The 56,161-nt window shown below is 61.2% G+C and carries 53 protein-coding genes and 2 tRNA genes (2 of these 55 cut by a window edge); 26 read left to right on the forward strand and 29 right to left on the reverse strand.

All coding sequences use genetic code 11. From position 1 onward, the window contains the following. Nucleotides 1-59 carry the start of a DUF1127 domain-containing protein gene (locus LB532_RS10315; protein WP_411908875.1) on the reverse strand. 283 nt of this gene lie to the left of the window's left edge, so the window shows 59 of its 342 coding nt (coding positions 1-59); it begins with the start codon at nt 57-59; its stop codon lies off the left edge, out of view. Here LB532_RS10315 and LB532_RS10320 point away from each other — a divergent pair. From LB532_RS10320 to LB532_RS10345, 6 genes are all read left to right on the forward strand, one after another. Then, the gene (locus LB532_RS10320) at nt 58-1,464 is read left to right on the forward strand and encodes a PLP-dependent aminotransferase family protein (protein WP_140637902.1); all 1,407 of its coding nucleotides are present in this window, start codon (nt 58-60) and stop codon (nt 1,462-1,464) included. The genes LB532_RS10315 and LB532_RS10320 overlap by 2 nt on opposite strands. 224 nt (nt 1,465-1,688) lie before the next feature. Then, nucleotides 1,689-3,920, forward strand: a complete 2,232-nt coding sequence (gene purL / locus LB532_RS10325; protein WP_140637901.1) for a phosphoribosylformylglycinamidine synthase subunit PurL — start codon at nt 1,689-1,691, stop codon at nt 3,918-3,920. Between the two features lie 7 nt (nt 3,921-3,927). Further along, a complete protein-coding gene (locus LB532_RS10330; RefSeq protein WP_140637900.1) occupies nt 3,928-4,500 on the forward strand; it encodes a hypothetical protein in 573 nt (190 codons plus the stop codon). Nucleotides 4,501-4,624: 124 nt separating this feature from the next. Further along, complete coding sequence (locus tag LB532_RS10335) at nt 4,625-4,858, forward strand: BolA/IbaG family iron-sulfur metabolism protein (RefSeq protein ID WP_140637899.1); 234 nt, start codon at nt 4,625-4,627, stop codon at nt 4,856-4,858. A gap of 258 nt (nt 4,859-5,116) precedes the next feature. Beyond that, nucleotides 5,117-5,452, forward strand: a complete 336-nt coding sequence (gene grxD / locus LB532_RS10340; protein ID WP_013532137.1) for a Grx4 family monothiol glutaredoxin — start codon at nt 5,117-5,119, stop codon at nt 5,450-5,452. Nucleotides 5,453-5,593: 141 nt separating this feature from the next. Further along, nucleotides 5,594-6,862, forward strand: coding sequence for a multidrug effflux MFS transporter (locus LB532_RS10345; RefSeq protein WP_140637898.1), 1,269 nt, complete (start codon nt 5,594-5,596; stop codon nt 6,860-6,862). A 47-nt stretch (nt 6,863-6,909) separates the two neighbouring features. On the opposite strand, the gene LB532_RS10350 is transcribed toward LB532_RS10345, so the two are convergent. From LB532_RS10350 to rpsD, 3 genes are all read right to left on the reverse strand, one after another. Then, entirely contained in the window at nt 6,910-7,737 is an 828-nt protein-coding gene (locus LB532_RS10350) for an inositol monophosphatase family protein (protein WP_140637897.1), read from the reverse strand. Then, complete coding sequence (gene ttcA / locus LB532_RS10355; protein ID WP_140637896.1) at nt 7,727-8,620, reverse strand: tRNA 2-thiocytidine(32) synthetase TtcA; 894 nt, start codon at nt 8,618-8,620, stop codon at nt 7,727-7,729. Before ttcA ends, LB532_RS10350 begins: the two co-directional genes overlap by 11 nt. Nucleotides 8,621-8,749: 129 nt before the next feature. Further along, entirely contained in the window at nt 8,750-9,367 is a 618-nt protein-coding gene (gene rpsD, locus LB532_RS10360; RefSeq protein WP_140493847.1) for a 30S ribosomal protein S4, read from the reverse strand. A gap of 476 nt (nt 9,368-9,843) precedes the next feature. Between rpsD and LB532_RS10365 the strand changes: the two genes are divergently transcribed. Then, nucleotides 9,844-10,056: a hypothetical protein gene (locus tag LB532_RS10365; RefSeq protein ID WP_224556760.1), complete on the forward strand. Its 213-nt coding sequence runs from the start codon at nt 9,844-9,846 to the stop codon at nt 10,054-10,056. Between the two features lie 148 nt (nt 10,057-10,204). Here LB532_RS10365 and LB532_RS10370 read toward each other — a convergent pair whose 3' ends face one another. Genes LB532_RS10370 through LB532_RS10380 form a run of 3 tightly spaced genes read right to left on the reverse strand, consistent with a single transcriptional unit; the run spans nt 10,205 to nt 12,154 of the window. After that, nucleotides 10,205-10,390, reverse strand: coding sequence for a DUF3008 family protein (locus tag LB532_RS10370; protein ID WP_140637895.1), 186 nt, complete (start codon nt 10,388-10,390; stop codon nt 10,205-10,207). 59 nt (nt 10,391-10,449) lie between these two features. Then, a complete protein-coding gene (gene murI / locus LB532_RS10375; RefSeq protein ID WP_140637894.1) occupies nt 10,450-11,238 on the reverse strand; it encodes a glutamate racemase in 789 nt (262 codons plus the stop codon). Beyond that, nucleotides 11,231-12,154 (reverse strand): RNA methyltransferase, encoded by a 924-nt coding sequence (locus tag LB532_RS10380; protein ID WP_140637893.1) that lies wholly within the window; start codon nt 12,152-12,154, stop codon nt 11,231-11,233. The genes murI and LB532_RS10380 overlap by 8 nt, the downstream gene beginning before the upstream one ends. Nucleotides 12,155-12,363: 209 nt before the next feature. Between LB532_RS10380 and LB532_RS10385 the strand changes: the two genes are divergently transcribed. Both LB532_RS10385 and LB532_RS10390 read left to right on the forward strand, forming a co-directional pair. Then, nucleotides 12,364-13,575, forward strand: coding sequence for an NADP-dependent isocitrate dehydrogenase (locus LB532_RS10385; protein ID WP_140637892.1), 1,212 nt, complete (start codon nt 12,364-12,366; stop codon nt 13,573-13,575). Nucleotides 13,576-13,659: 84 nt separating this feature from the next. Next, entirely contained in the window at nt 13,660-14,286 is a 627-nt protein-coding gene (locus LB532_RS10390; RefSeq protein ID WP_140637891.1) for a glutathione S-transferase family protein, read from the forward strand. A gap of 283 nt (nt 14,287-14,569) precedes the next feature. On the opposite strand, the gene alaS is transcribed toward LB532_RS10390, so the two are convergent. Both alaS and recA read right to left on the reverse strand, forming a co-directional pair. Continuing rightward, a complete protein-coding gene (gene alaS / locus LB532_RS10395) occupies nt 14,570-17,236 on the reverse strand; it encodes an alanine--tRNA ligase (protein WP_140637890.1) in 2,667 nt (888 codons plus the stop codon). Between the two features lie 304 nt (nt 17,237-17,540). Then, on the reverse strand, nt 17,541-18,638 hold the full coding sequence (gene recA, locus LB532_RS10400; RefSeq protein WP_010909075.1) for a recombinase RecA: 1,098 nt from the start codon (nt 18,636-18,638) through the stop codon (nt 17,541-17,543). Nucleotides 18,639-18,920: 282 nt separating this feature from the next. Here recA and LB532_RS10405 point away from each other — a divergent pair, with 282 nt between their 5' ends. Both LB532_RS10405 and LB532_RS10410 read left to right on the forward strand, forming a co-directional pair. Then, nucleotides 18,921-19,865 carry a carbohydrate kinase family protein gene (locus LB532_RS10405; protein ID WP_140637889.1) on the forward strand — a complete coding sequence of 315 codons (945 nt, stop codon included), beginning with the start codon at nt 18,921-18,923 and terminating at the stop codon, nt 19,863-19,865. Nucleotides 19,866-19,911: 46 nt separating this feature from the next. Further along, the gene (locus tag LB532_RS10410; protein ID WP_140637888.1) at nt 19,912-20,829 is read left to right on the forward strand and encodes a pseudouridine-5'-phosphate glycosidase; all 918 of its coding nucleotides are present in this window, start codon (nt 19,912-19,914) and stop codon (nt 20,827-20,829) included. A gap of 40 nt (nt 20,830-20,869) precedes the next feature. Here the strand turns inward: LB532_RS10410 and LB532_RS10415 are convergent, their stop codons facing one another. Continuing rightward, nucleotides 20,870-21,193, reverse strand: a complete 324-nt coding sequence (locus LB532_RS10415) for a TfoX/Sxy family protein (protein ID WP_140637887.1) — start codon at nt 21,191-21,193, stop codon at nt 20,870-20,872. A gap of 90 nt (nt 21,194-21,283) precedes the next feature. Between LB532_RS10415 and LB532_RS10420 the strand changes: the two genes are divergently transcribed. Beyond that, nucleotides 21,284-21,781, forward strand: coding sequence for a GFA family protein (locus LB532_RS10420; RefSeq protein ID WP_140637886.1), 498 nt, complete (start codon nt 21,284-21,286; stop codon nt 21,779-21,781). A gap of 126 nt (nt 21,782-21,907) precedes the next feature. Here the strand turns inward: LB532_RS10420 and sufA are convergent, their stop codons facing one another. The 7 genes from sufA to LB532_RS10455 form a co-directional block, all read right to left on the reverse strand. Continuing rightward, nucleotides 21,908-22,288, reverse strand: a complete 381-nt coding sequence (gene sufA / locus LB532_RS10425; protein WP_140637885.1) for a Fe-S cluster assembly scaffold SufA — start codon at nt 22,286-22,288, stop codon at nt 21,908-21,910. 99 nt (nt 22,289-22,387) lie between these two features. Continuing rightward, a complete protein-coding gene (locus tag LB532_RS10430; protein WP_140493873.1) occupies nt 22,388-22,780 on the reverse strand; it encodes an SUF system Fe-S cluster assembly protein in 393 nt (130 codons plus the stop codon). A 5-nt stretch (nt 22,781-22,785) separates the two neighbouring features. Beyond that, nucleotides 22,786-24,030 (reverse strand): cysteine desulfurase, encoded by a 1,245-nt coding sequence (locus tag LB532_RS10435; protein ID WP_140637884.1) that lies wholly within the window; start codon nt 24,028-24,030, stop codon nt 22,786-22,788. A 4-nt stretch (nt 24,031-24,034) separates the two neighbouring features. Then, nucleotides 24,035-25,303 carry a Fe-S cluster assembly protein SufD gene (gene sufD / locus LB532_RS10440; protein WP_140637883.1) on the reverse strand — a complete coding sequence of 423 codons (1,269 nt, stop codon included), beginning with the start codon at nt 25,301-25,303 and terminating at the stop codon, nt 24,035-24,037. Between the two features lie 25 nt (nt 25,304-25,328). Further along, on the reverse strand, nt 25,329-26,084 hold the full coding sequence (sufC, locus tag LB532_RS10445) for a Fe-S cluster assembly ATPase SufC (protein ID WP_140637882.1): 756 nt from the start codon (nt 26,082-26,084) through the stop codon (nt 25,329-25,331). A 27-nt stretch (nt 26,085-26,111) separates the two neighbouring features. Then, nucleotides 26,112-27,629: a Fe-S cluster assembly protein SufB gene (gene sufB / locus LB532_RS10450; protein WP_140637881.1), complete on the reverse strand. Its 1,518-nt coding sequence runs from the start codon at nt 27,627-27,629 to the stop codon at nt 26,112-26,114. A gap of 185 nt (nt 27,630-27,814) precedes the next feature. Further along, on the reverse strand, nt 27,815-28,978 hold the full coding sequence (locus LB532_RS10455; protein ID WP_140637880.1) for a cysteine desulfurase family protein: 1,164 nt from the start codon (nt 28,976-28,978) through the stop codon (nt 27,815-27,817). Nucleotides 28,979-29,218: 240 nt separating this feature from the next. Between LB532_RS10455 and LB532_RS10460 the strand changes: the two genes are divergently transcribed. Both LB532_RS10460 and LB532_RS10465 read left to right on the forward strand, forming a co-directional pair. Beyond that, a complete protein-coding gene (locus tag LB532_RS10460) occupies nt 29,219-29,893 on the forward strand; it encodes an alpha/beta hydrolase (protein WP_140493883.1) in 675 nt (224 codons plus the stop codon). A 16-nt stretch (nt 29,894-29,909) separates the two neighbouring features. Beyond that, on the forward strand, nt 29,910-30,560 hold the full coding sequence (locus LB532_RS10465) for an FMN-binding negative transcriptional regulator (protein WP_140637879.1): 651 nt from the start codon (nt 29,910-29,912) through the stop codon (nt 30,558-30,560). A gap of 18 nt (nt 30,561-30,578) precedes the next feature. Here LB532_RS10465 and LB532_RS10470 read toward each other — a convergent pair whose 3' ends face one another. From LB532_RS10470 to LB532_RS10485, 4 genes are read right to left on the reverse strand one after another with little or no spacing between them, the layout of a single operon-like run. Beyond that, entirely contained in the window at nt 30,579-31,412 is an 834-nt protein-coding gene (locus LB532_RS10470) for a phosphatase PAP2 family protein (RefSeq protein WP_140637878.1), read from the reverse strand. Between the two features lie 25 nt (nt 31,413-31,437). Further along, nucleotides 31,438-33,087, reverse strand: coding sequence for an ArnT family glycosyltransferase (locus LB532_RS10475; RefSeq protein WP_181169245.1), 1,650 nt, complete (start codon nt 33,085-33,087; stop codon nt 31,438-31,440). A gap of 42 nt (nt 33,088-33,129) precedes the next feature. After that, complete coding sequence (locus LB532_RS10480; RefSeq protein ID WP_140493889.1) at nt 33,130-33,462, reverse strand: lipid-A-disaccharide synthase N-terminal domain-containing protein; 333 nt, start codon at nt 33,460-33,462, stop codon at nt 33,130-33,132. Then, the gene (locus LB532_RS10485) at nt 33,455-34,189 is read right to left on the reverse strand and encodes a glycosyltransferase family 2 protein (protein WP_140637877.1); all 735 of its coding nucleotides are present in this window, start codon (nt 34,187-34,189) and stop codon (nt 33,455-33,457) included. The genes LB532_RS10480 and LB532_RS10485 overlap by 8 nt, the downstream gene beginning before the upstream one ends. Before the next feature lie 358 nt (nt 34,190-34,547). Between LB532_RS10485 and tyrS the strand changes: the two genes are divergently transcribed. After that, complete coding sequence (gene tyrS / locus LB532_RS10490) at nt 34,548-35,801, forward strand: tyrosine--tRNA ligase (RefSeq protein ID WP_140637876.1); 1,254 nt, start codon at nt 34,548-34,550, stop codon at nt 35,799-35,801. A 7-nt stretch (nt 35,802-35,808) separates the two neighbouring features. Here the strand turns inward: tyrS and LB532_RS10495 are convergent, their stop codons facing one another. Further along, nucleotides 35,809-39,198 (reverse strand): DUF3971 domain-containing protein, encoded by a 3,390-nt coding sequence (locus LB532_RS10495; protein ID WP_140637875.1) that lies wholly within the window; start codon nt 39,196-39,198, stop codon nt 35,809-35,811. Between the two features lie 95 nt (nt 39,199-39,293). Here LB532_RS10495 and LB532_RS10500 point away from each other — a divergent pair, with 95 nt between their 5' ends. Together LB532_RS10500 and LB532_RS10505 are read left to right on the forward strand one after the other, a co-directional pair. Then, nucleotides 39,294-39,761: a peroxiredoxin gene (locus tag LB532_RS10500; protein ID WP_140637874.1), complete on the forward strand. Its 468-nt coding sequence runs from the start codon at nt 39,294-39,296 to the stop codon at nt 39,759-39,761. A gap of 179 nt (nt 39,762-39,940) precedes the next feature. Then, the gene (locus tag LB532_RS10505) at nt 39,941-41,245 is read left to right on the forward strand and encodes a M23 family metallopeptidase (protein ID WP_140637873.1); all 1,305 of its coding nucleotides are present in this window, start codon (nt 39,941-39,943) and stop codon (nt 41,243-41,245) included. Nucleotides 41,246-41,281: 36 nt separating this feature from the next. Here the strand turns inward: LB532_RS10505 and LB532_RS10510 are convergent, their stop codons facing one another. After that, entirely contained in the window at nt 41,282-41,449 is a 168-nt protein-coding gene (locus LB532_RS10510) for a hypothetical protein (protein ID WP_224556763.1), read from the reverse strand. A gap of 148 nt (nt 41,450-41,597) precedes the next feature. On the opposite strand from LB532_RS10510, the gene LB532_RS10515 reads away from it, so the two are divergent. The 6 genes from LB532_RS10515 (at nt 41,598) to LB532_RS10540 (ending at nt 46,863) form a co-directional block, all read left to right on the forward strand. Beyond that, nucleotides 41,598-42,761, forward strand: coding sequence for an ROK family transcriptional regulator (locus LB532_RS10515; protein ID WP_140637872.1), 1,164 nt, complete (start codon nt 41,598-41,600; stop codon nt 42,759-42,761). Next, nucleotides 42,761-43,525 (forward strand): ATP-binding cassette domain-containing protein, encoded by a 765-nt coding sequence (locus LB532_RS10520; protein WP_140493903.1) that lies wholly within the window; start codon nt 42,761-42,763, stop codon nt 43,523-43,525. Before LB532_RS10515 ends, LB532_RS10520 begins: the two co-directional genes overlap by 1 nt. Before the next feature lie 39 nt (nt 43,526-43,564). Continuing rightward, nucleotides 43,565-44,605, forward strand: coding sequence for a sugar ABC transporter substrate-binding protein (locus LB532_RS10525; protein ID WP_140637871.1), 1,041 nt, complete (start codon nt 43,565-43,567; stop codon nt 44,603-44,605). A 105-nt stretch (nt 44,606-44,710) separates the two neighbouring features. Further along, complete coding sequence (locus tag LB532_RS10530) at nt 44,711-45,706, forward strand: ABC transporter permease (RefSeq protein WP_140515772.1); 996 nt, start codon at nt 44,711-44,713, stop codon at nt 45,704-45,706. Then, nucleotides 45,703-46,488 carry an SDR family NAD(P)-dependent oxidoreductase gene (locus tag LB532_RS10535; protein WP_140637870.1) on the forward strand — a complete coding sequence of 262 codons (786 nt, stop codon included), beginning with the start codon at nt 45,703-45,705 and terminating at the stop codon, nt 46,486-46,488. The genes LB532_RS10530 and LB532_RS10535 overlap by 4 nt, the downstream gene beginning before the upstream one ends. A 171-nt stretch (nt 46,489-46,659) precedes the next feature. Next, nucleotides 46,660-46,863 carry a CsbD family protein gene (locus LB532_RS10540; RefSeq protein WP_140493912.1) on the forward strand — a complete coding sequence of 68 codons (204 nt, stop codon included), beginning with the start codon at nt 46,660-46,662 and terminating at the stop codon, nt 46,861-46,863. A 560-nt stretch (nt 46,864-47,423) separates the two neighbouring features. Here the strand turns inward: LB532_RS10540 and LB532_RS10545 are convergent. Next, nucleotides 47,424-47,500 (reverse strand) — tRNA-Asp (locus LB532_RS10545). 217 nt (nt 47,501-47,717) lie between these two features. Here LB532_RS10545 and LB532_RS10550 point away from each other — a divergent pair. Next, nucleotides 47,718-47,793: transfer RNA gene (locus LB532_RS10550), tRNA-Val, on the forward strand. Between the two features lie 397 nt (nt 47,794-48,190). Here the strand turns inward: LB532_RS10550 and LB532_RS10555 are convergent. The 3 genes from LB532_RS10555 to LB532_RS10565 all read right to left on the reverse strand — a co-directional run bounded on the left by LB532_RS10555 (nt 48,191) and on the right by LB532_RS10565 (nt 50,953). Further along, complete coding sequence (locus LB532_RS10555; RefSeq protein WP_224556765.1) at nt 48,191-49,867, reverse strand: hypothetical protein; 1,677 nt, start codon at nt 49,865-49,867, stop codon at nt 48,191-48,193. Then, complete coding sequence (locus LB532_RS10560) at nt 49,864-50,304, reverse strand: hypothetical protein (protein WP_224556767.1); 441 nt, start codon at nt 50,302-50,304, stop codon at nt 49,864-49,866. Before LB532_RS10560 ends, LB532_RS10555 begins: the two co-directional genes overlap by 4 nt. A gap of 364 nt (nt 50,305-50,668) precedes the next feature. Beyond that, nucleotides 50,669-50,953, reverse strand: coding sequence for a hypothetical protein (locus LB532_RS10565; RefSeq protein ID WP_224556769.1), 285 nt, complete (start codon nt 50,951-50,953; stop codon nt 50,669-50,671). Between the two features lie 111 nt (nt 50,954-51,064). Between LB532_RS10565 and LB532_RS10570 the strand changes: the two genes are divergently transcribed. Together LB532_RS10570 and LB532_RS10575 are read left to right on the forward strand one after the other, a co-directional pair. After that, complete coding sequence (locus LB532_RS10570) at nt 51,065-51,301, forward strand: helix-turn-helix domain-containing protein (RefSeq protein WP_224556771.1); 237 nt, start codon at nt 51,065-51,067, stop codon at nt 51,299-51,301. Nucleotides 51,302-51,490: 189 nt separating this feature from the next. Beyond that, on the forward strand, nt 51,491-54,160 hold the full coding sequence (locus tag LB532_RS10575) for a TIR domain-containing protein (RefSeq protein WP_224556774.1): 2,670 nt from the start codon (nt 51,491-51,493) through the stop codon (nt 54,158-54,160). Here the strand turns inward: LB532_RS10575 and LB532_RS10580 are convergent. Next, nucleotides 54,157-55,257, reverse strand: coding sequence for a tyrosine-type recombinase/integrase (locus tag LB532_RS10580; protein WP_224556776.1), 1,101 nt, complete (start codon nt 55,255-55,257; stop codon nt 54,157-54,159). The two genes, LB532_RS10575 and LB532_RS10580, sit on opposite strands and share 4 nt — an antisense overlap. 195 nt (nt 55,258-55,452) lie before the next feature. Next, nucleotides 55,453-56,161, reverse strand: the 3' portion of a protein-coding gene (rbsK, locus tag LB532_RS10585) for a ribokinase (RefSeq protein WP_140637844.1). It continues 224 nt past the right edge of the window; only the last 709 of its 933 coding nucleotides appear in the window; its start codon lies off the right edge, out of view; the stop codon is at nt 55,453-55,455.

The following is a 56,161-nucleotide window of genomic DNA, read 5'->3' on the forward strand; positions in this document are numbered from 1 at the left end:
TCCACACTTTGCATGTGAATTGACTCACCGTTCGACGCAATATACAAAATTGTCACCATGACAAATTGGCTTCCCGACCTCACGGCCAGCTCCGGCCCGCTTTATCAGCGCCTTGCTGACAGCATTGAGTCAGATATCGACCGCGGCGTGATCGACGCCGGGACCAAGCTGCCACCGCAGAGGGATCTCGCCTATGACATCGGTGCAACCGTCGGCACGGTCGGCAGGGCCTATCAATTGCTGCGCGAGCGCGGGCTGGTCAGCGGCGAGGTCGGGCGCGGCACCTATGTCCTCGGCCGGCAGAACTCGAGGCCCGACTTCATAGCGCCGGACGCGCAAGGCACGCGCGACATCGATGCGCCGCGCGGCAAGCTGCGCTTCGACAGCACGGCGGCGCCCGATGTCGGCCAGGGCGCCATCGTCACCGAAGTGCTGTCGCGCACGGCTTTGGATCACGCGCATGAGATTTCGAGCTACACGCGGGATTTTCCCGAGCGTTGGTACGAAGCCGGCGCCAGCTGGCTGTCGCGCAACTCGTTTCGACCGAGCGCCGATACGATCGTGCCGACCCTCGGCACGCATGCCGCTGTCATGGCGGCCATCGCGGCATTGACCACGCCCGGCGATTACGTCGCCTTCGAGCACCTGACCTATTCGCAGATTTCGCGCAGCGCCGGCCTGATCGGTCGTCGCACGGCGCTGGTGGCATCGGACCATCAAGGTCTCGATCCCAACGATTTCGAGCGCGTGTGCGCGCAAAAGCATCCGAAGATGATCTTCCTGATGCCGACGGTCCAGAACCCGACGCTGGCGATCCTGCCGGCAGCGCGACGTGAGGCAATCGCGCGGATCGCGCGTGAATACAATGTCGTCATTATCGAGGACGATCTTTACGGCGGCCTGACCGAAGATCCGACGCCAATGCTGGCCGACTATGCACCCGAGCGCACCATCGTCGCAGGCGGCCTGTCGAAGTCGGTCGCAGCCGGCGTTCGCGGCGGCTGGCTCTCCTGCCCGCCCGCTTACCGCCATCGCATCCGCGTCGCCCACAAGATGATGACCGGCGGCATGCCCTTCCTGCTGGCCGAAGTGAATGCCCGGCTGGTGCTGTCGGGCCAGGCCGCGGACATACGCAAACGCAGCATCGCCGAGATCGCCGCCCGCATTGCCATCGTGCGCGAGACATTGACCGGCTTCGAATTCAAGTCGCAAGACAATATACCCTTCGTCTGGCTGACCTTGCCCGACCCCTGGCTTTCCGGCACGTTCAAGAAAGCCTGCCTTGAGCACGGCGTGCTGATTGACGACGAAGATGAGTTCAAGGCGGGCCGTTCCGAGCGGGTCTTCCACGCTGTGCGTTTTGGCGTTTCGCAGCCGAGACAGCGCAAGGATATCGCGGATGGCGTCGCGGCGATCCGACGGCTCCTCGATGAAGGCCGCGCCGGCTACGACAGTTTTTCGTGATCCGCATCGCCTTGGAGCACCGGCGGCCCAGCGCAACGACATGCCTCCAGACAAGACCAAGGCGCATCTCTTGAAGCCGCCCCCGCGCGAAGCGCTTTCAATGGCGTAGCGGCTTTCTCCGGATTTCAGCCATTTTTCGTCGGTCCATGGGGTGTATCGGCCGCAAAGCTTGCGATAAGAGGAGACTCAAAATCCCAAGCTCCCACGGATAAAAACCGCCGCCCATGACCATTTCCAATTCCGTGCCGATCACGCCCGAGCTCATTGCCGCGCACGGGCTGAAGCCAGACGAATACCAGCGCATCCTGGAGCTTGTCGGGCGCGAGCCGAGCTTCACCGAACTTGGCATCTTCTCGGCAATGTGGAACGAGCATTGCTCGTATAAATCCTCGAAGAAATGGCTACGCACGCTGCCGACGACCGGCCCGCGGGTCATCCAGGGGCCCGGCGAGAATGCCGGCGTGGTCGATATCGGCGACGGCGACTGCGTCGTCTTCAAGATGGAGAGCCACAACCACCCCTCGTTTATCGAACCCTACCAAGGGGCGGCGACAGGCGTCGGCGGCATATTGCGCGACGTCTTCACCATGGGCGCGCGGCCGATCGCGGCGATGAACGCCTTGCGCTTCGGTGCTCCCGATCATCCCAAAACAAGGCACCTCGTGGCGGGAGTGGTTTCCGGCGTCGGCGGCTACGGCAATTCCTTCGGCGTGCCGACGGTCGGCGGCGAGGTCAATTTCGACGCCCGCTACAACGGCAATATCCTGGTCAACGCTTTTGCCGCGGGTCTTGCCAAGACGGACGCGATCTTCCTGTCGGAGGCCAAGGGCGTCGGCCTGCCGGTCGTCTATCTCGGCGCCAAGACCGGTCGCGACGGCGTCGGCGGCGCCACCATGGCCTCGGCCGAATTCGACGACAAGATCGACGAGAAGCGCCCGACCGTGCAGGTCGGCGATCCTTTCACCGAAAAGTGCCTGCTTGAAGCCTGTCTCGAGCTGATGGCGTCCGGTGCGGTCATCGCCATCCAGGACATGGGTGCTGCCGGCCTTACCTGCTCGGCGGTCGAGATGGGCGCCAAGGGCGATCTCGGCATCGAGCTCGACCTCGACAAGGTGCCGGTGCGCGAGGAGCGTATGAGCGCCTACGAGATGATGCTGTCGGAAAGCCAGGAGCGCATGCTGATGGTGCTGCGCCCCGAAAAGGAAAAGGAGGCCGAGGCGATCTTCCACAAATGGGGACTCGACTTCGCCATTGTCGGCAAGACGACCGACGATCTGCGCTTCCGCGTTCTGCATCAAGGCGACCAGGTCGCCGACCTGCCGATCAAGGATCTCGGCGACAAGGCGCCGGAATATGACCGTCCGTGGGTCGAGCCGAAGAAGCCGGCGCCACTTGCGGCCAATGACGTTCCGCAGGCCGATGTCGCCGACGCGCTGCTGAAACTGCTCGGCGGGCCTGACCTGTCGTCGCGCCGCTGGGTGTGGGAACAGTACGACACGCTGATCCAGGGCAATTCGCTGCAGCTTCCCGGGGGCGATGCCGGCGTGGTGCGGGTCGAAGGCCATCCGACAAAAGCGCTGGCCTTCTCGTCGGACGTGACGCCACGCTATTGCGAGGCCGATCCCTATGAAGGCGGCAAACAGGCCGTGGCCGAATGCTGGCGCAACCTGACCGCCACCGGCGCGCTGCCGCTGGCCGCCACCGACAATCTCAATTTCGGCAATCCGGAGCGGCCGGAGATCATGGGTCAGCTGGTCGGCGCGGTGAAGGGCATTGGCGATGCGTGCCGCGCGCTCGGCTTCCCGATCGTTTCCGGCAATGTCTCGCTCTACAACGAAACCAATGGCCAGGGCATCCTGCCGACGCCGACCATCGGCGGGGTCGGGCTGATCGCCGACTGGTCGAAGATGGTGCGGGCCGGCTTCGCGGCGCAAGGCCAGATGATCCTGCTGGTCGGTGCACCCGCCTCCTGGGGCACACATCTCGGCCAGTCCGTCTATTTCAGAGACATCCATGGCCGCTCCGACGGTCCGCCGCCCCCGGTCGACCTCGAGCATGAGAAGCGCGTCGGCGACCATGTGCGTTCGCTGATCGCATCGGGCATCGTCACGGCGGCGCACGACGTCTCCGACGGAGGCATCGCCGTGGCTTTGGCTGAGATGGCGATGGCATCGGGCATCGGCGCGACCGTCCCCGGGCTGGCCGGCACCGATCCTATCCCGGTCTGGTTCGGCGAGGACCAGGGCCGCTATCTCCTCACTCTGTCGATCGATCCAGACAGTGAGGACTGGGATGCGATCCGCAAACGGCAAAGCGAACTCGGCATTTTCGCGCCCTGGATCGGCTCGACCGGCGGCGACACGCTGAAACTCGGCGAGGCACGGGCGATCCCGCTCGGCGAATTGACCGCCGCGCACGAAGGCTGGTTCCCGCGCTTCATGGATCAGGCCATTTGACCAGAGCATGATCCCGAAAAGTGGACACCGGTTTTCGGAAAAGATCGTGCTCAATCGCAGGAAACGGGCCGCCCGGGCACTGCTTGCAGTCGTCTTCTGGCCATCGTTGTTCTTCTTCTGGTGCCTCGGCCCGTTCGTCTTTTTCCTGCTGTCGACGACCTCGAGCGAGATCTGCGCCCGGTTGGAAACACGCGCGGAGTTCCTCGCCGCGGCCAACGACACGCTTCCGATGCTTGGCCTGCAAAACCTTTTCTATGCAGTTCCGCTTGTCTGCCTGGTGCTTTGGAGCCGGCTTCTGCCGGACCGGGCACGGACAAGGCACATCTTCACCTGCATCAAACTTTTCGCCGTCGCGGCCGCATTGGGGGCGCTGTGGGAGTATGGCTCCTCGCTGGTCTGCGATGGTTATGGCCAGCCGTTCTTCTCGCCCGCCTGGCGGATGACCGCCTACCTGCCGATTGCCAACCTGGCGATCAACCTTCCCCTCTATGTGCTGACCTTCAGCCTTGGGCGTACCTTCTCGACGCCCGAGGACGACCCGGCAGACGACGCCGGCGGTCAGAGCGAGAACGCGTCGTAAGCCACAATCGCGCTGGGGGTTGGACGGAACGGCTTCAATCCCGGCCGGAAAGGCTTTAGGTTCATCCCGACTCTCATCGCACGGGCAGCCATGCCGCAGCCCGCCCGAAAAACAGGAACTTGCCATGGCAATGGATGCCCGCGACATCGAAAAACTGATCAAGGAGGGCATCCCGGATGCCAAGGTGACCATCCGTGACCTTGCCGGCGACGGCGATCACTATGCGGCCGAAGTCGTGGCTGAGAGCTTTCGCGGAAAAAGCCGGGTGCAGCAGCACCAGATGGTCTATGACGCGCTGAAGGGCAATATGGGCGGCGTGCTGCACGCGCTGGCACTGCAGACGAGCGTGCCGGATTAAGGCATTTCCACAGAGAGGGGCGGAGGACCAGCAGCCGCGATGTCCCGATCGGCAGCGTCTATTGTGCCGGAGCTCGCGACCAAGCCGGCCCGAGTGACTGTTTACGGGATACGGCATCCAGAGTCGCTTGGCCCAAAACGCCGCATCTTTTGCGCCATTCAGGCCACGGCGCGGCTAAAGTCTTGTTTCGGGCAACCTATGGGTTTATCTGAAGGAAAAGCTTCGAGCCTGACTCCCACAGGCGGGAAAGGATATTCCATGAGCGGTATCAACGACTACATCGACAACGAGGTGAAGGGCAACGACGTCGTGCTTTTCATGAAGGGCACGCCCGGTTTCCCGCAGTGCGGATTTTCCGGCCAGGTTGTCCAGATCCTCGACTATATCGGCGCCGACTACAAAGGCGTGAACGTGCTGGACTCGGCCGAACTGCGCCAGGGCATCAAGGAGTACTCCAACTGGCCGACGATCCCTCAGCTCTATGTCAAGGGCGAGTTCGTCGGCGGCTGCGATATCGTGCGCGAAATGTTCCAGGCGGGCGAGTTGCAGACATTCCTTGTCGAGAAGGGCGTGAGCGTCAAAGGCGCCGCCTGATTTCGGTTGGGCATGTCGCTGCCGACATGCCCTGAGCACCGGGGCAGCCCCGCCTCGGCAATTTTGCGTCCGGGACCCGGACCAGGACGAGCCAATGCGCCGGGCTACCGGCGCGTTTTCGTTTGAGAGATCGGACTTGCCGTGGACCAGCAGACGTCAGCACCGCAATCGGCAAGCAAATTGCCCATTCCGCGCTGGGAGTTCATCGCGCTGTGCGCGGCGCTGATGGCGCTCAATTCACTGGCCATCGATATCATGCTGCCGGCGCTGCAGCAGATCGGCGCCTCGCTTGGCGTGGAGAACGAAAACCACCGGCAATATGTGATCACCGCCTATATTCTGGGTTTTGGCGGCGGACAGCTTTTTTTCGGACCGCTCTCGGACCGTTTCGGTCGCCGCGCGCCGCTCGTCGCCGGCCTAATCATTTACGTGGCGGCCGCGGCCGCGGCCGCCATTTCGCCGAGCTTCGAGACGCTTCTCCTCTGCCGCGCCGTGCAAGGCATCGGCGCGGCGGCGACGCGCGTCATCGCCGTTTCGATCGTGCGCGACACGTTCGATGGCCGGCGCATGGCCGAGGTGATGTCGCTGATCTTCATGGTGTTCATGGCGATCCCGGTGATCGCTCCCGGCATCGGCCAGTTCATCATGCTGTTCGCGACCTGGCATTTGATCTTCGTCACCATGGCCGTCGGCGCGCTTGTCGTCTCGGCCTGGTCGCTGCTGCGCCTGCCCGAGACGCTACATCCGGAATATCGCCGGCCATTGACCGTCAATGCCATCATCGGCGGGTTTCGCATCGTGCTGACCAACCGCGTCGCGATCTGCTATGCCTTCGCCAGTACGTTCATCTTCGGCGCCATGTTCGGCTTCATCGCCTCGGCGCAGCAGATTTATGTCGACATATTCAATGTCGGCGAATTGTTTCCGGTCATCTTCGCCGGCGTGGCCGGCGTGCTCGCCTTCTCGAATTACCTGAACTCGCGTCTTGTCGGCCGCGTCGGCATGCGCCGCCTGTCGCAGAGCGCGCTGCTGTTGTTTCTGGTCATCAGCCTGGCCTGGCTGGTCGTTTCGCTGGAAATGAAGATGCCGCTCTGGCTGTTCGTCACCTTCTTTGCCTGCGCCATGCTTCCGTTCGGCGCGCTCGGCGCCAATTTCAACGCGTTGGCCATGGAGCCGCTTGGTCAACTGGCCGGCACGGCGTCGTCCATCCTGGGCTTCATGCAGACGTTTCTCGGCGGCATTCTCGGCACGCTGATCGGTCAGGCTTTCAACGGCACGGTGACGCCGTTGGCCGCCGGCTTCTGCAGCGTCTCGGTCGCAGCGCTGCTGATGATCTTCATCGCCGAACGCGGCAAGATGTTCCAGCCGCAGAACCCACCCGTCTCAGGGCACATCGCCGATCTGCATTGAATTGTCGCCTTTGCGACGCTCGGCTGGGCATTCGAATTGGCAGCCGGCTATTGCGCCCAGAGTTCCCTGCGCAACTCGCGCCAGCTTTCCCGGTCGGGTGCCACAAGCAGGCCGCCGCCGACATGTGACGGCAGGTAGGCACTGGCGTCGAAACGCGCGGCGTGACCGCCGGCCTCGGCATGGATCAGCACGCCGGGCAGATGGTCCCACGGCATCAGCTTGTTGTAGACGACGAAATGGGCATGGCCGCTGGCCAGCAGGCGATATTCATGCGCGGCGCAGCGATAGGCGAATTGCGATAGGATTTTCGTCTGGTTGCGCGCCAGCCGCGACCGCCCCGGTTCGGTCATGTACTGCCAGGAGACGGAGCCGGTCATTTTCGAGATCGGCACGGGCGCCGCGACACGCACCTTTTCAAGGCTGCCATGCGCATGCCTGATATGGCTGCCGGCGCCCTTGGCGCCGATCAGACAGTCCTTGCCGACCGGATCGTGGATGATGCCGGCGACGGTCTCACCCCGGACCACGACACCCAGCATGACGCCGAACAACGGCACGCCGGAAGCGAAATTGAAAGTGCCGTCCACCGGGTCGATGGTGAAAGCCAGATCGGCATCGCCCAGGCCATCGAGCAGCGCCGGATTGTCGGAACAGGCTTCCTCGCCGACGATCATGGCTGTTGGGTAGCGTTCACGCAGCTTGGAGGTGATCAATCGCTCGGCACTGACGTCGGCTTCCGTCACCAGGTCGGCGGCCGACGTCTTCTGGCGGACCTCGCCGTCGCCCAACCGGCGAAAGCGCGGCATGATTTCGGCTTCGGCTGCTTCGGCCAGGGTTCTGGCCAGCCAGTCGATCGCGGTATCGTCAAATGTCATCGGAAATGTCTTGCCTGCTGGAGAGCGTTTCATCGAGTGCGGCGAAATCGAACAGTTTCCTGTCGAGCAGATGCGACGGCCTGGTGTTGGACAACGCACGGAGCATCGTGTCCTTGCGGCCGGGCATGCGCTTTTCGATATCGTCGAGCATAGCCTTCATCGCGTTGCGCTGGAGACCTTCCTGGCTGCCGCAGAGATCGCAAGGGATGATCGGGAACCGCATCGCCGCGGCGAGCTTTTCCAGGTCGATCTCGGCGCAATAGCTCAGCGGGCGCAGCACCATGACGTCGCCCTCGTCGTTGAGCAGCTTTGGCGGCATGGCGGCGAGACGACCGCCATGAAACAGGTTCATGAAGAAGGTTTCGAGAATGTCCTCGCGATGATGGCCGAGCACCAGCGCCGAGCACCCCTCCTCTCGGGCTACGCGATAGAGATGGCCACGCCGCAGGCGTGAACAGAGCGAGCAATAGGTACTGCCCTGCGGCAGCTTGTCGGTGACGACGGAATAGGTGTCCTGGTATTCGATGCGGTGTGCAATGCCGTGGGCATTGAGGTAATCGGGCAGGATGTGCTTGGGAAAGTTCGGCTGGCCCTGGTCGAGATTGCAGGCCAGCAGCTCCACCGGCAGCAGGCCGCGCCATTTGAGGTCCAAGAGCATGGCAAGCAGGCCATAGGAATCCTTGCCGCCCGACAGAGCCACCAGCCAGCGCTCGCCTGGCCTGATCATCGAAAAATCCTCGATTGCCTGGCGAGTCAGCCGCAGCAGCCGCTTGCGCAACTTGTTGAACTCGACCGAGGACGGCACATCGGCGAACAGCGGGTGAAAGCCGCCTTCGATGTCGGCGGCCTGCTCAAGCGATTGAGCGTCTGGCAGCATGTTCATGGCGTCGGTTCCAAATCCTGGAGCAACGAACGTTCGGAGCTTCGTTGCCGCCCGGATTAGCGGACATGGCCGACAAAGAAAAGGCCGCCTCGATGGGCGGCCCCTTCCGGTCTCGCAAAAAGCCGTCGCTTAACGCGAATAGAATTCGACGACGAGGTTCGGTTCCATCTGGACGGCGAACGGAACGTCCGCCAGGCCCGGGATGCGCGAGAAGGTCGCGGTCATCTTGTTGTGATCGGCTTCGATGTAGTCGGGCACGTCGCGCTCGGCGAGGCCGACCGACTCCAGGACGATTACCAACTGCTTCGACTTTTCGCGCACTTCGACGACGTCGCCCGGCTTGCAGCGGTACGAGCCGATGTTGACGCGCTTGCCGTTGACGTTGACGTGGCCGTGGTTGACGAACTGGCGGGCGGCGAAAATGGTCGGAACGAACTTGGCGCGATAGACGACCGCGTCCAGACGCGACTCGAGCAGGCCGATCAGGTTCTCCGAGGTGTCGCCCTTGCGGCGGTCGGCCTCTTCATAGACCTTGCGGAACTGCTTTTCCGAAACGTCGCCATAGTGGCCCTTCAGCTTCTGCTTGGCGCGCAGCTGCAGGCCGAAATCGGAAAGCTTGCCCTTGCGGCGCTGGCCGTGCTGGCCGGGGCCGTATTCACGCTTGTTGACCGGGGACTTCGGGCGGCCCCAGATGTTTTCGCCCAGACGGCGGTCGATCTTGTACTTCGCGGATTCGCGCTTGCTCATCGCATTCCCTTTCAAAACAACATAACCCGGAGCCTCATGGTCCGGGTGAAGGAAACGCGCCCTCCTCTGGCCTCCGTTTTCGAGACCTGACAGGGTTTTTCCACGCAACGCGGCGAAAAACCCACGGGACACGTCAGTTCAAACAAGACCTTGGAAAACAGACTGGCTTCCGTCGAGGTCTTGCGCATGCAAAACAAACCACCGGGCGTTGCGGCCCGGTGTTGGGAGCGCTGTTAAACAGAGATTTAACCGCTGTCAAGGTTCCAACTGGCGCCGCCCGCGCGACCATCTACGATTTTCTATGTTGTTGTTCAATGCGGTGCCGTATCCGGCGGGAGATTGTCGCGCCCGCGGTATTAAAACAATTCCCGGAAAGCGCTAGTGGTTTCTACCCGGGATTGTGTAAAAAACCGGAGCGGGGCGGCGATTCCCTGAAGCTGACCGCTCCAGGAAGGGACTTGAGCAGAGGAGCCTGAATGCGGATGAAGAAGTTCTTTCTAAGCCTGACTGGTGCGGCGGTGTTAGCCGGATCGATGGCCGTCATTACCCCTGAGCCGGCGATGGCAAGGCATTGGCAAGGCCACCGGCCTCATCAGGTATGCCGGACCGTGGTCAAGAAGCGCGTCGTCTGGCGCCATGGTCACCGCCATGTCATTCGCCAAAAAGTGCGACGTTGCCACTGGCGCTAACAGCTGCCACTGGCGCTAACAGCCGCCACTGGCGCTGATTACGTCGGCCATTGACCCGACAACAGCATCAAGGCCTGCGACCCCGTCGCGGGCCTATTTCTTGCATTGGAGGAACCCTTCAAGAAGGTCGTTGCCAAATAGCGCTTCCTCAGTGCTTCTTTTTCTCCGGCAGCCCCTTGCGCTTGGTTTCGGCGAATTCCTCGAGCTGCTTTTCGCTCATGGATTCATACATTCCCTTGGAAGCGCCTTTGAGTTCGCTCTTCTTGGTCTCGCCGCGCTTGGCCGACAGTGCGGCACCGGCGGCCTTCTGCTGGGCTTTCGAGGTGGCAGGCATGGTTTTTCTCCCTTCATTGCCTGGGAGAAAACGAAACGGCCTCGCCAATGTTCCGGAAATCAGGCGACCGCCAGTCCAAAGCCCTGCATCAAACGGCTCGTGGCAAAGTCCGCCTTGCCTGATGTGAAGACGGCAATATCCCGTTGGCCGTGCGGCAACGGCCCATCGACCGGCGCCAGCAGCGACATCGCCCGCCGGGCGATCGCTTCGGCAGGATCGATCCAGTCGACCGGCCAGGGTGCGGTCTTGCGCATGCGGTTGACCAGAAAAGGATAATGCGTGCAGGCGAGCACGGCGATGTCGGTGCGCATGCCGTCGCGCTCAATGAAACACGGGGCGATCTCGGCGCGCACGGCTTCCTCGTCGACGAAACCTTCGCGCATATAGGCTTCGGCCAGCCCCGCCAGGCGGTCGCTGCCGACCAGCCGGACATGGCACTTCTGCGCCCATTTGCTGATCAGGTCGCGCGTGTATTGCCGTTTCACCGTGCCCGGCGTCGCCAGCACGGAGACGAGGCCGGAGCGGGTACGCTCCGCCGCAGGCTTGATGGCAGGCACGGTGCCGACAAAGGGATGGCCGGGAAACCTCTCGCGCAACGCGTCGATCACCAGCGTCGAGGCGGTGTTGCAGGCGATGACCGAGATGGCCGGGGAGAACCGGTCGAGCAATTTGCCGAACAGGTCGAGTATATGGACCCGCAGCGCCGGTTCCTCCCAGGCGCCAAAGGGGAAGGCGGCATCGTCGGCGATATAGACGAAGCGGCGGTCGGGCATCAGCACGCGCGCCTCGCGCAGCACAGTCAGCCCGCCAATGCCGGAATCGAACATCAGGATCGGCTGATCAGTCATTATCGGTTCCCTTGCCGCCGAGCGGCGGCGCGACGTTGTCGTCGTCATCAACCACCTGACGATCCGCATTGGTCTTGCGGCCGGGACCGCCGGCGCGCGCCGCTGCCGGAAGCCGCCTTGGATCATCTCCCGGAGAGCCGTCGCCGCGCGGCATTGCCGGCGAGAACCTGTCCAGCGACGAGATGATGCCGCGCAGCACCTTGAGCTCCGGCTCGGCAAATCCCGCCCGGGTCAATACGGCGCGCAGATTGTCAACCATCTTCGGCTTCTTCGGCGCCGGCCGGAAATAGCCCCGCGCTTCGAGTGCACCTTCGAGATAGGCGAACAGGCCGTGCAGATCTTCCTTGCTGGCCGGCTTCATGTCCGGACCCGTAAAGTTGGTCTTGGTCTCGTCCTCGAGGCCGGATTTCATCCACTCGTAGGACATGAGAAGCGCGGCCTGGGCGATGTTGAGCGAAGAGAAATCGGGATCGACCGGAAAAGTGACGATCTCGTCGGCGAGGCCAACCTCGTCATTGTAGAGGCCGAAACGCTCGCGGCCGAACAGGATGCCGGTTCGCTGACCCATGCCATGGCGAGCCCGGAGCACCCTGCCCGCCTCGACCGGTCCGCGCACGGGCTTGAAGCCGTCGCGTTGCCTTGCCGTGGTCGCGAAAACGAAATTCAAGTCGGCCATCGCTGTGGCGAGATCGCCGAAAACCTTGACGGCGTCGATGACATGGTCGGCGCGGCTGGCCGCCGCCCGCGCCTTCTCGTTCGGCCAGCCGTCGCGCGGGTTGACGAGGCGAAGTTCGGCCAGTCCGAAATTGGCCATAGCGCGCGCGACCATGCCGATATTCTCGCCGAGCTGCGGCTCCACGAGGATGATGGCTGGGCCGGCAGTTGGAGCGTTATCGGGACCTTTGGTGACGGGCATGGTTGTCAATGAACTGCTGTTTGCGGCATTTCAGCGTCCCCTGCCATATTCGGCCGCGAAAATGAAGCATTCGCAAATGGCGGGCGATCGCTTCGCTTTCGTGACCGATCGCCGTTTGCGCGGCCAAAAACGCTTTGATATACGGGCGCATCCCGGCCGAACGCCACGCGGGCAAGGCCGTCCCATTCCCACAACGAGGCATTCTTTCCATGGCGAAGATAAAGGTGGCGAACCCGGTCGTCGAACTCGACGGCGACGAGATGACCCGCATCATCTGGCAGTTCATCAAGGACAAGCTGATCCACCCCTATCTCGACCTCAAGCTTGAGTATTACGACCTCGGCATCGAGCACCGCGATGCCACCAACGACCAGGTGACGATCGATTCGGCCAACGCCATCAAGAAATACGGCGTCGGCGTGAAATGCGCGACGATCACGCCCGACGAGCAGCGCGTCGAGGAATTCAAGCTGAAGAAGATGTGGAAGTCGCCGAACGGCACCATCCGCAACATCCTCGGCGGCACCATCTTCCGCGAGCCGATCATCATGAAGAACGTGCCGCGGCTGGTGCCCGGCTGGACCAAGCCGATCATCGTCGGCCGCCACGCCTATGGCGACCAGTACCGCGCCACCGATTTCCGTTTTCCCGGCAAGGGCAAGCTGACGATCAAGTTCGTCGGCGAGGATGGCCAGGTGATCGAGCACGACGTGTTCGATGCGCCCGGCGCCGGCGTCGCCATGGCCATGTATAATCTGGATGAATCCATCCGCGAGTTCGCCCGCGCCTCGCTGAACTACGGCCTGCTGCGCAACTACCCGGTCTATCTCTCGACCAAGAACACCATCCTCAAGGCCTATGACGGCCGCTTCAAGGATATTTTCCAGGAAGTCTACGAGGCTGAATTCGAGGCCGAGTTCAAGTCCAAGAAGCTGTGGTACGAGCACCGCCTGATCGACGACATGGTGGCCTCCAGCCTGAAATGGTCGGGTGGCTATGTCTGGGCCTGCAAGAACTATGACGGCGACGTACAGTCCGACACGGTGGCGCAGGGTTTCGGCTCGCTCGGCCTGATGACCTCGGTCCTGATGACGCCGGACGGCAAAACCGTGGAAGCGGAAGCCGCGCACGGTACCGTGACGCGCCACTATCGCCAGCACCAGAAAGGCGAGGAAACCTCCACCAATTCGATCGCCTCGATCTTCGCCTGGACCCGAGGGTTGGCCCACCGCGCCAAGCTCGACGACAATGCCGCATTGAAGCGTTTTGCCGAAACGCTGGAAAAGGTCTGCATCCAGACGGTCGAATCCGGCTTCATGACCAAGGACCTGTCGCTGCTGATCGGCCCCGACCAGCCTTGGCTCTCGACCACCGGCTTTCTCGACAAGATCGACGAGAATTTACAGAAGGCGATGGCGTAGGCACCTGCGGGTTCAACATGCCGAAGGCTCCGGAAGGAGCCTTCGCTTTTTGGGCCAACGAAAACGAAGCAAAAGGCTGGCAGCATGGCCAAACCGGTCCTCTACGGCGCGGACTACAGCGTTTACGTGCGCATAGCGCGCATGGCGCTGGAGGAGAAGGGCGTCGACTATGAGCTTGTGCCGGTCGATGTCTTCGCCGCCGAGGGCATCCCCGGCTGGTATTTCGAGCATCACCCGTTCGGCCGCATCCCGGCCTTCGAGCATGACGGTTTTCGCCTGTTCGAGGCCAGCGCGATCGCGCGCTATGTCGACGAGGCGTTCGACGGGCCACCCTTGCAGCCGAAGGATCCGCGCGGCCGCGCGCGGATGAACCAGATCATCGGCATGCTCGACGCCTATGGCTATCGGGCCATGGTCTGGGATGTCGCCGTGGAGCGGCTGGAGAAGGCGTCGCCTGACGAAGCGCTGATTTTCAGCGGATTACGACAAGCAGAAACGGTCCTTCAGGCGCTCTCATCATTGGGACCCGCGGGGCCGTGGTTGCTCGGCAATCAACTGACGCTCGCCGACCTGCATGCGGCACCGATCATCGGCTATTTCGTCAAGGTGGCGGAAGGGCGGGAACTGCTGGCCGAATTTCCCGACGGCGATGCGTGGTGGACGCGGGTCTCAGGACGATCGAGCTTCGCCAACACCGAAAAGGCCGGTTGACCTGCGACGCAAAGACTTTCGGAGACCAATTATCGACGCCGGCGCCGCCCCTCAGCCGCCTGCCGGCACCTTCTCTCGTATAGGGACGGGGAGAAGGGACTGGCCGCGACGTCGGCGCTTGTTCCGCAACCCCGGCGATTGGTGAAACCATCGATGACAGCGTCTTTCTCCCCGTCACTATACGGGGAGAAATGTCCGGTAGGACAATGAGGGGCAGCGTCACCCTCGAAAAAGTGTGGAAGCAATCCTGACTGAAGCGGTTGTCCGACAAAGCTCGCGCTGATCACGCCGCCTCCAGCGCCGCCCTCACCGCAGCAATCGCGTCGTCGGCCTTCGAGGCATCGGGGCCACCGGCCTGGGCCATGTCGGGCCGGCCGCCGCCGCCCTGCCCGCCGAGTGCTGCGGAGGCGACGCGCACCAGGTCGACGGCGCTGAAGCGGCCGACGAGATCGTCGGTGACGGCGACCACGACGCTCGCCTTGTTGTCCTCGCCCGCACCGACGAACACGACCACCCCGGAGCCGAGCGAGCTTTTGCCGGCGTCAGCGAGCGGCTTCAGATCCTTCGGCGAGACACCCGAAACCGACTTGCCGAGGAAGCCGACGCCCGCGACGGTCTCGTTGGCGGCCGGCGCGTCAGCGGGCGACCCGCCGCCCAGTGCAAGCTTCTTGCGCGCTTCGGTGAGCTCCTTCTCGAGCTTCTTGCGCTCTTCGAGCAGGGCTTCAACACGCGCCGGCACGTCGGCCGGCGAGATTTTCAGTGTTGCCGCGGCCGCCTTTAGCCGCCGGTCCTGTTCGTCGAGATGCTTGCGCGCGGCCTCGCCCGTCAGCGCCTCGATGCGGCGCACGCCTGCGGCGACGGCGCTGTCAGACACGACGCGCACCAGGCCGATGTCACCGGTTGCCCTGACATGCGTGCCGCCGCAAAGCTCGACCGAATAGGGGCGGTTGGCCTTGGCGCCATGCAGGCCGGTGCCCATCGACACGACGCGCACCTCATCGCCGTATTTCTCGCCGAACAGCGCCATGGCGCCTTCGGCGATGGCATCGTCGACTGACATCAGGCGCGTGATCACCGGGCTGTTCTGCACCACGATCTCGTTGGCCATGCGCTCGACCTCCTCGAGTTCCGAGGACGAGATGGGCTTGTTGTGCGAGATGTCGAAGCGCAGGCGCTCAGGCGCGACCAGCGAGCCCTTCTGTGCAACATGGGTGCCCAGCACCTCGCGCAGCGCCTCATGGATCAGATGCGTCGCGGAATGATTCGCGCGGAGCCTGGAGCGCCTCGCATGGTCAACCTTCAGCTCGACGGCGGCACCCGTCCTGGCAGTGCCGCTGACCACCTTGCCGAGATGCACGAACAGCCCGTCGGCCTTCTTCTGCGTATCGGAAATCTCGATCGAGAAGCCTTCGCCTGAAATGGTTCCGGTGTCGCCCATCTGGCCGCCGGATTCGGCATAGAACGGCGTCTGGTTGACGACCACGGCAACGGCTTCACCCTTGCCGGCGCTGTCGACGGTCTTGCCGTCGCGGACAAGCGCCTGGATGATGCCTTCCGCCTGCTCGGTCTCGTAGCCAAGGAATTCGGTAGCGCCGGATTTTTCGCGCACCGGGAACCAGACCGCTTCGGTCGCCGCCTCGCCGGAACCTGCCCAGTGCTTACGCGCCTCGGCCTTCTGCTGCTCCATCGCATTGGTGAAGCCGGCAAGATCGACCGAGATGTTGCGCTGGCGCAGCGCATCCTGCGTCAGGTCGAGCGGGAAGCCATAGGTGTCGTAAAGCTTGAAGGCTGTCTCGCCGTCCAGCATGTCGCCGGCGCCGAGCTTTTCCGTCGCCTCCGACAGCAAACCCAGTCCACGCACCAGGGTCTTGCGAAACCTGGTCTCCTCAAGCTTCAGCGTCTCGGTGATCAGCTGTTCGCCGCGCACCAGTTCCGGATAGGCCTGACCCATCTCGCGAACCAGCGCCGGCACCAGCTTCCACACCAGCGGCTCGTTCGCACCGAGCAGCTGTGCATGGCGCATGGCGCGGCGCATGATGCGGCGCAGCACATAGCCGCGGCCTTCATTCGATGGCAGCACGCCGTCTGCGACCAGGAACGACGACGAGCGCAGGTGATCGGCTATGACGCGATAGGATGCGACGGTCTCGGCGTCGGGACCGCGGCCGAGCGCGGACGACGCTGCATCGATCAGATGGCGGAACAGATCGGTCTCAAAGACGCTTTCCACGCCTTGCAGGATGGAGGCCATGCGCTCCAGGCCCATGCCGGTGTCGATCGACGGGCGCGGCAGGTCGATGCGCTCGTCCTTCGTCACCTGCTCGTACTGCATGAACACCAGGTTCCAGAATTCCAGGAAGCGATCGCCATCCTCCTCCGGGGTGCCGGGCGGACCGCCCCAGATGTGCTCGCCACGGTCGATGAAGATTTCCGAGCATGGCCCGCATGGCCCGGTGTCGCCCATCGCCCAGAAATTGTCGGAGGTCGGGATGCGGATGATGCGATCGTCGGAAAAACCCGCGATCTTCTTCCAGAAGCCGGCCGCCTCGTCGTCGGTGTGATAGACGGTGACGAGCAGCTTGTCCTTCTTCAGCCCGAACTCCCTGGTGATGAGGTTCCAGGCCAACTCGATGGCGCGCTCCTTGAAATAGTCGCCGAAGGAGAAATTGCCGAGCATCTCGAAGAACGTCAGGTGGCGCGCGGTGTAGCCGACATTGTCGAGGTCGTTGTGCTTGCCGCCGGCGCGAACGCTTTTCTGGGCGGTCGTGGCACGCGAATAGGGCCGCTTCTCCAAGCCGGTGAAGACGTTCTTGAACTGCACCATGCCGGCATTGGTGAACATCAGCGTCGGATCGTTGCGCGGCACAAGCGGGCTCGACGCCACGACCTCGTGACCCTCCTTGCGGAAATAGTCGAGAAATGTCGACCGGATCTCGTTCACGCCACTCATGAATGCTGCCTTTTCGAGAGGGCCGCCGGCCGGACCGGCGGAAATGGGCTCTGCTTTAGAAGATGGAGCTGGCCTTTTAGCCGCCGCTTGGCACCCTGTCCAGAAACACGCAAGCCGGCCAATTCGCGGTTCGCCAGCCGCTCAAAACGCAAACCGCCGGCACGGGGGCCGGCGGTTCGAAACGCAATACTACAGAACTCGATTACATAAGCTCAAGTTGATGAACCGGGATTATGGCCGAACTCGGGCCGTAAATCGAATGATAGATCGCGCCCGCGAACGCTTGGATTACGCCGGCGAACGCTTACATCGCGCCGGCTTCATCCTCGAACCCATCGTCACCACCTTCGGAGCCGCCATTCTCTAGGAATTTTTCGGCGATCAGTCCGGCGTTCTGCCTGAGCGCAAGTTCGATCTCGCGCGCCGTATCGGGATTGTCGCGCAGGAACAGCTTCGCGTTCTCCCGGCCCTGGCCGAGACGCTGCGAATTGTAGGAGAACCAGGCGCCCGACTTCTCGACCACGCCGGCCTTGACGCCGAGATCGACCAGTTCGCCGGTCTTCGACACGCCTTCGCCGTACATGATGTCGAACTCGACCACCTTGAAGGGCGGCGCCAGCTTGTTCTTGACCACCTTGACGCGGGTCTGGTTGCCGACGACCTCGTCGCGGTCCTTGACCGAGCCGATGCGGCGGATATCGAGACGCACCGAGGCGTAGAATTTGAGCGCATTGCCGCCGGTGGTGGTTTCAGGCGAGCCGAACATGACGCCGATCTTCATGCGGATCTGGTTGATGAAGATGACCATGGTGTTGGAGCGCGAGATCGAGGCGGTCAGCTTGCGCAGCGCCTGGCTCATCAGGCGGGCCTGCAGGCCGGGCAACGAATCGCCCATCTCGCCCTCGATTTCGGCGCGCGGCGTCAGCGCCGCGACCGAATCGACCACCAGCACGTCGATGGCGCCGGAGCGCACCAGCGTATCGCAGATCTCAAGCGCCTGCTCGCCAGTGTCAGGCTGCGAGATCAGGAGGTTTTCGAGATCGACTCCGAGCTTGCGGGCATAGACCGGATCGAGCGCATGCTCGGCATCAACGAAGGCGCAGATGCCGCCCTTCTTCTGGGCTTCCGCCACCGTGTGCAGCGCCAGTGTCGTCTTGCCCGAGCTTTCCGGCCCGTAGATCTCGATGATGCGGCCGCGCGGCAGGCCGCCGACGCCAAGCGCGATGTCGAGGCCGAGCGAGCCGGTCGGCACGGTTTCGATCTCGACGACCTGCTCGTTCGCGCCGAGCCGCATGATCGAGCCCTTGCCGAAAGCTCGCTCGATTTGCGACAGCGCCGCATCCAGAGCCTTTGATTTGTCCACTGCCTTATCCTCTACAAGCCGCAAGCTGTTCTGAGCCATGATACATCACCCCGTAGTCGTCAATGAAGGCCGGACAATCCGTAATCCTTGGTTATTTGTACCTTTTTTGTTCTCATTTGGCAAGAGGGATCAAGCATTTGAAAAATAAGAAACATCCTGATTTGTTCTTTTTTTGTCTCACGATTCGGCTCCAGCATGGTCCGAATATTAGGCCAGGCTGGTTCGCCGGGCCGACCTCACGAATCGCCGGCTGTTGCCTGCGAAGCTCCGTCGCACAGCATGGCGCTTGTGCGTGACCGCCAACAAAGGTCATATCGGCGCATGGTGAGATCTCCAAGAGTCCTGGCGGTGGGCGGCGCCCATATCGACAGGCGCGGTCAAGTGTCCGGCGCTTACGTGCCGGCTGCCTCCAACCCGGGCACGATGCGCGAGGATGTCGGCGGCGGCGTCTTCAACGCCTTGCGCAGCACGGTGCGGCGAGGCGTCTCGGGCTCGCTGCTGTCGGTGCGCGGCGGCGATGCCGCCGCCGACACGGTTTCGCGCGCCATCGCCGAAGCGGGCATTGCCGACCTGTCCGCGGTGTTCCTCGACCGGACGACGCCGAGCTATACGGCGCTGATCGACCGCGAGGGCGAATTGCTCGTCGGCTTTGCCGACATGGCGCTTTATGAGCTGGCATTTGCAAAGCAGATCCGCCGCTCCAGGGTGCGGGAGGAGATCGCCGCCGCCGATGCCGTTCTGTGCGACGCCAATCTGCCATCGGCGGCTCTGGAGCGGCTGGTATCGCTTGCCGCCGGCAAGCCCGTGTTCGCCATTGCCATTTCACCGGCCAAGGTCGTGCGCTTGACACCGGTGCTCGGCGGACTGGCCGTCGCCTTCATGAACAGGCGCGAGGCGGTGGCGCTTGCCGGGCTTGATGATGCCGCCTCTCAAAAAACTATCGTCGACGGGCTGAGAAGCGCCGGCCTCGACAGCGCGGTGGTCACGGCGGGCGGTGGCCCGGTGCTGGGCTTCGACCGCGACGGCAGCTTTGCCGTCGTCCCGCCCCCTCCAAGAAAGGTCGTGGACGTCACTGGCGCCGGCGACGCGCTGGCGGGCGCTACGGTCGCCGCCCTACTGCGCGGCATGCCCTTGCGCGCGGCGCTGCGCGAGGGCGTCGCCGCCGCGACGCTGGCTATTGAAAGCGCGGGCGCCGTTCCCGATTTCACCACGGCGACTTTTGCGCAAGCTCTGGCTCTTGTGCCCGAAGAGCAGGAAATGGCATGAGACCGGCGTCTGAAAGGATGCCCCGCATTTCGGATTGGAGATCCAGATGACCCCAGATACCGTCCGCCCCTTCATCGATGTCCACGCGCCGGTGGCGCAGGCCCTGTCGGCCGGGAAGCCCGTGGTGGCGCTGGAAAGCACCATCATAACCCATGGCATGCCCTACCCCGACAATGGCGCTATGGCGGCCGACGTGGAAAGGATCATTGCCGATGGCGGCGCGGTGCCGGCGACGATCGCCGTGGTGGCGGGCCGCATCAAGATCGGCCTCTCCGACGGAGAACGCGAATCGCTTGCCATGACCGGCGATGCCATGAAGCTCTCTCGCGCCGATCTCGGCTTCGCCGTTGCGCAAGGGCGCACCGGCGGCACGACGGTTGCCGCCACGATGATCGCCGCGCATATGGTTGGGATAAAGGTGTTCGCCACCGGCGGCATTGGCGGCGTGCACAAGGGCGCCGAAAAAAGCTTCGACATTTCGGCTGATCTCGATGAGCTGGCGCGCACGCCCGTCATCGTCGTCTCGGCTGGAGCCAAGGCCATCCTCGACATCGAAAAGACGCTGGAAGTGCTGGAGACCCGCGGCGTGCCCGTGATTGGCCATGGCTGCGAGACCATGCCGGCCTTCTGGTCGCGGCAGTCGCCGTTCCGGGCGCCGCTGACCTTGCACGCTCCGGAAGACATCGCGCATTTCTACAAGACGCGACAGGCCCTGGGCCTGAGCGGCGGCATGCTGATCGCCAATCCGGTGCCGGAGGGTCACGAAATCCCGGCCGGCGAGATGGGCGGCTACATCGAGGCCGCCCAGAAGGCCGCCGAGGCGCTCAATGTCACCGGCAAGGCGGTGACGCCGTTCCTGTTGTCGAAGATCCTCGAGCTGACCGGCGGCCGAAGCCTGAAGACCAACATCGCCCTGGTCGAGAACAATGCGCGGCTGGCAGCGCGGATCGCCAAGGCGCTGTAGGGCCAATGTCGGCGGTGTGAAGGAACTCGACGGCTGCGGTTCACTTCCCCGCCCTTCGCCCCGCCTCATAGGCCCGCCGCGCCCACACCGCCATCTCATCCGGGTCGTCGAAGGCACTATCGGGAATGCTCCAGTAGGGCATCGCCACCAGCTTGCCGTGGCGGGACCCGGTGTAGGTCCACTGCGTGCAGGCGGCGGCCTCGAAGTCGGGCGCGCTTTGCTCGTCCGCCTTCAGCATCAATTCGCCGCGCAGCACGATGGCGACGATGACGCCGTCGGCATAGATGCCCTTGCCGCCGAACAGTTTCCGGATGCTGACCGGGCCCAGGCTCTGGAAGAGTTCTTCTATGCGTTCATTGTCCATGTGCGGATCATGTCACCGCGATCCGGCCTTGTCATCGGCGCAACCAAAACCATGCTGACAGGTTGAAAAGGATCGATCGGAGTTCCCGCCATGCCTGTCCTGCTCAAGGGGTCCTGCCGCTGCAATGCCGTTCGTTTCGAGGTGGAAAGCCACACGCCCGTGCCGTTCATGCTGTGCTACTGCTCGATCTGCCGCAAGCAGCAGGGCGGCGGCGGTTTTGCCATCAATCTCGGCGCCGACTACGAGACGATGACCATCCGGGGCAAGAGCAGCCTCGGCGTCTATCGGGCCGAGATCGAGGACGACGAACATCCGCATTGCGAGATCTCGACCGGAGAGCGCAATTTCTGCCGCAAATGCGGATCGGCGCTGTGGCTCTACGACCCGACCTGGCCGGAACTCGTCCATCCCTTCGCCTCGGCGATCGACAGCGACCTGCCGAAACCGCCTGAAAAGGTGCATCTGATGCTGAAATACAAGGCCAAGTGGGTCGAGCCCGATATCGGACCGAGCGACAAGGTGTTCGACGTCTATCCCGAGGAATCGATCGCCGACTGGCACAAGCGGACAGGGACGTGGGTGGAGTAGTCTTCTTCTTCCCGTGTACGGGGAACGTGCAGCTGATGAGAGGCGGCACAGACTTCGGATGAGCCAGCGCTGCCCCTGATCCGGCCCTTCGGGCCACCTTCTCCCCGTGAACGAGGCGAAGGAAGGTCAGGCGGAGGCGCGTGCTTCTGCCAGCGCCTTGAGGTCGGCCGGCTTCAGTTCGACGGATTCGCCGCAGCCGCAGGCCGAGCTCTGGTTCGGATTGCGGAAGGTGAAGCCGGTGCGCAGCGTCGTCTGCTCGAAATCCATCTCGGTGCCGAACAGGAAAAGTGCTGCTTCCGGCGCAACATAGACATGGGCGCCGTCGCGCTCGATGTGGTCGTCCTTGGTGTTGGGTTCGGTCACCAGGTCGACCGTGTATTCCATGCCGGCGCAACCGCCCTTCTTGATGCCGAGGCGAATGCCATGCGCGCCTTCACGCGTGGCAACGATCTCGCGCACCCGGTCGGCGGCCTTTTCGGTCATCGTGATGACGGCAAAGCGTCCCATATTTCCTTCTCCATTCCATGCAGGTTCAAGGCCTGCCGAATAATTCCTCACCTAAAATGGTGAAGTTTTACCATTGGCGCAAGTGTACCAGGCTCGCTGCTAGTACCAGCCCACCGCCACCTGCGCCTCTTCCGACATGCGGTCGGGCGACCAGGGCGGGTCGAATGTCATGTTGACCTCGACGCCCGACACACCTTCGACGGCGCCGACGGCATTTTCCACCCAGCCGGGCATTTCGCCGGCCACCGGGCAGCCGGGCGCGGTCAGCGTCATGTCGATCTTGACCGAGCGGTCGTCCTCGATGTCGATCTTGTAGACGAGGCCAAGCTCGTAGATATCAGCCGGGATTTCCGGGTCGTAGACCGTCTTCAGCGCCGAAACGATGTCGTCGGTCAGCCGCGCCAGTTCGTCGGCGGGAATGGCGGAGGCGGAAACCACCGCATTGGCGGCCGCGTCGGGAACAGCGTCGGTGGCTGTGCTGGCATCTTCCATGATCGTCACCCGAAAAACTTGCGCGCTTTTTCCAGCGCATCGGCCAAAGCATCGACTTCGGCTCGCGTATTATACATGCCGAACGACGCCCTGCATGTGGAGGTTACGCCGAAGCGTTTCAACAGCGGCTGGGCGCAATGGGTGCCCGCGCGGACAGCCACGCCTTGCCGGTCGATCACCATCGATACGTCATGGGCATGAATGCCTTGCAGCTCGAACGAGATGATGGCGCCCTTGCCCGGCGCGTCGCCGAAGATGCGCAGCGAATTGATGGCGCGCAATCGTTCGTGCGCATAGTCCTTCAAATCGGCCTCGTGCGCGGCGATGCGCTCGCGGCCGATTTTTTCCATGTATTCGAGCGCGGCGCCGAGCCCGATCGCCTGGACGATCGGCGGCGTACCGGCCTCGAAGCGGTGGGGCGGGTCGTTGTAGGTGACGATGTCTTCAGTCACCTCCTCGATCATCTCGCCGCCGCCCATGAACGGCCGCATGCGCTGCAGGATGTCCTTCTTGCCATAGAGCACGCCGATGCCGGAGGGGCCGTAGACCTTGTGGCCGGTGAAGACGAAGAAATCGCAGTCGAGGTCCTGCACGTCGATGGGCATATGGACGGCGCTCTGGCTGCCGTCGACGAGCACGGGAATGCCGCGCGCATGCGCGATGCGCACGATCTCCTTGATCGGCGTCACCGTGCCCAGCGCGTTCGACATCTGGGTGATGGCGACCAGCTTTGTCCGGTCGGTCAGTCGCTTCTCGAATTCCTCGACATGGAAGACGCCGAGATCGTCGACCGGCACCCAGACCAGCTTGGCGCCCTGCCGCTCGCGAATGAAGTGCCAAGGCACGATGTTGGAGTGATGCTCCATGATCGACAGCACGATCTCGTCGCCCTCGCCGATATTGGGCATGCCATAGCCATAGGCGACGGTATTGATGGCCGAGGTCGTGTTCGAGGTGAAGACGATATTGTCGGTGCTCGGCGCGTTGAGGAAGCGGCGCACCGTCTCTCGCGCCTTTTCATAGGCGTCGGTCGCCGCATTGGACAGGAAATGCAGGCCGCGATGGACGTTGGCGTATTCCTGGCTATAGGCCTGCTGGACGGCGTCGAGCACCGCCTGCGGCTTCTGCGCCGAGGCGCCGTTGTCGAGGTAGACGAGAGGTTTGCCGTAGACTTCGCGCGACAGAATCGGGAAATCGCGGCGGATCGCCTCGACGTCGTAGAAATCGCCGATCTTGCCTGGTGCGTTCATCACTTCACCCGTGCGTCAAAAACCATTCGTCGAGTCGCGCTTCCAGCGCCTCGACGATCACCTCGTCGTCCAGTTCCTCGATCACCTCGGCGATGAAGGCCTTCACCAGCAGACCACGGGCGCTCTTCTCGTCGATGCCGCGCGCCATCAGATAAAACAGATGGTTGTGGTCGATCTCGGTGACGGTGGCGCCATGACCGCAGACGACGTCGTCGGCGAAGATTTCGAGTTCCGGCTTGGTCGAGAACTCGCCGTCGTCCGACAGAAGCAGCGTGTTGCAAGCCATTTTGGCGTTGGTCTTCTGCGCGTACTGATGAACGTTGATGCGCCCCTGGAAGACCCCGCGCGCCTTGCCGGTCACCACATTGCGGATCAATTCCGTCGACGTCGTGTGCGGCACCGCATGGTCGAGCACCATGGTGGTGTCCGTGTGGGCGTCGCCGGCCAGCAGGTTGATGCCGCGCAACTGGAAGTCGGCGCCCTCGCCCGTCGTCTTCACCACGACCTCCTGGCGCACGAGCTTGCCGCCGGCGTTCATGACGAACAGCGTCAGCTTCGCGTTCTTGCCGATATGAGCCTTGAACTGCGCCAGATGCGTTGCCGTGTCCGGCTGCTCCTGGATGATGAGCCACGTCACCTCGGCGCCTTCGCCGAGCACGAGCTGACTGACCGAGCTGACAAGGGCTGCGCCCTCGCCCGCCTGGCGCTCGACGAGGACAGCTTTGGCGCCGGCGCCGACACGCACGGCCAGGCGCACATGCGTCTGGCCGCCGGCCTGCAGGTTCTGCAATTCGATCGGCTTTTCCAATTCAGTGCCGTCGGCGATGTCGACGAAATAGCCGTCGGCGACGAAAGCCGTGTTCAACGCCCCGATGGCATCGTCGCTGCCATAGGGATCGAGCCCAGGCGCGATGCTGCCGTCGGTCAGTTTCTCCGACAGGGCCTGGACGCTGACGCCTTCGATTCCGGGCGTTTTGGCGCTCGACACGCCATTGAGAAGCGGCAACACGGTGGAACCTTCAACAACTGGCGCGATGGCTTTGGCCACGGCCGTCGGATCGAAGTCCGGCACGGTGTTCAGCAGCCGGCGCAGGTCCGTGTAGTGCCAGGATTCGATGCGCCGGGTCGGCAGTCCGTGCTTCACCGCCTCGATGGCGTCGTCGCGCTTCAACATCACCGCGCCGTCGCCCGGCAGCAGCGACAACCGTTCGCCGAAAGCGTCGATCAACGCGGTTTCGACCGGCGTCCGCTGCGGTTGTGCGTGCATGTTCATCAGTTTGACCTTGCCCTCTGGCATCTCACGCGGCTTGCCCGATCACGCCGGCATAGCCATTGGCCTCCAAATCGAGCGCCAGCGACTTGTCGCCGGACTTGATGACCTGGCCCTTGTAGAGCACGTGCACGGTATCGGGCACGATGTGTTCGAGCAGCCGCTGATAGTGCGTGATGACGACAATGGCGCGCTCAGGCGAGCGCAGCGCGTTGACGCCATCGGAGACGATTTTGAGCGCATCGATATCGAGGCCCGAATCGGTCTCGTCGAGCACGCACAGCTTCGGCTCCAGCAGCTTCATCTGCAGGATCTCGGCGCGTTTCTTCTCGCCGCCGGAGAAACCGACATTGAGCGGCCGCTTCAGCATGTTCATGTCCATGTTGAGCGAGCCGGCTGCCTCCTTCACCCGCTTCAGGAATTCCGGGATCTTCAGCGGCTCCTCGCCACGCGCCTTGCGCTGCTCGTTCATGGCCACCTTCAGGAATTCCATGGTCGCCACGCCCGGTATCTCCATCGGATACTGGAAGGCGAGAAAGATGCCTGATGTGGCGCGCTCGGCCGGATCCATTTCGAGGATCGATTGGCCGTTGTAGAGAATGTCGCCCTCGGTGACCTCATAGTCCTCGCGGCCGGCGAGGATATAGGAGAGCGTCGACTTGCCCGAGCCGTTCGGGCCCATGATCGCGGCGACCTCGCCGGTTTTCACCGAGAGATTCAGGCCGCGGATGATCTCGGTGCCGTCATCGACGATGCGGGCATGCAGGTTCTTGATCTCAAGCATTCTTTTGTTTCCTGAATATCTGTCCGGTCAGCCGACCGAGCCCTCGAGCGAGATCCCGATCAGCTTCTGTGCCTCGACGGCGAATTCCATCGGCAGCTGCTGGATGACGTCCTTGACGAAGCCGTTCACGATGAGCGCGATCGCTTCCTCCTCCGGAATGCCGCGCTGCATGACGTAGAACTTCTGGTCCTCGGAAATCTTCGACGTCGTCGCCTCATGCTCGAACTGAGCCGTCGCGTTCTTGGCTTCCATGTAGGGCACGGTGTGGGCGCCGCATTGGTCGCCGATCAGCAGCGAGTCGCAATTGGTGAAGTTGCGCGCATTGGTCGCCTTGCGGTGCGCCGAAACCTGGCCGCGATAGGTGTTCTGCGAGAAGCCGGCGGCGATGCCCTTGGAGATGATGCGGCTCGACGTGTTCTTGCCGAGATGGATCATCTTGGTGCCGCTGTCGACCTGCTGATAGCCGTTCGACACGGCGATCGAATAGAACTCGCCGCTGGAATCGTCGCCGCGCAGGATGCAGCTCGGATATTTCCAGGTGATGGCCGAACCGGTTTCGACCTGCGTCCATGAAATCTTCGAGCGGTGGCCGCGGCAATCGCCGCGCTTGGTGACGAAATTATAGATGCCGCCCTTGCCCTCGGCGTCGCCGGGGTACCAGTTCTGCACCGTCGAATACTTGATCTCGGCATCGTCGAGCGCGACCAGTTCGACCACGGCGGCATGGAGCTGGTTCTCGTCGCGCTGCGGCGCCGTGCAGCCCTCGAGATAGGAGACGTAGGCCCCCTCCTCGGCGATGATCAGCGTGCGCTCGAACTGGCCGGTGTTCTTCTCGTTCATGCGGAAATAGGTCGACAGTTCCATCGGGCAGCGCACGCCCTTGGGCACGAAGACGAAGGAGCCGTCGGTGAACACGGCCGAATTCAGCGTGGCGTAGAAATTGTCCGATGTCGGCACGACCGAGCCGAGATATTTCTTCACCAGCTCGGGATGCTCGCGGATGGCTTCCGAGATCGAACAGAAGATGACGCCGGCCTGCGCCAATTCCTTCTTGAACGTGGTGACGACGGACACGGAATCGAACACCGCATCGACAGCGACGCGGCCGGACTTGTAGACGTTGTCGCTGGCTTCCTCGAGCTCGGACGCATCGGTCCTCTGCACGCCGGCGAGGATCTCCTGCTCCTTCAACGGAATGCCGAGCTTCTCGTAGACCTTCAAGATCTCGGGATCGACGTCGCTGAGCGAAGTCGGTCCGGGCGTGCTCTTCGGCGCCGCGTAGTAATAGATGTCCTGGAAATCGATCTTGGGATAGTTGACGCGCGCCCAGGTCGGCTCTTCCAGCGTCAGCCAGCGCCGATAGGCTTCCAGCCGCCATTCCAGCATCCAGGACGGTTCGTCCTTCTTCGCCGAAATGAAACGGATGATGTCTTCGCTCAGGCCCTTGGGAGCCTTATCGACAGCGATTTCGGTCTGGAATCCGTATTTGTATTGGTCGACGTCGATCTTTCGGACCCGATCGATCGTGTCCTGCACAGCAGGCATATGCGTTCTCCATCCACGCCGGGGTCAAGGCCCGACAGTTTTCAAACTATGGCACCGCCGGATAAGCACCCAAGGAGCACCCGCGGCAGCGTAAGTTTCATATAGTGCGCCTCGGCCGGAAATTCACCCGGCCAGCATGAAACGCACGGCTCTACCAGGCCGAAAGGCCCAAATTCGTCCAACCGCTACGCGGCCTTCTCCTTGCCCACCCGACGTTCGGCGATTTCTGCCAATGCCAGGCGGAACGCCTCGATGTCCTGCGCGCCGGTCGCCGCGCCGATCGACACGCGCAACGCACCCAGACTGCCACCGTGACCCATGGCCTTCAGCACATGGCTCGGACCGACTTTTCCCGACGAGCAGGCGGAACCCGCCGACAGCGCCACACCGGCCAGGTCGAAGGCGATCTGTACCGTTTCGGCCTTGGCGCCGGGAATAGCGAAGAATGTCGTGTTGGCAAGCCTCGGCGCGCCGGTTCCAAAGATTTCCACGTCCGGCACCAGCATTTTGACGATGGCCTCGATCTCGTCGCGATGCCGACGCACAGCGTCGATGGTCCCCAATCCGCTGAGAGCCTCCCGCGCCACCGCGCCGAAACCGGCAATGCCGGGCAGGTTCTCGGTGCCGCCGCGATGGCCCTTTTCCTGGCCACCGCCGTTAATGAGCGGCTTCGGCATCATCAGATCGGCAGCGGCGACGATGGCGCCGACGCCCTTGGGGCCGCCGATCTTGTGCGACGACAATATCAGGTAATCGGCGTAACCCGCCGTAATATCGATTGAAATGCGCCCTGCCGCCTGAACCGCGTCTACGACGAGGACACCGCCGACCGCCTTTACGATTTCGGCGATACGATCGACCGGCTGGATGACGCCAGTCTCATTATTGGCGGCATGGATTGCCACCAGCGGCAGGCCGCTGGCCTTATCGTGCGCGGCAAGCACGTTTGCCATTGCTTCGAGGTCGACAATTCCGTTGGCGTCGACGCCGATCCGCGTCACCTGCGAGGCCGGGAAGGACCCGCCGTTCAACAGGCAGGGGTGGTCGGCTTCGCAGACATAGAGATGGCTCATGCGGATGGTCCCGCGCCCCATCCGCCAATCGGGCGTCAGCAGCGTCGAGGCGGCTTCCGTGGCGCCTGACGTGAACACGACATGCCCAGCCTTGGCCTTCACCAATTCCGCCACATCACGCCTTGCAGTTTCGATCAGGCGACGGGCCGCGCGCCCTTCGGCATGGACCGATGATGGATTGGCGGCGGTATCGAGCGCCGCGACCATAGCCTCGCGTGCCGCTGCAAGCAGCGGCGCACTGGCATTGTAGTCGAGATAGGCGCGCATTCCGGCCATTTTCTTCCCATTGGTCCCGTCAGAAGCCATTCCACCGAGATATCGCGTTATTTCCTTGAAATTCCAAGGCAAGCCGTCCTATTTACGCGGCTTGCGGCGCGGGCAGCCGGGCGATTGCGTTCCGGCCACCCAGTTTTGAACAATTCTAAACTAGCTTCTATGAAGACGCTCGCCCTGCGTCAAGGCCAGAGGAAGGTTCTCGGGCGCCGCGCATTCTTATTACCCAAGTTGGAGTATTTCATGCCTGAGGTCATTTTCACCGGTCCGGCCGGCCGCCTGGAGGGTCGCTACCAGCCCTCGAAGGAAAAGAGCGCGCCGATTGCCATTGTCTTGCATCCGCACCCGCAATTCGGCGGCACGATGAACAACAAAATCGTCTACGACCTCTTCTACATGTTCCAGAAGCGCGACTTCACCACGCTGCGCTTCAATTTCCGGGGCATCGGGCGCAGCCAGGGCGAATTCGACCACGGCACGGGCGAATTGTCGGATGCGGCCGCAGCACTCGACTGGGTGCAGTCGCTGCATCCGGATTCCAAGAGTTGCTGGGTTGCCGGCTATTCGTTCGGCTCGTGGATCGGCATGCAGCTTTTGATGCGCCGGCCCGAGATCGAAGGCTTCATCTCGGTCGCGCCACAGCCCAACACCTACGATTTTTCCTTCCTGGCGCCCTGCCCCTCCTCGGGGCTCATCATCCATGGCGACGCTGACAAGGTGGCGCCACCGAAGGACGTGCAGGGCCTGGTCGACAAGCTTCACACGCAAAAGGGCATCACCATCACGCAGAAGACCTTGCCCGGCGCCAATCATTTCTTCGCCAACGATGCCGAACTGCTGATCGAGGAATGCGCGGATTATCTCGATCGCCGGCTGGCCGGCGAATTGTCGGATCCGCGCCCGAAGCGGCTGCGCTAAAGGGCGGATGGCCGCGATGTACCAGCCTCCTCATTTCCAGGAAACGCGGCCGGACGTGCTGCACGGGCTGATCCGGGCACATCCGCTCGGCCTGCTGGTTTCCAGCGGACCCGAGGGGCCGGTCGCCGACGCCATTCCGTTCCTGATCGACGCCGATGTCGGGCCAAACGGCAGGCTGCGCGCTCATCTGGCCAGAGCCAATCCGCAATGGCGCCTCATCGCCGACAATCCGGCCTCGACGGTGCTGATCGTCTTCCAGGGCACCGATGCCTATGTGACGCCGTCCTGGTACGAGACCAAGCGCGAAACCGGCAAGGTGGTGCCGACCTGGAACTATGCCATCGTGCAGGTGCGCGGCACCGCGAAGGTGATCGACGATCAGGACTGGCTGGCGCGGCAGATCGCCGACCTGACGGCTTCGCAGGAAGGCACGCGTGAGGCGCCATGGGCGGTAACGGATGCGCCTGCCCCGTTCATCCAGTCGCAGATCAAGGGCATCATCGGGCTGGAGATCGAGATCGCCGAAATCCATGGCAAATGGAAGGTCAGCCAGAACCGTCCCGTCGGGGACCGCGCAGGCGTTGCGCGCGGGCTTGAGAGCGAAACGGCCAATTCATCCGACATGGTGAACCTGGTAAGGTCCTACGGCGGACTGGACGGCGCCTGAAATTCCAGACTCAACGGATCAGACGGCTGTTCGGCTTGTTCGACCGATCAGCCGAAACGTCTGCTTGCGCACCGGCAAACCCGATCGTGTAGGGCTGAAGATGAAGCCAAGCCGGGCAAAGACCAATCCGCAAACCAGCGCGAAGGCAAAGCCAAGACCAAAGCCGGCGACGGTATCGCTCGGATAATGCGCGCCGACGAAGACCCGCGTCGAGGCGATGCAGGCCGTGACTGGCAGGGCGATGTACCAGCGCCGCGGGAACAAAAGCAGCAGGATGCCGAATACGGCCCCCATGGTCGTGGCGTGACCGGACGGAAAACCGGCAAAGCGCGCATCGAAGGCGAAGGGACGCAGCGACAGCACACCAAGATCCTGAAAATAGAGCGGACGCGCGCGGCCGACCGCATATTTCAGGGCATTGACCAGCAGGCCGGACAGGCCGACGGCGCTCAGCGCAAGGAACGCCAGGCAGGTCCAGTTGTAGACGAGCATCAATGACCGCCGCGGCAGGCTTCGCCAGTCCGTCAGATTGGCCCCTATGAGCAGCAATGCCGGCGGGATGAGATACCAGCCGCCCAGGCCGAACTGCGTCAGGAACTCGGCAAGCCGGCCGAAGCCCGCCGACCACTGGCCGTGCAGCAGTCCCGCCGGAGTGTCGAGGCCGACGAACGCCACTGCTGTCAGCAAAATCCAGGCCGAGATCCAGAGCGGCCACAGGATCTTGGGATACGATGCGGAACGAGCAGCGAAGCGCCCTCTGACGATCCGCAGCGTGTCGCGGAAATTGCCGGCCGACCGACGCAGCACCGCGGCGTGCGCAATGGAAACGGAAGGGCGCGGTTTCACCAGCATTGAAAACTCGACCCCGTTGTCGAACTCATTGGGCGATACGGTAGAGGCCGAGCGACATTTTGTCTCCCGATGAAAAGTTTAGCCCGTCGATCGTCGTAAGACGGCTGGCCGCCTTGCCTTGCCCGGCCAGCAGACCATCGAGTTTCTGCTCATCCTCGATCGGCGCCAGCCCCAGCGCGCAGGCGGGGTCCGCAAGCAGGTGCTTTGCCACGCCATCGGTATCGGTCAGCACCGTTTTCGTGCCCACCAGGAACACAAGGCTCGGTTCGTGATACTGGGCCGACACCAGCACCGAGGTGTCGCAGGGCTTGTAGGCGCGCACAGCCTCGTTGATCGCCGGGCTCAGCCATATCGGCCCCAGGGATGGGGCGATGACACCAAACAGCAACCCGTAGGTGATGCCCGCACAGGCGGCGACGGCGCCGATACGGGCAAGCGGCACTTGCAGCTGTCGCGAGAAGGCCAGGTAGCCGGCGCCGAGAGCCGACGCGGCCGCCGGAATGCTCCACCAGGAGAAAGCATGGGTGAGGTAGATCGGGGCGGCCACGCAGACCGCCGCCAGGCCGAGGCTGACCACGACCAGGCCAAAGGCCGTCGACCACCACAACCATTGCTGCCAACGCCGGAGCGGCGCATTGGCGTCCTGCGGCTGCAGGGTCAAAAGCCAGCCAATCAGCAGCGCCATGCCGGGATAGGCCGGCAGCACATAGTGCGGCAGCTTGGTCGGGATCAACTCGAACACCAGCCAGAAGGGGATGTACCAGGCGAGGCAGAAGCGCAGCCTGACATCGTCGCGCAGCCGGTTGAGCGCCTGCAGGCCGGCGCCGACGGCGATCAGGCCGAACGGCCACATGAACAGCGAATAGGTCAGCATGTAGAAGCCGGGCGGCAGGCCGTGCGATTCCTCGCCCTGGGCGACCTTGCCGAGCATGTCCTTGCCGACGGCCTGCTGGAGGAAGGCGCCCTGGCTTTTCCAGGTGATCAGGGCGAGCCAGGGCAAGACGATCAGCACGACGAGCAGCAGGCCGCGCCCCGCCTTGAGCTTCGACAGCCAGCGCCCGTCGCGTTCGAATGCAAACAAGACAGCGATGGTGAGCGCCGACAGCAGTGGGGCGATCGGCCCCTTGATGAGAATCGCGGCCCCTTGCGCCAGCCAGAATATCCACCACAGATGGCCGGCGACGGGCTCGTTGCGGCGCGATGCCAGGTAAATCTGCGCCAGCGCGCCCTGCGCCGCCACGCAGCAGGCCAGTAGCATCGCATCGGTCTTGGCGTCGCGGCCCTCGAAGGCGGTGGCGAAGATGGCCGCCATCACCAGGCCGGCGGCGATGCCGGCACTGGCTCCGAAAAGCCTGGTGCCGGTCCAGGCGATGCCGAGAACGGCCAGGGCGATGCCCAGCGTCGACACCAGGCGGTAGACCCATATAGGTGCGGCGGCGCCTTTGCCGCTCAGGGCCACGGCCGCGGATTGCAGCCAATAGATGCCGATCGGCTTCTGGTAGCGCGAAGCGTCCTGAAAGCGGATGTCGACATAGTCGCCGCTCTCGACCATCTGCTTGGTGGCCTGGACGAAGCGCGGCTCGTCACGATCCAACGGCGGCATGGACGCAAGTCCCGACACCGTCATCACCAGGCTGAACAGGAAGAGAAGGATGTAGTTCCTGTTCAGCGCCATATTCCAGCCTCTCCGACCATTCTTGCTGATGCGCAAAGCCGCTCAATCGACCTTGGTCATCGCCGCCTTGCGTTCATTGGCGATCAGCCAGAGATTTCTGATGTAGATGAACAAGCCCATGCCCTGGCCGGCGATGAACACCGGGTCCTGCCGCTTGATGGCATAAATCAGCAACAGACCTCCGCCGAACAGCGAGAAGAACCAGAAGGCGATCGGCACGACGCTTCGCTTGGCCTTTTCCGATGCGAGCCACTGCACGACGAAGCGCATGGTGAAAAAGAACTGGGCGACGAAGCCGAGCAGGATCCATGCGTTGAACTGTTCGATGAAGACCCGGTGGATCCAGGTCACCAGTTCCTGAAGCACGTTAACCATGCATGATTTCCTCTACTTTTGGCATCCGGCGACGCCTGCGGCGCAGCCACCAGACGCCGCAGAGATCGAGCACCCCCTGGAGGCCGCGGTCGAAAATCCCGTAATTCGACTTGCCGTGGCGGCGGGAGCGGTCGACGACGTCGCAATGCACGATATGGTATCCTTCCTGGATGACCAGCGCCGGAACGAAACGATGGGTGCCGTCGAAGAACGGCAGCTTGCGCAGGATCTCGGTGTGGACCGCCTTCAGGCCGCAGCCGGTGTCGCGCGTCTCGTCATGCAGGATGGCGTTTCTCAGCCAGTTGGCGAACCGCGATGCCAGTTGCTTGACCTTGCTGTCGCGGCGCTTCAGGCGCTGCCCTTGCGCGGCACCGTAGCCGGGCCCGGCTCGCCGCAAGGCGTCGACCAGCATGGGAATGTACTGAGGATCGTTCTGGCCATCGCCGTCGATCGTGGCGACGATGCTTCCGCGCGCCGCCCAGGCGCCGGAGCGTACCGAGAGGCTCTGGCCGGCGGATTTCTCGTGCCGCAATTCCCTGACGGGAAACGGTCGAAGTGCTGCCTGCCTGGCGAGAACGGCTGCGGTTTCGTCGGTCGAGCCGTCGTTGACGATGATCAGTTCGAAGTCGCGCCCGGTCATCGCCGCCTCGATCTCATCGATCAGCAGCGGCAGGTTTGCCGCCTCGTTCCTGCAAGGAATGACAATGGATATCAATGCGTCCGGCATGTCGCGTGGGGCTCTGTCGTCGGATATGGCATTGGGTGGATGCCGTGCGGTGCCGCTTGGGGTCGTGGGCTGCAAGGACCTTTTGGCGCGCGCCTCATTACGCCAGCACAAACAATGAAGCAAGCATCCGCGCCGAGAGGCGGCTTGCGGCGTTTCAACAACAAGTGATTGCCAAGCCCCTGGTCGAAGCGCGATCGGGCGCAAAACCGGATTCCACTTTTGCTGATCGCGAGTCCCGGGCTAAAGCGCGATCGGACGCAAAATCGGATTCCACTTTTGCTGATCGCGCTTGGGTGCTAAACGCGCGCGTTCATATACGTCCGTACCGGATCGGCCGGACGCTTTCGGGAAAGAAAAAATGCCTGCCTTCAAATCCGATTTCCTGCGCACGATGAGCGAGCGCGGCTTCATCCACCAGACTTCGGATGATGCCGGGCTGGACGATCTCTTCGCCAAGGAGACGGTGACGGCCTATATCGGCTTCGACGCGACCGCCAAAAGCCTGCACGCCGGCTCGCTGATCCAGATCATGATGTTGCACTGGCTGCAGCAGACGGGCCATCGGCCGATCGCCCTGATGGGCGGCGGCACCTCGATGATCGGCGACCCTTCCTTCAAGGATGAGGCGCGCAAGCTTCTGACACCGCGCGACATCGACGACAATCTCGCCGGCATCCGCCGCAACTTCATGCCGTATCTCAAATTCGGCAGCGGCCCGAATGACGCGATCATGGTCAACAACGCCGACTGGCTGATGGAGATCAACTACGTCAATTTCCTGCGCGACGTCGGCCGTCACTTTTCGGTCAACCGCATGCTGGCCTTCGATTCCGTCAAGCTGCGGCTCGACCGCGAGCAGTCGTTGTCCTTCCTCGAATTCAACTACATGATCCTGCAGGCCTATGACTTCGTCGAGCTCTACAAGCGTCTCGGCTGCCGTCTGCAGATGGGCGGGTCCGACCAGTGGGGCAACATCATCAACGGCATCGATCTCGGTCACCGCATGGAAGACGCGCAACTTTATGCGCTGACGACGCCGCTGCTCACCACCTCGTCGGGCGCCAAGATGGGCAAGTCCGCCACGGGCGCGGTCTGGCTCGATGCCGAGATGCTCTCGCCTTACGAATTCTGGCAGTATTGGCGCAACACCGAGGACGCCGATGTCGGCCGTTTCCTGAAACTCTATACGACGCTGCCGTTGGACGAGGTGGCGCGCCTCGAAAAGCTCGGCGGATCCGAGATCAACGAGGCGAAAAAGATCCTCGCCACCGAGATCACCGCCTTGCTCCACGGTCGCGGCGCCGCCGAACAGGCCAGCGAAACCGCACGCAAGACGTTCGAGGAAGGTGCCCTCGCCGAGACGCTGCCGAGCGTCGAGGTTGAGACCGCCAAGCTAGAGCCCGGCGTCGGTATCCTGTCGCTGCTGGTGACCGCCGGGCTGGCGGCATCCAACGGCGAAGCGCGGCGGCATGTGCAAGGCGGTGCGGTGCGGCTGAACGACCAGCCTATCAGCGATGATCGTCGCACGGTCACGCTTCAGGATTTGAGTCCGGAAAACGTCGTAAAGCTTTCACTCGGCAGGAAAAAACACATTCTGGTGAGGCCGATCTGAGATCGCTTCACCGGTACTCGAAGATCGACCTGAATATCCCGGGCGCGATCACCGAGAGCGGGTTGATGTCGAGCAGCGGCTTGTTGGCGTTGCCCTTGAGCCGGTAGGTCACGCCGATCAGGCCGCGGTCGCGGCCATTGCCCAAAAGCGCGCCGACGATGGGCAGTTCACCGAAGATGCGGTTGAGGCCATAGACCGGCATGAAGGTGCCGGTCATGTCCATGTTGTTGTTCTGGTCGTAGAGCGTGCCCTGGAACGTCGTGCCGATGCGGGGACCGCGCAGCACGCCATTGGCCAGCTTGAGATAGCCGCTGCCTTTCTCAATCTCGGCGTAGCCGCGTTCGAACTGTACCCGTGAGGTGTCGAGCTTGCCCTTGACCGCCTGATTGAGGCTGCGGCTGTCGCCGGCCGGCGTGGTCGAGACGATGGACGCGAGCTTCGGTTCATTGACAACGAAGAAGTTCGTCGTGTCCACCTTGCCCTTCATCGGCCCGTCGCCCGCTCCCGACAGGGCCAGGGCAATCGCCCCACCTTCCATGTGCTCGTAGATGTTGAGGAACCTCAGTATCGCACCGGCGTCCGCCGACTGTACGTTGAGTGAGCGCCGGCCGGCGCTGCTCGTGTTGCTGATGGCAATGGCGGCTCCCGAACTTGCGGTGGCGCTGACCTTCAGCCCGTTCACCCTCGAGCCGGCCGCGCTGTAGTCGAGCTTGAGATCGGACAATTGCTCGTCGTGGAAGCCGGTCAGCCGATCGACGTCGGCGCTGACGGAAATCGCGTCGGCGCCCGTCGTCTTGGTCGCGGTGTCGACGTCGGAGGTGAACTGCTTGATCAGCGAGCGGGCATCCAGGGCATTGCCGCTGATGTTGACTGCATAGCCCCTGCCCGATCGCTTGACGGACACCGCCACGTCGTCGCCCCGGTTCAGGGCGACTTTGCTGAACTTTGCCGAGGACAGGGCACCGTTGACCAGCACGATGTTGCCGTCGACGGAGAATGTCTTGCCGTCTAGGTCGAAGTCGGACAGCGTCGTGGTATCGCCGGACGTGGTCATGACGAATGTAGCACTTGCGGGAATCCCTGCCCCCTTGCTCCATCCAGCCCAGGGGATGTCGAGCCTGGCGTTGGTCAAGTCGGCCGAGACGTTCTGGTTGCCCTCGCCGCTCTTGTCGATCGCGACCTTCACGGTTCCGCCCAGCAACGGGGCCAGCCCCGGCATGGCGGCGGCGCGGATCTTGTCGTCGAGCACCAGGGCCACCTTGCGGCTGCGTGCCGGTCCGCCATTCTCCAGCGGCTCGATCAGGTCGAGTTCGGCGGGAATGCCGTTCAGGGAAGCCTTGGCGGAAATGACAGCCTTTTCAGGGTCGACCGTGACGGAACCGTCGGCATCCGTGACGGTCTGGCCTTCGAACGGCTTGGCCAATGAGAGCCCGCTGTAGTCGAGCGATACCAACCAATCGAGCTTCGAGCTGTCGACGCCGGATTGCAGCGGAATATCGGCCCTGACATGGCCGGTGACGCTGCCGGACAGGTCTTCGGGCAGGAAGCCGACATGGCGCATGGCATTGATCGGCTCGTAGGAGGCAAGTTCAGCGACCGCGGACGCTTCGCCGGCAACGTCGATGTCGAGTGCGCCGACGACCGGCGGGCGGTTGGCCGCCTTGACGGTCAGCGTGCCGTTGCTGGCCGCCACGGTGCGGCCGCTGGGCATGAAGACGGTGCCCGAGGACAGGGAGATATCGACGTCATTGCCGTGGAAGGCGACGACACCGACGGCATCGCGTATCGGCGGGATGCGGCCAGCCGTGTCGAAACGCGATCCTTCGATCTGGAAGCGGCCGAACACCTCGTCGGCGGAAAGCGGCACGCCATTGCCGAGGCGATCAGGCACCACCTGGAATTGAAGATTGGCATCGACGACGCGGCCGCCGAACAGATTGTCCAACACCCAGAGCCGCGCATTGCGCGCCGAAAACCATGGCCAAAGCTGCTTGACGTGCGAGACCGGCATGTCGTGGACGTTGAGCGCCAGATTGATGCCGGGAGCCTTGCCGTCAACGAACTCCACGGCCGCGGTTCCAAGGACCTCGCTGGAAGCGGCGGACCGGACTGCGATCTGATCGGCTACCAATTTATGGCTTTTGGTCTGGTAGACGCCGGCGATGCGGGCAAGGAAGGTGAGCGCCGGCTCCGGCGATTCCGAAGGCGCCAGCGTCGAGCCGTCACTGGTCAAATCATATCGGTAGGCCGGCTCCTCTCCGGCGGCGCCGGTCGCGGGCCTGGGCCCAATCGAGCCAGCGAAATCAAAGGTCGAGCGGCCGGTTTTCAGCAACAGCCTGTCCACCTGGATCTTGTTGCTGCCGCGGACGAGCGTGGCGTCGAGATCGACATCGGCCGACAGCAGGCCACGCGTGCCGAGATCAAGCACCGATCCCCTGGACGACAGGGCGGCCGTCAGCCGCGACGCGGTGTCGCCGGCTCCTTGCGACCCTTTGAGCGTCACGCTGAGCGCGCCCAACTTGCTGCCGGGCGCCGCGGCGCCGCTCGCGCCACCGTCTTCGGCGATGCCGACGGTGGCATCCAGCGATATCACGCGCCGGGTCTCGGCATCGCGGCTGGCGGATGCGGCGACGGTCACCGCCTTGCCGTCGACATTTGCCTGCGAGGAGAACTCCATGCCGCCTGTCCCCGACTGCAGGACGACGGCGTCGGCGACGGTGATCAACCTGACCGCCTCGGTGTCGGGCAAGACGAATGCCACATTGTGAAGATCGATACGGTGCAGCGATTCCTCGCGCACCGCATCGAGAGCGTGATTGATGTCGGCAAAGAGCGCATCGGACAGTTTTTCGGGATCGATCAGCCCGTCCCGATTGCGCAGCTCGGCCGTCCAGTCGCCGCCCGACGGCATCGCCGCGGCAACGATGCGCGCATCGGAAATCCTGGCGCTTGTCAGCCGCACCTCGCCTCGAAGCAGCGGCAGCAGGCGGATGCCGAAACGCACCCTGCCCGCATCGGCCATGGGCTTGCCGTCGCTGGCCTTCAGGCTGACGTCGCTCACCTGGAGCGCGACGAAGCTCGAACTGTCGAGGGTGATGCGGGCGGGCCCGACCGCAACATCGACATCGACACCCGCCAGCTTCTCGATGGCGGCCTCGGCCTCGACGCGCAGCCGGTCGGCCCCTATTCCGGAGACACCGATGAGATAGACGGCCACTGCGGCCAGCACCACCAGCGCAATGGCGCCGGCAAACAGCCGCGAAAGGACGCGAAAGCCGCGCCCGATCGCCGCTTGGCCGAGAGGCGGAACGCGGCAAGCCGACGGCAACGCGCCCAGGTCGGTGATTTCATCCCGCCTGAACCTGATCTTCTCGTGCTGCGGTTGCTCCTGATCCACGCAATTTTCCGTTCTACGAACTCGCTCGTGGACGAATCCCCGCTCGACACTATATCGGTGTGGCTTCGCGCGTAACCTCAAACAAGGGCATGGATATGGCTGACCTCAATGTGGGCGATCCCGCGCCACAATTCGAGTTGCCGCGGGACGGCGGCGGTTCGCTCAGCCTGGCCGGCTTTGCCGGCAGACCTGTCGTCCTCTACTTCTACCCACAGGACGACACCACCGGTTGCACCGCCGAAGCGATCAGCTTTTCGCAGCTGAAGCCGGAATTCGAGAAGGCCGGCGCCGTCGTGATCGGCCTGTCGCCCGACAGCGCCAGGAAACACGACAAGTTCAAATCGAAATACGATCTTACCATCGACCTTGCCGCCGACGAGGAGCGCAAGGTGATCGAGGCCTATCATCTTTGGGTCGAGAAATCGATGTATGGCCGCAAATACATGGGCGTCGAGCGGGCGACGTTCCTGATCGGCCGCGACGGGCGTATCGCCAGGATCTGGCGCAAGGTCCGCGTCAAGGGCCATGCCGAGGAAGTGCTGGAAGCTGTTCGCGCGCTTTGAGACCTAGAATCGCCTCCCCGCCCATGCCTTGTTTTCAGAAGGCGGCGCGAAGATTTCTCCCACAACCCCATGCTCGTTTTGCGCGCAATCCTTGCCGACGCCTTGCTTCGGCAAAGCTTTGTTAACCTTAATAATGTGTAGTCGGGCTGTCGTGGTGTCGTAAACGAAAGCTTGGTCCCGTGAACGCAACCGGTCAGTCCGCGATCTTTGGCAGGCGCAAGGAACCGCATACAGTCATCATCGCCCGTGGCAGCGAGATCAGGCACTTCACTATCCGGCCCTGGCTGGTTGTATTTCTCGGTTCGGCGCTGGCGGCGATCTCCATCGGTTACCTGCTGGCCACCTCCTATCTCGTGCTGCGCGACGACCTGATCGGCGCCACCACCGCGCGCCAGGCGCGTATGCAGCAGGCTTACGAAGACCGCATCTCCGCATTACGCGCCCAGGTCGACCGCATCACCAGCCGGCAATTGCTTGATCAGCAATTGATGGAAACCAAGGTGAGCGAGCTTTTGGAGCGCCAGACGCAGCTCAGCCAGCGCCACGGCCGCCTCGGCCCGCTGCTGGACCGCGCCGAAAATGAAGTCGGCGCAGCGACGGCCGAAGATCCGGCAGTGCCGGCAAAGCCTGACAAACACGCAGAAGTAACCGGCAGCATCGCCCAGCCTGCTCAAAGCTACGCGCTGGCCAGCCTCGGCGCCGCCCTTGGCGCCGCCGACACCAGACCGTTCTCCCTGTGGGCTACCCGCTCCGATCCGCTGCCGAACGATTCAGCCGCCGATCGTGCCGACAAGCTGTTCATTTCGATCAACAAGTCGCTGAAATCCATCGAGAACGACCAGCTCACGCGCATCAGCATACTTGCTGACAACGCCTACAAGAATGCCGACGCCATAACCCAGGCGCTCGAGGCGGCCGGGCTGCCGGTCGACAGCGACTTCGGCAAGAACGAAAACGATGTCGGCGGACCGCTGATCCCGCTCGACAGCTCGATGTTTTTCGACAGCAAGGTCAAGGAACTGGACGAGGCGCTGGACACGCTCGACCAACTCAAGAAGGAAGCACGCCGGCTGCCGCTCGCCAATCCCGCCCCCGGTCATTCCGTCACCAGCCCGTTCGGCGTGCGCACCGACCCAATCCTCGGCACGGCCGCCCTGCATTCGGGAATGGACTTCAGGGCGCCGATCGGCATGGCGGCCAAGGTCACCGCGCCAGGCGTGGTCACCAAGGCCGGCTGGAATGGCGGCTATGGCCGCATGGTCGAAGTCGATCACGGCAACGGGTTTGCCACGCGCTATGGACATCTCAGCGAAATCGACGTGACCGTGGGCGAAAAAGTGGATGCCGGCGCTGTCATCGGCAAGACCGGCAGCAGCGGTCGCTCGACCGGGCCGCATCTGCACTACGAAGTCCGCCACAATGGCGAAGCGATCGATCCTTTGCGTTTCCTCACGGTCGGCAAGAAGGTCGCGCAGTATCTCTAACGCACGGGCCCAGGCAGCCGCCATCCTGCGCCGTCTTCATTGCTTTTTCGCATCCTTGTCGCCGTTCGGGGCTTTTCCCTTGCGGGGCGACCGCAAATTGTCGAAGCCCATATAGTGGTCGGTATCAGATGTATTCCATCTGCCGCCCAGGCAGATGATGGCAATGGCCGCGGCGAAGATCAGCAAGACATAAATCTTATCCATGTCCCCTATCTAGGGCACGGTGATCAGCCGGACAGCCGCCGGCCTTTCTGCCGTCGCGGGCACATCACTCAAGTGCGGCACATTTTTGAATTCCATTTGACTGAATAAATGTTTGGTGCCAACCTTGCGTCAACCGGGGACGCAAGGCATGGCATTGCGAGGGACCAATCAGGAGTTCGGGCGGCCGTACAACCGGCGCATCGTGCTCGAATCGATCCGCCGGTATGGCCCCATCGCCAGGGGCGACATCGCCAGGCATGTCGGGCTCACCGTCCAGACCGTGTCGACCATCGTTCGCGAACTGGAGGAGCAGGGCTACGTCCTGTCCGTACGCGAGGAGCCGAAGGGCCGTGGCCTGCCACCGGCGACGCTGCGCATCAATCCCGAGGGCGGCTATGCCGTTGGCATCCACCTGACGCCGCTGGGGATCGACGCGGCGCTGATCAATCTCAGCGGTGACGTGATCGACAGCTTGCACCGCGAGGCCCCCAACGCGACGCCCGATCATGCGTTCGACCAGGTCGGCGCCATGGTCCGCGAGCTTACCGGAACGCGCGCCGCGGGCCGTGTCATCGGCATCGGCATGGCGCTTCCCGGCCCGTTCGGCGTGGACACTATGAGCTTCATCGGGCCGACCACAATGGCCGGCTGGAAGGACGTGGCACTGCGCGAGCGGCTAACGGCGGCGACGGGATTGCCGGCCTTTTTCGACGGCGACATGGCAGCGGCCGCGATGGGCGAGCGCCTCTACGGCATCGGCGCCCAGCATTCCGAATATTACTATCTCTATTTCGGCGTCGGCCTTGGCAGCGCCATGATGCATGACGGCAGCGTGCTGCGCGGCGCCTGGGGCAATGCCGGCGAGATCGGCCATATTCCCGTCGTTCCCAATGGCGAGCTTTGCCCGTGCGGCAATCGCGGTTGCCTTGAACGCTATGTCTCGCTCGAGGCGCGGGGACGCTGGAAGGGCAGCGATGCCGATTGGGTCGCCGAGGTCGGCCCGATCTTCCGCAACGCCATAGCCATCATCGAGAACCTTTTCGACCCCGAGACGGTCGTGCTCGGCGGGCTGGCGGCGCCGGACCTGCTCGAACGCCTGGCGAGATCGGCTGCGCCTCTGCACAATTCGGTTTCCGCCCGCAAGGACCGCAAGACGCCGCGCATCGTCGTCGCAGGCGGCGGCCAGCATGCCGTGCTGCGCGGCGCGGCCGCATTGGCCGTCTCAGGCGTGTTGTCGCCGCGCTTCGGCCAGATGTTCACCGCCGGGCGCGAACGCGGCCGCGATATCCTGACGGCCAGGGAGGTTGCCTGATGAGCGAACCCTTGCTGGTGCTCGACAACGTCACCAAGAACTATGGCGCGATCCAGGCGCTGAAGGGCATAAGCTTCTCGATCGGCAAGGGCGAGGTGGTCGCGTTGCTGGGCGACAACGGCGCCGGCAAGTCGACGCTGGTCAAGATCATCGCCGGCGGGCTGGAGCCCACCTCCGGCCGCATGCTGTTCGAAGGCAAGGAGTTCCTCGCCAAATCCCCCGCCGAGGCCAAGGCGGCTGGCATCGAGACCGTGTATCAGGACCTGTCGCTGTGCACGAATGTCGACGTGGTTGCCAATTTCTTCATGGGGCGTGAGATCACGCGCAAGGTGCTTGGCATTCCAGTGCTCGACGAGCGCGCGATGGAGGCCGTGGTCGGCAAGGCGCTTGCCAGTGCCGGCACCCGTATTCCGTCATTGCGCACCAATGTCGAGCATCTCTCGGGCGGACAGCGGCAAGCCATCGAGCTCAACCGCTTCGTGCACTGGGGCGGCAAGCTGGTGCTGCTCGACGAGCCGTTTGCAGCGCTTGGCGTCGAACAGACGCGGCGCGGTCTCGACATGATCCGCCAGGTGGCGAACCAGGGCATCGGCGTCGTCATCATCACCCACATCATGCAGCAGGCCTTCCAGGTCGCAGACCGGATCGTGGTGATCCGGCAAGGCGTCGTGGCCGGCGATGTCGCACGCAACAAGACAAGTCCCGATGCGGTGATCAACATGATCACCGGAGAGACGCTTGCCGGTGCCGGACCGGCGGGCTGAGGGACAAAAGAGGGGTCCGGCACTAGAGGAGCCAACGACATGAAACGAATACTTCTTTCTGTCCTCGGTATCCTGGCACTGGCAGTTGCCACGCTCACGCCGGCATTCGCCCAGTCCAAGGGTACCGTCTACTACATGGTGCCGACCTTGCTCGACGAGTTCCAGACCGGCTCGGTGAGCGCGCTGGAACTGTTCCTGAAACAGGTCGGCTACGAGATGAAGACGCTGAATGCCGACAACAAGACCGACGCCCAGCAATCGCAGATGAACGACGTCATCGCGCTGAAACCGAAGGCGATCATCCTGGCCGCCGTCGACTTCAACGCGCTGAAGCCGTCGATCGAGGCCGCGCGCGCGGCCGGCATACCTGTCGTGGAATTCGATCGCCAGATCACCTCCACTCCATCCGACTTCACCTCGGTAGCCGGCACTGTCGAAATCGGCCACGTCGCCGCCGAACAGGCCGAAGCGCTGCTGAAGGCCAAGAACGGCGCTGTGAAGGGCAAGGTCCTGCAGGTGCTCGGCGATCCCGGCGATCCCTACACGCTCGACATCCAAAAGGGCTTTGAAGAGAAGATGAAGGCGTTCCCGGACGTCAAGATCATCTCGCTGCCTGCCATGCAATGGGAGGCCAGCAACGCCGGCACCATCGTCGCCGACCAGATGCTTGCCAACCCCGACATCGACCTGATCTTCAGCCACGCCGCGCATCTCTCGGTCGCCGCCGTCGCCTCGCTCGAGGCCGCCGGCAAGAAGCCGGGCGACGTCATGCTGATGAGTTCGAACGGCGCGCCGGTCGGCCTCGACCTGATCCGCAAGGGCTGGCTCAACGTCGAAGTCGAACAGCCGCTCTACGCGCAGGCCGCGGCCGTCGCCATGTTCATGGACAAGGTCGTCAACAAGCAGGAGATCAAGCCCGGCGACTATGACGTGCTTGGGCTCAAGTCAGTGGTGACCAAGGAGGCCTGGGGCCCGAACATCAAGATCCCGGGTGCCGCGATCACCAAGGAGAACGTCGATAATCCGGCCTTCTGGGGCAACCAGAAGCCGCCGACGGACACCGTGAAGCCCGTCGAATAAGCCTTCCCCAGAACGGTTCCGGGCCACCCGCCCGGAGCCGCCCTGCCCGGCAGAATTGCCCGGCATAGAGCCGCCGCGGCATTCGAACCCAAACCGGATCAGCCCATGAGCCCCCGCACCCGTCAAATCCTCGAGTTCGTCCTCGATAATCTCGTCTGGTTCATGCTGGTCTTCGTGCTGGTGGTGTTCTCCCTTTTCATTCCCAACTATTTCCAGCTCGGTATTTTCGCCAACATCATCGAAGCCTCCAGCGTGCTGGGCGTGATGTCGATCGGCCTGGCGCTGGTCATCATCGCCGGGCACATGGACCTGTCGGTCGAATCGGTGGCCGCGCTCAGCGCCATGGTGGTCGGCATCCTGTTCTGCTCTTCAGGCATCGGCCTTGGCGTGCAGTTGCACCCGGACTGGCTGATGGTGCCGGTTTCGCTGCTGCTGGCGCTTGCCGTCGGCGGCATCATCGGCGCCTTCAACGGATTCCTGGTCGTCAAGGTCAGGATGAGCGCCTTCATCATCACGCTGGCTTCCTACATCTGGGTGCGCGGCCTGGTGCTGGTCATTTCGGGCGGCCGCTCTGCGCAGGATCTGGCGCCTGCCATCCGCTGGTTCGGCATCCAGCGGCTGATCGGTCTGCCGCTCACCGCCTGGATCGCGATCGCCTGCTTCGTCGTCTTCTCGCTTATCATGGCCAAGACGCCTTTCGGCAGGCATCTGGTGATGATCGGCGGCAACGAGACGGCGACCTTCCGTGCCGGCATCCGCGTCAACCGCAACCTGATCATCGCCTTCGTGCTCGCCGGCGCCATAGCCGGCCTTGCCGGCTGGCTGCTCGCGATCCGCACCTCGGGCGCCACCGCCAATCTCGGCGTCGGCCTGCTGTTCAACGCCTTTGCCGCCGTCGTCATCGGCGGCGTCAGCCTGAAAGGCGGCGTCGGCACCTTGCCCGGCGTCTATGCCGGCGTGCTGCTTTTGTCGGCAATCAACACGGCGATCAACCTGATGGGCCTGCCCGCCAACTTCACCCAGGTCATTCACGGCTTGCTGGTGCTGGCGGCGGTCCTGCTCGACGCCTTCAAGCAAACCATTCGCCAGAGGCTAGCATGACCGTACGGCCAGAGACCGGAAGACTGTCCGGCAAGGTGGCGCTGATCGTCGGCGCCGCGCGCGGCATCGGCAAGGGCATCGCCCAACGTTTCGCTGAGGAAGGCGCCAGGCTTGTGCTTGCCGACACCGAGATCGAGGTGGGGCGAGCGACGGCCAGTGAACTTGACGCCGCCTTCATCGGCACGGATATCTCGCTTTTGGCCGATGTCGAGGCCGCCGTCGCGCTGGCGATCACGCGCCACGGCCGCCTCGACATCATCGTCCAGAACGCCGGCATTTATCCCTGGCAATTGCTGGAGAACACCAGCCCGGACGACTGGGATCGCGTCATGGCGGTCAATCTGCGCGGCAGTTTCAATGCCGCCCGCGCCGCACTGCTGCCGATGAAGGCGCAGCGCCGTGGCCGCATGCTGTTCACCTCCTCGATCACCGGACCGCACGTCACCAGTCCCGGCCACGGCCACTATTCCGCGACCAAGGCAGGCATAAACGGGCTGATTCGTTCGGCGGCGCTCGAATTCGCCGGCTACGGCATAACCGTCAACGGCGTCGAACCCGGCAACATCCTCACCGAGGGAATGGAGCTTCACCGGGGTGCTGCCTTCATCAAGAACATGGAAGACGCCATTCCGCTCGGCCGGCTGGGCAGCCCGCGCGACGTCGCCAATGCCTTCCTGTTCCTGGCCTCCGACGATGCCAGCTACATCACCGGCACCACGATTGTCGTCGATGGCGGGCAATTGCTGCCGGAGGGGAGCGACTTCAGGCTGGCGCCGCCGTGAACAGCCCGTGAGGGAAACAAGAAAGCCGGCGCACATCGCCACAGATGCCAAGCGCAGTGATGCCAAGCGCAGCCGCAGCGTTCCCCCTGGCGGTGATCGATGGGGATTGGGCCCAGCGGAACCTCATGGCGCTACACCCGTTCTTCATGTGTGATTCAGGAGATAGCCACAATGGATTGGAACCGCGTCGAAGGAAACTGGAAACAGGTCAAGGGTAAAGTCAAGGAGCAGTGGGGCAAGCTCACTGATGATGATCTCGACCGCATCGCTGGCAAACGCGATCAGCTTGAGGGCATTATCCAGGAACGCTACGGCATCGAGAAGGATCGCGTACGCCGAGATGTCGACGACTGGTATAGTCGGCAGGGCTGGTAGATAGCAGAGCTGCCATAAAAGGCCTCTTTACCGAGAGCCGTTATGCCTACGGTGGGCGGGCTCCCCCGCCCTTCCTGGCAATCCGCATGATGGCGCTCGCCACGCAAAAGCACAACGTCTACACCTCCAAGATCTGCGGCCAGAAAGCCGATATGCGCCACCTACCCCGGTGGATGAACAGCCGGATCATAGGCCTCTTGAGATCGGCTAGAACTCGCGCAGATGTTCCGTTATCGCGGAATATCGAACCACAAGGTTTTCCGGCATTATACTTCCTGGCGGACCCCAACCCGCCTGGCCGGCGTCCTGCAAGTCGGGTTTACCCCACCCGCCCCCAAAAAAGGGCGCCGGCCACCTAGGCTCGGGAAGGTGGCTCTTGCCGCCTTGATCGACAGGAGACGCTTCACTGTCTGAATGGGCGTTTTTACAAGTAGGCTGCCGTTCGGCGCGTCGGATCAGGTCCCAGATACGCAAGGTCTGGTTCTCTCCGGCAACAAAATATTTTGACATTCAACGTCAACATTTCTCCAAAGCCAAGGGTTTGTTTCCCTTGAGAGAAATGGCGCGAGTGACGGGGCTCGAACCCGCGACCTCCGGCGTGACAGGCCGGCACTCTAACCAACTGAGCTACACCCGCGCATTGACGAGCACGTGTCAGCCGTGTTCGTCGTTGGGGCGCTGGATAAGGGGTTCGCCACCGGGTGTCAAGCGCACGAAACCATCATAACATCAAACTGGAGAAGGTTTTTTGACGGCCGGCGTTTTGTTCGCAAATACGGCCCGCAACCACGGCGTCCCACGCTCATTTGGCCTTGCGAAGCTGGCCCCGACCGCTTAAAGGTCCGGCCCGGAGCGGGCGATTAGCTCAGTTGGTAGAGCGCTTCGTTTACACCGAAGATGTCGGCGGTTCGAGCCCGTCATCGCCCACCATTTTAACCTTCGTGGATTAGCGCTCTTCCACTCCCAAAAACCGCTGATAAATCAGTTGCTTGCGCAATCTAAAACGTTTTTGGTCGAGCGTCAAACAAGTTTGACTGACTGGAGCCAATCGCCCGCGTATCAGCGCCGAATCGCCAATTCGTTGTGACCCTAGTGTGACTGCGATATTTGCAGCTTGAGTCGGTGCAGGCTCGATTGTGTAGAGGGTGGAGGGTGATAGGTGACATGCCCGGGGGTACCGTTATGTGTACACAATGCCGCCCCGAGCGCCTGTTTTTGAAATCTGTAAACTTTCAGCATACGACTCAAATCGGGGTGTCGGTTTTTGCCGAGGATTGATGAGTTTACAAAAGGACTGTGATTTTGCTCTACACCGCCTTTGCTCGCCTCACAGAGCGGTCCCACAGTTGTTTCTTTCCCTTGGGAGACCTTCGCTACCGGAATATGCTGCCTGCGCTCTGGGACCGGTTTCCCGGAGACCGCCGCCTAGGAGGTCAACCCATGTGATTTTGGTGTTCTGCCCCGAAGAGCCTATCTTCGCGTCACCAAGCAGTTTCTCCCTCAAGCGGTAGCCTTCGTACTCGGGCATCTCCTTCATTTCCAGAAAGAGTTTCATACCGAGGTTGTGTCGCTCGTCTCCGCCTAGCCCTCCCTGGTCTGCCAACAACTCATCAAGCAGGCTTGTGGAGCGTGTTAGAGATATCGTCATGCCTCTCATTCTCTGCTGATAGGCGTCGAGCATTGTCGCGGACATTTCGTCAGCAAGGCCCTCTGGGACAATGAAACTATCGTGGATGGGAAGGACGGGAATTCCCCTTTCCATCATTCCTAGGATCACGTCTTCAGCAATGTCAGAATCCAACCGTTGAAGCCTGATACCTTCGCCAGATCGAAAGTACTCTGCGATGGGCCGGTGCTTCTCCAAGATCGCCTGTTGGAGGTCCTTCCACGATATCCCCTCAGGGAGTGCTGACTTGGACGGAGCTCGAATTCGCCCCGGAGCGTTGATTATCGCAAGCGTAGTTGCCTTCACCAGAGGACGTAGCTCGGATGGGAGACCGTCGATAGCGTAGGCGTCTCCTTCAAGCTGTTCGCCTACCTTCGCGTAGAGCATCGCCAGTTGCATGCTCGAAAAATCCACTTCGACCGTGGGCATGCCATTGATGGTTATGAAACGACGGTATTCCTTGGGAACGTTTTGCCACCACCCACCGTAGAACCGCCCTCCATGATCGAAGCTGCCGTCGTTGAAGATGCGATACAGCCTGTTGGCAGAAGGTAGGTCGATCAGACGGGAGTCAGACTGAAACGAACCGAGTTCGTCTTGATCTTGCTCTTTTCGCTTCCCCAATTCGTCGATCTCATCGTCGGTGAGGAACAGATTGATTCGTGCTTGGGCCTGGAGGAATGAGTTGTAGCGACGTAAGCGAGATTCCATCTGATCGGTTTCGGGAGTTGGTTCGAAGTCAGCGAAACCTGAGTCCTTTCTTGAAGACCCCTTTCTTAGGCGTATAATTGGAAGGCTTTCTTTCTGAAAGATCGACTCAAAGTTGGACGTGTAGAAGTCTATACTAAAAGTGTTCCTAGTAATGGATTGGTTACATGGCTCTTGATATCTAACTTCTTTAACGTTGTCTTTTATGAATTTCATAACTTCGTCTAATAGTATTTCTGATATCCGTAACTCGGTAGGGTATCCAACTGCTCGCTGCTTGTCGAAATTTCCACCCCTTCTATGGATAAGCGGAAGACTGGAGCGTGCAAGGAAGTCCACAACCTTACGAATTGCCCGAATCCCAAGTCCGAGAGGATTGAATGGTCCCCTGGGAAACGCATCGTTGCTCAGATCAATCTTGATTCCGAGAGACGGTTGCAGGGCGTACGATCTAAGAAGATTGGCGAGGATCACGCTTAGGGCCGTCTTGATATTGTCTACTGCGTGCTCTCGCCTTCGCTTCCCTCCTTCCTTGGCTATCCTTTCGGCTATCGGATGTAGGAACGATTCAAATGATAGAGACAGCCTCAAAGAGCGATCAAGCCAAGGGGAATTGCCGTTGTAGATCATAGCTGCACCCAATCCGGCAACTGAGCCAATTGAGATTCGATTTCAGGAGGTATAGCTCCAACCTTGTCTTTGATTGCACGTCGCAGTCCCGTTTTTGATCGGCAGAAACTCTTGCCGTCCCAAGCTGGCCTACCGCCGAGATAGCCTTTTCGCTTTTGTAGAATCCACTGAAGCCCCTCCGGACATACGATCACTCTCCAAGTATCGTCGATGCGCAGAACCGTGTGCGAATAGGTATCACTTCTTTCCCTGTTTTCTAGATCAGAGAGCGGTCCCAGAGTTGAATCTGAATTCCGCTCCACCATCTGTGGCTGGATAGGCTGACTTGGCGGGGGATTATCATGCTTTGAGCTATATAGAGGGCCGAAAAATCTAGCAGAATATTGCCTTATTAGAATTTCAAACTGTTCTGTGCTCAGTGATTTAAAATGAAACATATAAATTATCCTTCTTATTGTTTGTGGCGCAATATTCCCTGCCTTCCGCCTTGCGGTAGGTGATTAGGATGAATAGCGCATTTGAGGAGGTTTCGGGCCGCTTCAGTCGGTCCGCAAAATAGAAAGCAGAATCTAGCTTCTATAGTATAATTATATCATGAAATCTTATGGCTGTCAAATATGTGTTTGGCCTTTGACTGCACTATGGCTTAATGTACTGGGAAAATGTCTCCCCATGAGCGTCCAGCGCCTTCTGTCTCATAGACGGGTCCCACAACTGCGTTGGGGCATTCGGGGCTATAGCATGCGATTGATAGATCGTCGCTCTATGGGACCGCTCTGGGGGCGCGAGATACGAAGGCATCTATTGTAGGTATGGCAGCCAGAAGGGGGCGAGATATACGACCAGTGCAGCCGCACCATACGCTACGGCTATTGTCCCAGCGACCCATGCACCGATGACCAGAACCCAAGCGATAAACCTGGCCAGCCGCCATTGAAACATTTCGTCGCGAGTCAATGGAAGGTTCCACCCGGGGGGATAGAACAGCTCTTCTTCCTTGGCCTTCTTCGGGCGCCCATTGCCAATGCGTAGGTATATCCGAATGGGAAAAAATGATCGGCGTGGTTTGGTTTTGTCGTCGCTCATCAATTCATCCCCCGCCCCAGCCCTCCAAAATGCTCAGCACCATATCCCCAATCGCACGATACATATTAAAGTTGATAAACTCAGATTGCCTAACCTGCAATCCGTCCGCGCATGGACATGCGGAGTTTGGTCGGACGGAACTTCTCCCGGCTGCGTCGTGAAAGAGGCCTAACCCAAGAGGACGTGGAAGCACGTTCAGGTTTCAGTCAGCAGTATCTCAGCGACCTTGAACGGGGTAAGCGCAATCCAACCGTCATCACCCTGTACGAATTGGCCCAAGCGATTGGCGTGAGCCATGTCGACCTTGTTCGCCCTGACGAAGAGCACGATGGCCTAGCGTCTTTGTAGCCCTTTCCGACGTGTTTCCTTTTATTTCCTAATGAGATCGAGACACGTGGACCGGGCGAAAGGACAAGCAGGTCGGCTGCGGCATGAGTGCTTTTGGCGGCAATTTGATCATACTGCCGGACAACGCCTTAAGGGTGTTGAATAGGAACGGCTAACCACCTAGCTTGGCAGCGCGCTTTGGGGGAATCAATGACATCACCGACTGTCTTCATATCCTATAGCCACGCCGATGAATGGCTTAAGGACGAACTCATTACGCATCTGTCTGCGCTCAAGCGCAATGGCATGATCAACGTTTGGCATGATCGTCTGATACCACCCGGAGGGATGCTCAACGAGTCAATCGATGCGCAGGTAAATTCCGCTGATGTATTCCTTTTCTTGATAAGTCCGAGCTTTCTGAGTTCGGATTATTGCTTTCACAAGGAATACGAGATCGCTAAAGGGCGCCATAAATCCGGTGAGGCCGAAATTGTACCTGTGGTAATCCGGGAATGCGATTGGGATGTGGGCGGCTTGAGGGACTACAGGGGTCTCCCGCGTGACGGGGTCGCGGTAACCAAAAATGCTGGCTCGCGCACCGACGCTCAACAGAGGGATGGCGCCTGGTTGAATGTCGTAGAGGGCCTCAAAGAGGTTATCAGCAATGTAAAAAAAAAGCTTGAGCCCCCAAGCCTTTCAGAAAATTACAAAGAAAAGCTCTTTAAAGTTGACTTCATTCGTCACCCAATGCTTGTTGATTTTGACGAGCGTTTAATTTTTGTCGATCCTGATATATATTACGAGAATGAAAAAGAACAGCTAACGAGTTTTGAGCAATTTGCACAGGTCGTTCTTAACAGCCAAATTTCAATTGTTACCGGAGGAGATCGCTCAGGAAAGTCTCTTCTTGCAAAGAAAACACAGACTTTTCTTGATAGCAGTCAGCAGCCATCAGTCCTAATTAAGGGAAGGTCTATTAGAAACGCGGACATCGATAAACTTATCAAGAGCACGATTGACGCTCAATACCAAAAGAACGAATATAGCGCGTCAAAATATTCTGTAGTTATCGACGACTTTGATGAGTGTACGCTTACAGATAGGATAAAAGAGCAGATAGTAATCAGGCTGACCAACAACTACAAAAGAGTTGTTCTTCTGTCATTTACAAGTGCGACTTCCGTTCTTTTTGCCTCTGATGACCTTCCTGATCCTCACATCCTGAATATTAATCAATTAGCCAATGACAAAATATATAGCATTGTCACGAAATGGAAAGCTATTGGCACGCAATCCGGAATAATAATAGAAGATAAAGAGGTGCTAATAGCCTATGAGAAACTTCAGCTCATATTCGATCAGTCCGAAATCGAGAAATCTGCCTATTCGTCTGTTACCTTTTTGGAATTAATGGAAAGCGCTGCTGGGGGCGATATCGCAATTTCGTCTTTCGCCTCATGCTACGATACTCTTGTTACCAATCGACTTCAGAGAGCCGGCATAGATTGGAAAACATTTGACGAAGCCAAGAATTTTCTTGCAAACCTCGCTTATAGGGCTTTTGTCGATAGTGAATCGAAGGTAGTCACGGCGGAAATATTCGAGAGCGTGCTATCTACTTTCGAAGAAAAATACCTATCGTCTAAGTCGGCCCTAAGGAAAATGGCCCTTTCATCATTTTTGATGCAAGACGATGATGGGTACTATGAGTTTCGTGAGGAGTATCTTTGGTTTTTTCTTTGTGCACGTTATGTCGCGAAGGAGCTTTCGCGGGAAAATAAAGATGATTATGTCAAATTTGTTTCACGCTGCACCAAAAACATATTTCATAAAAAGTTTGCTAATATTGCGATTTTCATCGCCTATTTCTCAGGCGACGACCTCGTCATTACGTGCCTTATAGACACCCTTAAAGGACTTTTCTCGAAAGCGGAAACTTGGCAGCTTACCGACGAAGTTCGCGACCTTATGTTGGGCATCGTTTCGGATGAACGTCTGATTATTTATGTTGGTGCTGATGTCACAGAGAATAGAATCCAAATTCTGAAGGAAAAAATAAGCGATATTATTGGCGACGCCATGAAGGTTGTTGCTCAATACACACTCCCGTTCTTAAGCTCAAATATTGCTGACTCTGAATTTGTTGAGGAAATCAACGAGAGAGAGATTGACGCTGATTCGTATATGCGCAGTGTTAACGCATTGCTAAGGACGCATTCTGTTTTGGGACAAATATTGGCGACAAGAGCAGGTACTTTTAGCGCTAGCGTTCTCCTAAATTGCATTACGAATATGGTGCAAGCGAGCGGCCGGTATGCTGCACTAAACCACGCAATTGCAACGATCTTGATCCACGAGGATGAAGAGACGGTCAGGGACGTTCAAAACGCAATCTCAGGCGATCATTCGATAGACGATAAGCTTCGGAAGGTTCGCAGAATCTTTGCGTTTTGGTCTGTATATCTTTCGCAAGCTGGTTTGGCGCGTTATTTGAGTAATGACCACGCTATACGTGCGCTTGAGAGACTGGTTGAAGATTATGAGTCCGGCGGTTCATCTGACCGGGAGGTCCCGTTTAATTTCACGAGCGTATTGGTGATTGCGAGGCTCTATAGCACTGGGCGAATAAATAGGACTGATATAGACAATTGTATCAAAAAATATGGAGAAAATAGCGCAATCTTGCATCTTCTCCGGGTGGCAATTCATATCTATACCTACTACATGCCGCTAGAGATCGAAGAAAAGCAATGGTTGTCTGCCAAGTTGTCGATCCCTGTTAGGCGCATCGAAACGCAGAGGTTTCGCGCCTCTGACGTGGGCAGGGCCATCATAAGATCGACTAGAACGGTTTTGCCTGACCCAAAGAGGGATTAGAGGAGCGGGAAGCTCTTGGCGTCCGTCGCGATTGGCAAATAGCTTTCTGGCTGGTCACAAAGTGCCGAATGGTTCGCGGATGGTGCTGCGAGCTTCTCTCTGACAGCGTCTTGGTTGGCGTGACTGTATCTCATCAGTTGGGCAAGGGTTCTATGACCAGAGATCGAAGCTACCTCAGGAACGGTCAGCCCGCGCTCAAAGAAACGGGAAATCGCTTCGTGTCGCAGATCATGGAAATTCAGGTCATCGATCCCGGCCCGCTTGGTCAGCCTGTCCCATTGGAGCCTCATGGCCACAGACGTAGTTGGAAAAGCCAGATCGGTCGGCTTGGTGTCTTCCGTTCTGAATGCAGCTAGGATTGCTACTGCCCTGGCTGTCAGAGGGATCACCCTTGAATAGCCGCTCTTTGATTCAGGGATGACCAAGGAACGGCGTTCGAAGTCTACGTGGCGAAATTGGGTGGCGAGGATTTCCCCGCGTCTCATGGCTGTCTCCAAGGCAAATATGATGATAGGAGCGACAAGCCTGTTCTTGCACCACTTTGTCGCCTCAAGGAGCCTTTGGAGTTCGCCGGAGCGAAGCCGCCTTTCCCGCTTGTTGTCGGTCACCTTGAGCTTTAATCCGTCAAGAGGATTTCTGAGTGGGATTTCCCATTCGACCGCAGCATGGCGGAACATATGAGAAAGGGGAGAAAGCTCGCGTTTCAGGGATTTGGGAGTGACTGGCTTGTCTGACCTGTGCTTCGGCTCTTTCAACCGTTGATCCCTGTAAGCCGCGAAATCAGCCGTGCTCAAGTCGCCGAGCGTCCTTTGGCAGATCGTATATCGGAGGAAGCGGTTTAATAGGATCGTCTCGACTACCGAGCCCTTCTTTTTGGGCAAGACCTCATCCCGATACCGTACGACCAGATCGGCTAGGGTGACCGATTTGAGTGTCTTTCTGTCCGGTCCTAGCTCATGCCTATCATGTTGACGCTCAATCGTCCTGGCCCATTCGGTGGCGTCGGCCTTTGAGATGAAGGACTTCGAATGGACGGGGAATCCTTGGCGCCTGATTTGGACCTGCCATTTGCCGTTGCGCTTGCGAAAAGTAGCCATTTTTAGCTCCGGTGTGACTGTGCTGTGACAGCAACCGATCGGTCAGGTTTGGAGCTAGAGAGAGCAAAGCTAGGTCTTTGATTCCAAAAGGGTATTTATCCTATCGGATTGAACCCTTGTGTAGCGAGCGCTTCGTTTACACCGAAGATGTCGGCGGTTCGAGCCCGTCATCGCCCACCATCCAGGCCTTTCATTTCAAGCACCCCTCGCCAGTAGCGCCTCCACCTCGTGCAAGTCCGGCATGGACGGCGCGGTGCCTGGCCTCGTCACCGAAATGCCCGCAACGGCGCAAGCAAAGCGCACAGCTTGCAGGGGCTCCACCCCACGCGACAGCGCGGCGGCCAGGCCGCCATTGAAGGCATCGCCGGCTCCCGTGGTCTCGACCACCGGGCCGGCGCTGACGGCGGCGACATGTTCGGACCGATCCCTCGAGTGCAGCAATGCGCCTTTCTCTCCCAACGTGACGATGACGGCGCCGGCGCCCTTTTCGAGCAGCTTGCCGGCGGCTGCGCGGGCGTCATCGACCGAGGCGACCTTCATGCCGGTCAACTCCTCCGTCTCCGTCTCGTTGGGCGTGAGGTAGTCGCAGAACGAATAGATGCGGTCGGGGAGCCTGGCCGCCGGAGCCGGGTTGAGGATGGTCGTCACCCCTGCCCCGCGCGCGATCTCCAACGCCCGCAGCGCCGCCTCGATGGGCTGTTCGAGTTGCGTCACGAAGACGCTGGCGCCACGAATCAGTTCGGCATTGGCCTCGATGTCGTCGGGCGAGATCAACATCGCCGCGCCGGGGCTGACGATGATGGCGTTGTTACCGGTGCCCTCCTCGACAAAGATATAGGCGGCGCCCGTATAGCTCTCGGGCGTGTCGATCACGGCATTCTTCACGCCGGCGTCCTTCCAGGTG

This window comes from Mesorhizobium sp. ESP-6-2, assembly GCF_020164675.1.
Lineage (GTDB): Bacteria > Pseudomonadota > Alphaproteobacteria > Rhizobiales > Rhizobiaceae > Mesorhizobium.

What these genes read in the sequence shown, in the direction of transcription:
- LB532_RS10320 (WP_140637902.1), top strand. Translation starts at nt 58, where the DNA reads ATGACAAATTGGCTTCCCGACCTCACGGCCAGCTCCGGCCCGCTTTAT.
- purL (WP_140637901.1), top strand. Translation starts at nt 1,689, where the DNA reads ATGACCATTTCCAATTCCGTGCCGATCACGCCCGAGCTCATTGCCGCG.
- LB532_RS10330 (WP_140637900.1), top strand. Translation starts at nt 3,928, where the DNA reads ATGATCCCGAAAAGTGGACACCGGTTTTCGGAAAAGATCGTGCTCAAT.
- LB532_RS10335 (WP_140637899.1), top strand. Translation starts at nt 4,625, where the DNA reads ATGGCAATGGATGCCCGCGACATCGAAAAACTGATCAAGGAGGGCATC.
- grxD (WP_013532137.1), top strand. Translation starts at nt 5,117, where the DNA reads ATGAGCGGTATCAACGACTACATCGACAACGAGGTGAAGGGCAACGAC.
- LB532_RS10350 (WP_140637897.1), bottom strand. Translation starts at nt 7,737, where the DNA reads ATGACATTTGACGATACCGCGATCGACTGGCTGGCCAGAACCCTGGCC.
- ttcA (WP_140637896.1), bottom strand. Translation starts at nt 8,620, where the DNA reads ATGAACATGCTGCCAGACGCTCAATCGCTTGAGCAGGCCGCCGACATC.
- rpsD (WP_140493847.1), bottom strand. Translation starts at nt 9,367, where the DNA reads ATGAGCAAGCGCGAATCCGCGAAGTACAAGATCGACCGCCGTCTGGGC.
- LB532_RS10365 (WP_224556760.1), top strand. Translation starts at nt 9,844, where the DNA reads ATGCGGATGAAGAAGTTCTTTCTAAGCCTGACTGGTGCGGCGGTGTTA.
- LB532_RS10370 (WP_140637895.1), bottom strand. Translation starts at nt 10,390, where the DNA reads ATGCCTGCCACCTCGAAAGCCCAGCAGAAGGCCGCCGGTGCCGCACTG.
- murI (WP_140637894.1), bottom strand. Translation starts at nt 11,238, where the DNA reads ATGACTGATCAGCCGATCCTGATGTTCGATTCCGGCATTGGCGGGCTG.
- LB532_RS10380 (WP_140637893.1), bottom strand. Translation starts at nt 12,154, where the DNA reads ATGCCCGTCACCAAAGGTCCCGATAACGCTCCAACTGCCGGCCCAGCC.
- LB532_RS10385 (WP_140637892.1), top strand. Translation starts at nt 12,364, where the DNA reads ATGGCGAAGATAAAGGTGGCGAACCCGGTCGTCGAACTCGACGGCGAC.
- LB532_RS10390 (WP_140637891.1), top strand. Translation starts at nt 13,660, where the DNA reads ATGGCCAAACCGGTCCTCTACGGCGCGGACTACAGCGTTTACGTGCGC.
- alaS (WP_140637890.1), bottom strand. Translation starts at nt 17,236, where the DNA reads ATGAGTGGCGTGAACGAGATCCGGTCGACATTTCTCGACTATTTCCGC.
- recA (WP_010909075.1), bottom strand. Translation starts at nt 18,638, where the DNA reads ATGGCTCAGAACAGCTTGCGGCTTGTAGAGGATAAGGCAGTGGACAAA.
- LB532_RS10405 (WP_140637889.1), top strand. Translation starts at nt 18,921, where the DNA reads ATGGTGAGATCTCCAAGAGTCCTGGCGGTGGGCGGCGCCCATATCGAC.
- LB532_RS10410 (WP_140637888.1), top strand. Translation starts at nt 19,912, where the DNA reads ATGACCCCAGATACCGTCCGCCCCTTCATCGATGTCCACGCGCCGGTG.
- LB532_RS10415 (WP_140637887.1), bottom strand. Translation starts at nt 21,193, where the DNA reads ATGGACAATGAACGCATAGAAGAACTCTTCCAGAGCCTGGGCCCGGTC.
- LB532_RS10420 (WP_140637886.1), top strand. Translation starts at nt 21,284, where the DNA reads ATGCCTGTCCTGCTCAAGGGGTCCTGCCGCTGCAATGCCGTTCGTTTC.
- sufA (WP_140637885.1), bottom strand. Translation starts at nt 22,288, where the DNA reads ATGGGACGCTTTGCCGTCATCACGATGACCGAAAAGGCCGCCGACCGG.
- LB532_RS10430 (WP_140493873.1), bottom strand. Translation starts at nt 22,780, where the DNA reads ATGGAAGATGCCAGCACAGCCACCGACGCTGTTCCCGACGCGGCCGCC.
- LB532_RS10435 (WP_140637884.1), bottom strand. Translation starts at nt 24,030, where the DNA reads ATGAACGCACCAGGCAAGATCGGCGATTTCTACGACGTCGAGGCGATC.
- sufD (WP_140637883.1), bottom strand. Translation starts at nt 25,303, where the DNA reads ATGAACATGCACGCACAACCGCAGCGGACGCCGGTCGAAACCGCGTTG.
- sufC (WP_140637882.1), bottom strand. Translation starts at nt 26,084, where the DNA reads ATGCTTGAGATCAAGAACCTGCATGCCCGCATCGTCGATGACGGCACC.
- sufB (WP_140637881.1), bottom strand. Translation starts at nt 27,629, where the DNA reads ATGCCTGCTGTGCAGGACACGATCGATCGGGTCCGAAAGATCGACGTC.
- LB532_RS10455 (WP_140637880.1), bottom strand. Translation starts at nt 28,978, where the DNA reads ATGGCCGGAATGCGCGCCTATCTCGACTACAATGCCAGTGCGCCGCTG.
- LB532_RS10460 (WP_140493883.1), top strand. Translation starts at nt 29,219, where the DNA reads ATGCCTGAGGTCATTTTCACCGGTCCGGCCGGCCGCCTGGAGGGTCGC.
- LB532_RS10465 (WP_140637879.1), top strand. Translation starts at nt 29,910, where the DNA reads ATGTACCAGCCTCCTCATTTCCAGGAAACGCGGCCGGACGTGCTGCAC.
- LB532_RS10470 (WP_140637878.1), bottom strand. Translation starts at nt 31,412, where the DNA reads ATGCTGGTGAAACCGCGCCCTTCCGTTTCCATTGCGCACGCCGCGGTG.
- LB532_RS10475 (WP_181169245.1), bottom strand. Translation starts at nt 33,087, where the DNA reads ATGGCGCTGAACAGGAACTACATCCTTCTCTTCCTGTTCAGCCTGGTG.
- LB532_RS10480 (WP_140493889.1), bottom strand. Translation starts at nt 33,462, where the DNA reads ATGGTTAACGTGCTTCAGGAACTGGTGACCTGGATCCACCGGGTCTTC.
- LB532_RS10485 (WP_140637877.1), bottom strand. Translation starts at nt 34,189, where the DNA reads ATGCCGGACGCATTGATATCCATTGTCATTCCTTGCAGGAACGAGGCG.
- tyrS (WP_140637876.1), top strand. Translation starts at nt 34,548, where the DNA reads ATGCCTGCCTTCAAATCCGATTTCCTGCGCACGATGAGCGAGCGCGGC.
- LB532_RS10500 (WP_140637874.1), top strand. Translation starts at nt 39,294, where the DNA reads ATGGCTGACCTCAATGTGGGCGATCCCGCGCCACAATTCGAGTTGCCG.
- LB532_RS10510 (WP_224556763.1), bottom strand. Translation starts at nt 41,449, where the DNA reads ATGGATAAGATTTATGTCTTGCTGATCTTCGCCGCGGCCATTGCCATC.
- LB532_RS10515 (WP_140637872.1), top strand. Translation starts at nt 41,598, where the DNA reads ATGGCATTGCGAGGGACCAATCAGGAGTTCGGGCGGCCGTACAACCGG.
- LB532_RS10520 (WP_140493903.1), top strand. Translation starts at nt 42,761, where the DNA reads ATGAGCGAACCCTTGCTGGTGCTCGACAACGTCACCAAGAACTATGGC.
- LB532_RS10525 (WP_140637871.1), top strand. Translation starts at nt 43,565, where the DNA reads ATGAAACGAATACTTCTTTCTGTCCTCGGTATCCTGGCACTGGCAGTT.
- LB532_RS10530 (WP_140515772.1), top strand. Translation starts at nt 44,711, where the DNA reads ATGAGCCCCCGCACCCGTCAAATCCTCGAGTTCGTCCTCGATAATCTC.
- LB532_RS10535 (WP_140637870.1), top strand. Translation starts at nt 45,703, where the DNA reads ATGACCGTACGGCCAGAGACCGGAAGACTGTCCGGCAAGGTGGCGCTG.
- LB532_RS10540 (WP_140493912.1), top strand. Translation starts at nt 46,660, where the DNA reads ATGGATTGGAACCGCGTCGAAGGAAACTGGAAACAGGTCAAGGGTAAA.
- LB532_RS10555 (WP_224556765.1), bottom strand. Translation starts at nt 49,867, where the DNA reads ATGATCTACAACGGCAATTCCCCTTGGCTTGATCGCTCTTTGAGGCTG.
- LB532_RS10560 (WP_224556767.1), bottom strand. Translation starts at nt 50,304, where the DNA reads ATGTTTCATTTTAAATCACTGAGCACAGAACAGTTTGAAATTCTAATA.
- LB532_RS10565 (WP_224556769.1), bottom strand. Translation starts at nt 50,953, where the DNA reads ATGAGCGACGACAAAACCAAACCACGCCGATCATTTTTTCCCATTCGG.
- LB532_RS10570 (WP_224556771.1), top strand. Translation starts at nt 51,065, where the DNA reads ATGGACATGCGGAGTTTGGTCGGACGGAACTTCTCCCGGCTGCGTCGT.
- LB532_RS10575 (WP_224556774.1), top strand. Translation starts at nt 51,491, where the DNA reads ATGACATCACCGACTGTCTTCATATCCTATAGCCACGCCGATGAATGG.
- LB532_RS10580 (WP_224556776.1), bottom strand. Translation starts at nt 55,257, where the DNA reads ATGGCTACTTTTCGCAAGCGCAACGGCAAATGGCAGGTCCAAATCAGG.